General features: G+C 66.2%; 48 protein-coding genes and 1 pseudogene (2 of these 49 cut by a window edge). 23 read left to right on the forward strand and 26 right to left on the reverse strand.

Annotated elements, in window-relative coordinates:
* The 3 genes from ACFPPB_RS06580 to ACFPPB_RS06590 all read right to left on the reverse strand — a co-directional run.
* Positions 1 to 835, reverse strand: the 5' portion of a protein-coding gene (locus ACFPPB_RS06580; protein ID WP_377325577.1) for a WD40/YVTN/BNR-like repeat-containing protein. It extends 2294 nt beyond the left edge of the window; only the first 835 of its 3129 coding nucleotides appear in the window; the start codon lies at positions 833 to 835; the stop codon falls past the left edge of the window.
* A 145-nt stretch (positions 836 to 980) separates the two neighbouring features.
* Positions 981 to 4208, reverse strand: coding sequence for a hypothetical protein (locus ACFPPB_RS06585; RefSeq protein ID WP_377325579.1), 3228 nt, complete (start codon positions 4206 to 4208; stop codon positions 981 to 983).
* Positions 4205 to 4981: a LolA-like protein gene (locus ACFPPB_RS06590; RefSeq protein ID WP_377325581.1), complete on the reverse strand. Its 777-nt coding sequence runs from the start codon at positions 4979 to 4981 to the stop codon at positions 4205 to 4207. Before ACFPPB_RS06590 ends, ACFPPB_RS06585 begins: the two co-directional genes overlap by 4 nt.
* Positions 4982 to 5226: 245 nt before the next feature.
* Here ACFPPB_RS06590 and ACFPPB_RS06595 point away from each other — a divergent pair, with 245 nt between their 5' ends.
* From ACFPPB_RS06595 to ACFPPB_RS06610, 4 genes are all read left to right on the forward strand, one after another.
* A complete protein-coding gene (locus tag ACFPPB_RS06595; protein ID WP_377325583.1) occupies positions 5227 to 7425 on the forward strand; it encodes a TonB-dependent receptor family protein in 2199 nt (732 codons plus the stop codon).
* 79 nt (positions 7426 to 7504) lie between these two features.
* Positions 7505 to 10762 (forward strand): WD40/YVTN/BNR-like repeat-containing protein, encoded by a 3258-nt coding sequence (locus ACFPPB_RS06600; protein ID WP_377325585.1) that lies wholly within the window; start codon positions 7505 to 7507, stop codon positions 10760 to 10762.
* A gap of 265 nt (positions 10763 to 11027) precedes the next feature.
* Entirely contained in the window at positions 11028 to 11693 is a 666-nt protein-coding gene (locus tag ACFPPB_RS06605) for a response regulator (RefSeq protein ID WP_377325587.1), read from the forward strand.
* Positions 11690 to 13084, forward strand: a complete 1395-nt coding sequence (locus ACFPPB_RS06610; protein ID WP_377325589.1) for a sensor histidine kinase — start codon at positions 11690 to 11692, stop codon at positions 13082 to 13084. The genes ACFPPB_RS06605 and ACFPPB_RS06610 overlap by 4 nt, the downstream gene beginning before the upstream one ends.
* A 171-nt stretch (positions 13085 to 13255) precedes the next feature.
* Here the strand turns inward: ACFPPB_RS06610 and ACFPPB_RS06615 are convergent, their stop codons facing one another.
* From ACFPPB_RS06615 to ACFPPB_RS06635, 5 genes are all read right to left on the reverse strand, one after another.
* Positions 13256 to 14293, reverse strand: a complete 1038-nt coding sequence (locus ACFPPB_RS06615) for a YncE family protein (protein WP_377325591.1) — start codon at positions 14291 to 14293, stop codon at positions 13256 to 13258.
* 72 nt (positions 14294 to 14365) lie between these two features.
* Entirely contained in the window at positions 14366 to 17416 is a 3051-nt protein-coding gene (locus ACFPPB_RS06620; protein ID WP_377325593.1) for an efflux RND transporter permease subunit, read from the reverse strand.
* Positions 17413 to 18477 (reverse strand): efflux RND transporter periplasmic adaptor subunit, encoded by a 1065-nt coding sequence (locus ACFPPB_RS06625; protein ID WP_377325594.1) that lies wholly within the window; start codon positions 18475 to 18477, stop codon positions 17413 to 17415. The genes ACFPPB_RS06620 and ACFPPB_RS06625 overlap by 4 nt, the downstream gene beginning before the upstream one ends.
* Positions 18474 to 19742 (reverse strand): TolC family protein, encoded by a 1269-nt coding sequence (locus ACFPPB_RS06630; protein WP_377325940.1) that lies wholly within the window; start codon positions 19740 to 19742, stop codon positions 18474 to 18476. The genes ACFPPB_RS06625 and ACFPPB_RS06630 overlap by 4 nt, the downstream gene beginning before the upstream one ends.
* Positions 19743 to 20002: 260 nt before the next feature.
* Entirely contained in the window at positions 20003 to 20626 is a 624-nt protein-coding gene (locus tag ACFPPB_RS06635; protein WP_377325596.1) for a phosphatase PAP2 family protein, read from the reverse strand.
* A gap of 180 nt (positions 20627 to 20806) precedes the next feature.
* On the opposite strand from ACFPPB_RS06635, the gene ACFPPB_RS06640 reads away from it, so the two are divergent.
* Together ACFPPB_RS06640 and ACFPPB_RS06645 are read left to right on the forward strand one after the other, a co-directional pair.
* Entirely contained in the window at positions 20807 to 21508 is a 702-nt protein-coding gene (locus ACFPPB_RS06640; protein ID WP_377325598.1) for an MtnX-like HAD-IB family phosphatase, read from the forward strand.
* A gap of 59 nt (positions 21509 to 21567) precedes the next feature.
* On the forward strand, positions 21568 to 22968 hold the full coding sequence (locus ACFPPB_RS06645; protein WP_377325600.1) for an aspartate aminotransferase family protein: 1401 nt from the start codon (positions 21568 to 21570) through the stop codon (positions 22966 to 22968).
* Between the two features lie 302 nt (positions 22969 to 23270).
* On the opposite strand, the gene ACFPPB_RS06650 is transcribed toward ACFPPB_RS06645, so the two are convergent.
* Together ACFPPB_RS06650 and ACFPPB_RS06655 are read right to left on the reverse strand one after the other, a co-directional pair.
* The gene (locus tag ACFPPB_RS06650) at positions 23271 to 24506 is read right to left on the reverse strand and encodes a beta-ketoacyl-[acyl-carrier-protein] synthase family protein (protein WP_377325602.1); all 1236 of its coding nucleotides are present in this window, start codon (positions 24504 to 24506) and stop codon (positions 23271 to 23273) included.
* The gene (locus ACFPPB_RS06655; protein ID WP_377325604.1) at positions 24506 to 24778 is read right to left on the reverse strand and encodes an acyl carrier protein; all 273 of its coding nucleotides are present in this window, start codon (positions 24776 to 24778) and stop codon (positions 24506 to 24508) included. Before ACFPPB_RS06655 ends, ACFPPB_RS06650 begins: the two co-directional genes overlap by 1 nt.
* Before the next feature lie 68 nt (positions 24779 to 24846).
* Here ACFPPB_RS06655 and ACFPPB_RS06660 point away from each other — a divergent pair, with 68 nt between their 5' ends.
* The 9 genes and pseudogenes from ACFPPB_RS06660 (at position 24847) to ACFPPB_RS06700 (ending at position 30711) form a co-directional block, all read left to right on the forward strand.
* Positions 24847 to 25917, forward strand: coding sequence for a peptidogalycan biosysnthesis protein (locus ACFPPB_RS06660; RefSeq protein ID WP_377325606.1), 1071 nt, complete (start codon positions 24847 to 24849; stop codon positions 25915 to 25917).
* Positions 25910 to 26788: an arginase family protein gene (locus ACFPPB_RS06665; RefSeq protein ID WP_377325608.1), complete on the forward strand. Its 879-nt coding sequence runs from the start codon at positions 25910 to 25912 to the stop codon at positions 26786 to 26788. The genes ACFPPB_RS06660 and ACFPPB_RS06665 overlap by 8 nt, the downstream gene beginning before the upstream one ends.
* Positions 26789 to 26862: 74 nt before the next feature.
* Positions 26863 to 27129, forward strand: a complete 267-nt coding sequence (locus tag ACFPPB_RS06670) for a type II toxin-antitoxin system TacA family antitoxin (RefSeq protein ID WP_377325610.1) — start codon at positions 26863 to 26865, stop codon at positions 27127 to 27129.
* A gap of 1 nt (position 27130) precedes the next feature.
* A complete protein-coding gene (locus ACFPPB_RS06675) occupies positions 27131 to 27622 on the forward strand; it encodes a GNAT family N-acetyltransferase (protein WP_377325612.1) in 492 nt (163 codons plus the stop codon).
* A gap of 33 nt (positions 27623 to 27655) precedes the next feature.
* Positions 27656 to 28003 (forward strand): hypothetical protein, encoded by a 348-nt coding sequence (locus ACFPPB_RS06680; RefSeq protein ID WP_377325614.1) that lies wholly within the window; start codon positions 27656 to 27658, stop codon positions 28001 to 28003.
* Between the two features lie 33 nt (positions 28004 to 28036).
* A pseudogene (locus ACFPPB_RS06685) lies at positions 28037 to 28294 on the forward strand (DNA methyltransferase); the annotation flags it as partial.
* A gap of 53 nt (positions 28295 to 28347) precedes the next feature.
* The gene (locus ACFPPB_RS06690) at positions 28348 to 29400 is read left to right on the forward strand and encodes a DNA methyltransferase (RefSeq protein ID WP_377325616.1); all 1053 of its coding nucleotides are present in this window, start codon (positions 28348 to 28350) and stop codon (positions 29398 to 29400) included.
* Complete coding sequence (locus tag ACFPPB_RS06695) at positions 29397 to 30386, forward strand: DEAD/DEAH box helicase family protein (RefSeq protein WP_377325618.1); 990 nt, start codon at positions 29397 to 29399, stop codon at positions 30384 to 30386. The genes ACFPPB_RS06690 and ACFPPB_RS06695 overlap by 4 nt, the downstream gene beginning before the upstream one ends.
* Positions 30328 to 30711, forward strand: a complete 384-nt coding sequence (locus ACFPPB_RS06700; protein ID WP_377325620.1) for a hypothetical protein — start codon at positions 30328 to 30330, stop codon at positions 30709 to 30711. The genes ACFPPB_RS06695 and ACFPPB_RS06700 overlap by 59 nt, the downstream gene beginning before the upstream one ends.
* A gap of 55 nt (positions 30712 to 30766) precedes the next feature.
* On the opposite strand, the gene ACFPPB_RS06705 is transcribed toward ACFPPB_RS06700, so the two are convergent.
* From ACFPPB_RS06705 to ACFPPB_RS06750, 10 genes are all read right to left on the reverse strand, one after another.
* Positions 30767 to 31978: a DegT/DnrJ/EryC1/StrS family aminotransferase gene (locus ACFPPB_RS06705; RefSeq protein ID WP_377325622.1), complete on the reverse strand. Its 1212-nt coding sequence runs from the start codon at positions 31976 to 31978 to the stop codon at positions 30767 to 30769.
* 20 nt (positions 31979 to 31998) lie between these two features.
* The gene (locus tag ACFPPB_RS06710) at positions 31999 to 32394 is read right to left on the reverse strand and encodes a DMT family transporter (protein WP_377325624.1); all 396 of its coding nucleotides are present in this window, start codon (positions 32392 to 32394) and stop codon (positions 31999 to 32001) included.
* Positions 32391 to 32771 (reverse strand): EamA family transporter, encoded by a 381-nt coding sequence (locus ACFPPB_RS06715; RefSeq protein WP_377325626.1) that lies wholly within the window; start codon positions 32769 to 32771, stop codon positions 32391 to 32393. The genes ACFPPB_RS06710 and ACFPPB_RS06715 overlap by 4 nt, the downstream gene beginning before the upstream one ends.
* Positions 32771 to 33607 carry an alpha/beta hydrolase gene (locus ACFPPB_RS06720; RefSeq protein ID WP_377325628.1) on the reverse strand — a complete coding sequence of 279 codons (837 nt, stop codon included), beginning with the start codon at positions 33605 to 33607 and terminating at the stop codon, positions 32771 to 32773. The genes ACFPPB_RS06715 and ACFPPB_RS06720 overlap by 1 nt, the downstream gene beginning before the upstream one ends.
* An 83-nt stretch (positions 33608 to 33690) precedes the next feature.
* Entirely contained in the window at positions 33691 to 34674 is a 984-nt protein-coding gene (locus ACFPPB_RS06725) for an efflux RND transporter periplasmic adaptor subunit (RefSeq protein WP_377325630.1), read from the reverse strand.
* Complete coding sequence (locus ACFPPB_RS06730) at positions 34671 to 35426, reverse strand: ABC transporter ATP-binding protein (protein ID WP_377325632.1); 756 nt, start codon at positions 35424 to 35426, stop codon at positions 34671 to 34673. Before ACFPPB_RS06730 ends, ACFPPB_RS06725 begins: the two co-directional genes overlap by 4 nt.
* Before the next feature lie 2 nt (positions 35427 to 35428).
* Positions 35429 to 36559 (reverse strand): ABC transporter permease, encoded by a 1131-nt coding sequence (locus ACFPPB_RS06735; protein WP_377325634.1) that lies wholly within the window; start codon positions 36557 to 36559, stop codon positions 35429 to 35431.
* Complete coding sequence (locus tag ACFPPB_RS06740) at positions 36559 to 38019, reverse strand: efflux transporter outer membrane subunit (RefSeq protein ID WP_377325636.1); 1461 nt, start codon at positions 38017 to 38019, stop codon at positions 36559 to 36561. Before ACFPPB_RS06740 ends, ACFPPB_RS06735 begins: the two co-directional genes overlap by 1 nt.
* Positions 38020 to 38210: 191 nt before the next feature.
* A complete protein-coding gene (locus ACFPPB_RS06745) occupies positions 38211 to 39611 on the reverse strand; it encodes a sensor histidine kinase (protein ID WP_377325638.1) in 1401 nt (466 codons plus the stop codon).
* The gene (locus ACFPPB_RS06750) at positions 39608 to 40297 is read right to left on the reverse strand and encodes a response regulator (protein WP_377325640.1); all 690 of its coding nucleotides are present in this window, start codon (positions 40295 to 40297) and stop codon (positions 39608 to 39610) included. Before ACFPPB_RS06750 ends, ACFPPB_RS06745 begins: the two co-directional genes overlap by 4 nt.
* Positions 40298 to 40581: 284 nt before the next feature.
* Here ACFPPB_RS06750 and ACFPPB_RS06755 point away from each other — a divergent pair, with 284 nt between their 5' ends.
* Positions 40582 to 42831 (forward strand): M1 family metallopeptidase, encoded by a 2250-nt coding sequence (locus tag ACFPPB_RS06755; RefSeq protein ID WP_377325642.1) that lies wholly within the window; start codon positions 40582 to 40584, stop codon positions 42829 to 42831.
* Positions 42831 to 43754 carry a hypothetical protein gene (locus tag ACFPPB_RS06760; RefSeq protein ID WP_377325644.1) on the forward strand — a complete coding sequence of 308 codons (924 nt, stop codon included), beginning with the start codon at positions 42831 to 42833 and terminating at the stop codon, positions 43752 to 43754. The genes ACFPPB_RS06755 and ACFPPB_RS06760 overlap by 1 nt, the downstream gene beginning before the upstream one ends.
* Positions 43755 to 43803: 49 nt before the next feature.
* Here ACFPPB_RS06760 and ACFPPB_RS06765 read toward each other — a convergent pair whose 3' ends face one another.
* The 3 genes from ACFPPB_RS06765 to ACFPPB_RS06775 form a co-directional block, all read right to left on the reverse strand.
* On the reverse strand, positions 43804 to 44343 hold the full coding sequence (locus ACFPPB_RS06765) for a GNAT family N-acetyltransferase (protein WP_377325646.1): 540 nt from the start codon (positions 44341 to 44343) through the stop codon (positions 43804 to 43806).
* A gap of 5 nt (positions 44344 to 44348) precedes the next feature.
* On the reverse strand, positions 44349 to 44822 hold the full coding sequence (locus tag ACFPPB_RS06770; protein WP_377325648.1) for an SET domain-containing protein-lysine N-methyltransferase: 474 nt from the start codon (positions 44820 to 44822) through the stop codon (positions 44349 to 44351).
* 96 nt (positions 44823 to 44918) lie between these two features.
* Positions 44919 to 45281: a ComEA family DNA-binding protein gene (locus ACFPPB_RS06775; RefSeq protein ID WP_377325650.1), complete on the reverse strand. Its 363-nt coding sequence runs from the start codon at positions 45279 to 45281 to the stop codon at positions 44919 to 44921.
* A 196-nt stretch (positions 45282 to 45477) separates the two neighbouring features.
* On the opposite strand from ACFPPB_RS06775, the gene ACFPPB_RS06780 reads away from it, so the two are divergent.
* The 6 genes from ACFPPB_RS06780 (at position 45478) to ACFPPB_RS06805 (ending at position 51776) form a co-directional block, all read left to right on the forward strand.
* Positions 45478 to 46902 (forward strand): M20 family metallopeptidase, encoded by a 1425-nt coding sequence (locus ACFPPB_RS06780; RefSeq protein ID WP_377325652.1) that lies wholly within the window; start codon positions 45478 to 45480, stop codon positions 46900 to 46902.
* Positions 46903 to 46918: 16 nt separating this feature from the next.
* The gene (locus ACFPPB_RS06785; protein WP_377325654.1) at positions 46919 to 47656 is read left to right on the forward strand and encodes a YggS family pyridoxal phosphate-dependent enzyme; all 738 of its coding nucleotides are present in this window, start codon (positions 46919 to 46921) and stop codon (positions 47654 to 47656) included.
* Positions 47657 to 48127: 471 nt separating this feature from the next.
* Complete coding sequence (locus ACFPPB_RS06790) at positions 48128 to 48820, forward strand: C40 family peptidase (protein WP_377325942.1); 693 nt, start codon at positions 48128 to 48130, stop codon at positions 48818 to 48820.
* 191 nt (positions 48821 to 49011) lie between these two features.
* Positions 49012 to 49677: a rhomboid family intramembrane serine protease gene (locus ACFPPB_RS06795; protein ID WP_377325656.1), complete on the forward strand. Its 666-nt coding sequence runs from the start codon at positions 49012 to 49014 to the stop codon at positions 49675 to 49677.
* Positions 49678 to 49710: 33 nt separating this feature from the next.
* The gene (locus tag ACFPPB_RS06800) at positions 49711 to 51081 is read left to right on the forward strand and encodes an amino acid permease (RefSeq protein ID WP_377325658.1); all 1371 of its coding nucleotides are present in this window, start codon (positions 49711 to 49713) and stop codon (positions 51079 to 51081) included.
* Complete coding sequence (locus ACFPPB_RS06805; RefSeq protein WP_377325660.1) at positions 51081 to 51776, forward strand: aspartate/glutamate racemase family protein; 696 nt, start codon at positions 51081 to 51083, stop codon at positions 51774 to 51776. The genes ACFPPB_RS06800 and ACFPPB_RS06805 overlap by 1 nt, the downstream gene beginning before the upstream one ends.
* A gap of 71 nt (positions 51777 to 51847) precedes the next feature.
* Here ACFPPB_RS06805 and rapA read toward each other — a convergent pair whose 3' ends face one another.
* The 3 genes from rapA to ACFPPB_RS06820 all read right to left on the reverse strand — a co-directional run.
* Positions 51848 to 54703, reverse strand: coding sequence for an RNA polymerase-associated protein RapA (gene rapA, locus ACFPPB_RS06810; protein WP_377325662.1), 2856 nt, complete (start codon positions 54701 to 54703; stop codon positions 51848 to 51850).
* A 99-nt stretch (positions 54704 to 54802) separates the two neighbouring features.
* Positions 54803 to 55483, reverse strand: a complete 681-nt coding sequence (locus tag ACFPPB_RS06815; protein WP_377325664.1) for a Fe2+-dependent dioxygenase — start codon at positions 55481 to 55483, stop codon at positions 54803 to 54805.
* Positions 55484 to 55543: 60 nt separating this feature from the next.
* Positions 55544 to 57671: the 3' portion of a catecholate siderophore receptor Fiu gene (locus ACFPPB_RS06820; protein WP_377325666.1), read on the reverse strand. The gene runs 206 nt beyond the window's last position; only the last 2128 of its 2334 coding nucleotides appear in the window; its start codon lies off the right edge, out of view; the stop codon is at positions 55544 to 55546.

Below are 57671 nucleotides of genomic sequence, written 5' to 3' on the forward strand. Positions count from 1 at the left end.
CGCCGCCGGTCGCGTCGACCAGCGCATACACGCGGTTCGGCTGGCTCGGCGCCAGCGCGATGCCGATGCGGCCCGGATGGGCGGGGAAGCCGTTGCCCTGCAGCTGGCTCCAGTGGCTGCCGCCGTCGTGCGACACGTACAGGCCGCTGCCCGGTCCGTTCGATGGCGGGTACACGCTCCATGGCGGACGCCGGGTCTGCCACAGCGCGGCGTAGATCGTGTCCGGATCGCCGGGCTTGAAGGCGAGGTCGATCGCGCCGGTGTCGGCATCCTTGAACAGCACCTTGCTCCAGTGCCTGCCGCCGTCGGTGGACCGGAACACGCCGCGCTCCGCGTTGGCGCCGTACGCATGGCCAAGCGCCGCGGTGAACACCACGTCGGGATTGCGCGGATCCACCAGCACGCCGGCGATCTGCCGGGTGTCCTCGAGGCCGATATGGGTCCAGTGCTTGCCGGCGTCGACCGACTTGTACATGCCGTTGCCGTGGGCGATGTCCGAACGCATGTCGGCCTCGCCGGTGCCCACGTAAATCGTCTTCGGATCGGACGGCGCCAGCGCGATTGCGCCGATCGAGCCCACCTTCTCGCTGTCGAAGATCGGCTGCCAGGTACGTCCGGCGTCCTGCGTGGCCCACACGCCACCGTCCACCGCGCCGAAATAAAAATGCCGGCTGTCGCCGGCGATGCCCGTCACGGTCAGCACGCGACCGCCGCGGAACGGCCCGATCAGGCGCCATTGCAGGCCTTGGTAAAGCGATGGATCGACCGCGGCGTGCGCCGTCAGTGCCGTGGAAATTCCGAGAGCAAGCACGGCGAGGCAGCAAGATGGACGCATAGGTGATTTCCGGGGCCAGTCAGGGTTGAAAGTTGGATGTCGCAAGTGGTGCCAAGATCATGCATGAAACGCCGCCTGCGAATCAGAGGCGCCGTGGCGCCTCCGATTCATTCTGCCTCATCGGCCGGCGGCGAACGGCCGATGTTCAATCACGCTCCAGTCCCTGCATCGCGGCTTCCAGTCCTTCCTTGCCGCCGCCCGCATTGCCATCCTGCTGCGGCATCGATGCGGGGATGGTGATCTCCTTGAGGTTCTTCGCCTTCAATGCGGCGTTGGTCCTGGCCAGGTCGCCGGCCTGGAAGTCCGCGAAGGATTTCTGCACGTCGCCGAGCTCGCGGGAAAGCGTGTCGATGTAGGTCATCTGGTAATCCGACGGGTGGCCCTCGTACGACATGATCGCGCCGTAGAGTTCGTCGGTGTGCTCGCGCAGGCGCAACTCGCCGGTGATGGCGCCGCCCTCGGTGGTCGCCACGATCTTCTTGCGGATGTCGTTGGCCTTGTCGCCAAGGTCGGCGAGTTGCTTGCGCATGGCGTCCTTGGCCGGAAGCGCGACCGCTTCGGCGCCGGCCGCGGCCCGCACCGCATTGATCCGGGCGACCAGGTCGCTCATGTCGCCGAACAGCTGCTTGACCCGGGTCGCGGCATCGAACTGCGCCTGGCGATCGGCCACGCTGAACTTGTCGCGGCGATCGAGGCCGACCGCGAGCTTGGTCTCGAACACGTCCTTGCCCTTGGTCATGCGCACCGTGTAGGTGCCCGGCACCACGCGCGGTCCCTGGACCGAGTTGCCGGCGATCTGCGCTGCCGGCGGCACATGCGGCGCCTTTGTCCGCATCGACCACTCCACCCGGTTGATGCCACGGCGCACGCTGGCCGGAATCGTGTCGACCAGGTTGCCCTTGCTGTCCAGCACGTCGATCTTGAGCTTGCCGAACAGATGGCGGTTGCGCTGGTAATAGGTGATGACCGCGCCGTCCGACGGATTCGGGCCGACGAACTCGGCGTCGCCGGCGGGCCAGCCGCCAAACCCTTCGATACGCTGCTGTATCGGCCGCGACGGCAGGAAGCTCGCCTCGCTGCCCAATATCGCCGGATCCAGCGCGCGCAGCGGCGTGATGTCGTCGATGATCCAGATCCCGCGGCCGTGGGTGGCCAGCACCAGATCCGCATCGCGCGGCTGGAACGCGATATCGCGCACCGCCACCGCAGGGAAGTCGCCGCCCTTGAACTGGGCCCAGTTCGCACCGCCGTCGATCGAGATCCACAGGCCGAACTCGGTACCGGCGAACAGCAGGTTCGGTTTGACGATGTCCTGCCTGACCACGTGCACGTAGCCGCGCAGGCCCTTGTCGTCAGCGGGGGTCACCAGCGCGGTCCACGACTTGCCATAGTCGGTGGTCTTGTAGATGTAGGGACGCATGTCGCCGAAGCTGTGGCGATCGAACGCGACGAAGGCCGTGCCGGCGTCGAACTGGCTCGCCTGCACCCACGACACCCACTCGCCCGCGGGAAGGCCCTTGATGTTGCCCACGACATTGGTCCAGCTCTTGCCGTCGTCGCGGGTGAGCTGCAGGTTGCCGTCGTCCGTGCCGGCCCAGATCAGGCCCGCCTGCTTCGGCGATTCGCTGATCGAATAGATCGTGGTGTAGGTCTCGGCCGCGGAGTTGTCGACAGTGACGCCGCCGGATTTTTCCTGTTCCTGCTTCTTCGGATCGTTGGTGGTCAGGTCGGGCGAGATGCGGTCCCAGCTCTGTCCGTGATCGCGCGACCGGAACAGGAACTGTGCGCCCATGTAGATCGTGCCCTTCTCGTTCGGGCTCAGCGCGATCGGCGTGTTCCAGTTCCAGCGCAGCTTCTCGTTGTAGTTCGGCCTGGGCTGGATGTCGCGCGCCTCGTGGGTATGCCGGTTGACGCGGGTGATGCTGCCGCCTTGCGTCTCCATGTAGATGTAATCGGTGTCCGCCGGATCGTCGAACATCCAGAATCCGTCGCCGCCGCAATAGTTCGTCCACTGCCCGTTGGCGATGCCGCCGGGATAGGCCGATTCGCCCACCCAGCAGGCGTTGTCCTGGATGCCGCCGTAGACGCGGTACGGATCGGCGTCGTCCACGCTCACATGGTAGAACTGCGACACCGGCAGGTTGTTGCCTTTCCACCATTTGTCGCCGCCATCCTTCGAATACCACAGGCCGCCGTCGTCGCCGACGATCACGCTCTGGGTATCGCGCGGGTCGATCCACACCACGTGCGAGTCGCCGTGGGTGCCGCCGCCGACATTGGCGAAACTCTTGCCGCCGTCCAGGCTCTGGATCAGGTTGAGGTCGGGCTTGAACAGGCGCTCCGGATTTTTCGGATCGACGATCAGGTTGGCGAAGTAGAACGGCCGCCAGACCATCAGCTGGCTCTTGTCGCGCCGCTGCCAGGTCTTGCCGCCGTCATCGGAACGGTACAGCGCCGAGTCGGGCGATTCGATCAGGGCATAGACGATCGCCGGATTCGACGGCGCCACCGCCACCGCGATGCGGCCGAAGGGTTTTTTCGGGAATCCCTTGTTGGCCGCGGTGGTGACTTCGGCCCACGTGCGTCCGCCGTCGGCGGAACGATACAGGCCGCTGGCGGATGGCGCGCTCGGCGATTCGCCGCCGGAGCGGAACGTCCAGCCCTTGCGGCGGAAATCCCACATGCCGGCGAAGATCACGTTCGGATCCTTCGGGTCCATCGATACCGAGGCGCAGCCGGTGGACAGATTCCTGCCCTTCAGCACCACGCTCCAGGTCTTGCCGCCGTCGCTGGTCTTGTACAGGCCGCGATCGGCCGAGTCGCTCCACAGCTTGCCAGGCGCACAGGCATATACGGTATTGCCGTCCCTGGGATCGATCAGGATCTTGGCGATGCGTTCGGAGCCCTTCAAGCCCATGTTGGTCCACGTTTCGCCGCCATCGGTGGACTTGTAGATTCCGTCGCCGATCGACACCGAGTTGCGCGTCCACGACTCGCCGGTGCCGACCCAGATCGTGTCGTGGCGGGATGGATCGATCTCGACGTCGCCGATCGACTGCACCGCCTGCTTGTCGAACACCGGCTTGTAGGTCGTGCCGCCGTCGCTGGATTTCCACACGCCGCCGCTGGCCGCACCGACGTAGATCGTCAGCTTGCCGTCCTTCTCGGGCATCGCCGCGAGCGCGGAGATGCGTCCGCTCATCGTCGCCGAACCGATGTTGCGCGCGTCGAGGCCGGAGATCACGCCGGCGTCGAACTTCGCCGGTCCAGGTGCGGCGCCCGGAGGCGCCGCCTGCACGCTGCCGACCAGGACAAGCGACAGCGCGAATGCGATGGCGGGCCATGCCGCCCGCTTGTTGTCGAGATGCTTCATGGCTTCGCTCCTTCCGTTGCGTGTCCAGCCCCGGCCGTGGCCGGGAAGGCGAAGATGGTGTCGTCCATGGCTGCATTGGCCACGGCCTTCTCGACCGTGAGCTGCTGCTTGCCGAACGGGCCGGCGCCCTTGGTGCTGGAAGATATCGAGAACGGAAAGTAGACCCCGTCGATCTGCTCGTAATCGCCGTAATCGGTCACCGTCTGCACATGGGTGCCGCGCACGATCTGATCGGAGATCGTGCGTATCTCGAGGTAGTAGTCCGGATCGAGATAGACATATTCGATGTCGCCGTTCTTGCGCGTGACCTTGAGCTTGTGCGCTTCGGTACCGTCGATGTCCTCGGTGCCGAGGTATTCGAGCTTGCTGCCCTGCGCCTGCCAGTCGGCCAGCTGGCCGCCGATGGCCGCGTCATCGGCCAGCGACTTGGCATCGTCGCCGGACATCTTCTCGGGATCCCGCCGCCCCTGGAAGGGCGAGATCTGCCAGGCATTCCTGCCGTCCCAGGCCTGGATCTGGGTCAGGCTCTGGATGGTGGCCTCGTTGCGCACCGAGCCGGGCGCCTTCTTGTATTCGACAAAGGTCAGCTCGAACTGGCCGCCAAGGCGCATCTTGCCTTCGAGCTTGAGCGTCTTGATCGCGTGGATCTTGTCGAGGCCGCCGCGGGCATCGAGGTTCTTCGCCACCAGCTCGTCCGTCGTCAACGCGTGCGCGGACGCGGATGCGCTGACGAGCAGCAATGCAGCCACCGAAAGCAATAATTGGATACGCATGAAACCAGACCTCCCGCTGGTGGAGCCCGCCGCGGCGGACCGCATCCGGCCGCATCGCGGCCGGCCAAGATGACGCGCGCAATGCCGAACAGCCCCTTGCCTTGCACGCGCCACGAACTCTGACACTACTACCGTGGCAACCGCCGCACGATGGGACAGAAGTCATGCAACTAAACGCTTGGCCTATGGCGGTGTATGTCCCGGATGCACGATAAAGGACGTTTGCAACGCTACCGGGGTCGTTCGTGACTTTTCCGCATCATGCCGTTCTGCCGCTGGCCCTGGCCGTGTCGCTGGCTTCCAGTGCCGCCCTGGCGCAGCAAGCGGCCGCGCCTGCTTCGCCGCAGGTCGATCGCGCCAGGCCAGTCCAGCGGACGGCTACCGATCTGCCGCGCGTCCAGGTGAATGCCAATGACTGGCGCAAATACCTCAAGGCCAAGCTCGTGCATCAGCTTTCCGAGGTCGACGGCAGCCGGATCACGGTGACCAAGAAGGCCACGATCACGCACCTCGACCTGCAGCCGACGGTGATCGACAACAACCTCGATCAGCTGCTGGCCCGTTCGCCCGGCGTGCTGGTGTCGCAACAGCCCACGCCCACGCAGTTCAACCTCGGCTATCGCGGCCTGGGCAATCCGCAGGAATCCGAATACGTGCTGGTGATGCAGGACGGCATTCCGCTGGAAAGCGACTGGATCGGCTTTCCCACCTTGTACGCGATGCCGTTGTCGCAAAGCCTCTCCGACGTTGAGCTGATCCGCGGCGGCTCCAGCTTGCTGTACGGGCCGCAGCCGGCGCCGGTGATCAACCTGGTGTCGCGCCGGCCCGCGGCCGATGCGCCATCGTCGTTCACCACCGAGCAGGTGGTCGGCAACCACGGCTTGTACTCCACCTACAACACGCTCGAAGGCAGCAGCGGGCCATGGAGCTTCCGCGCCGACATGGCTTATGTGCGCAGTGACGGCACGCGCGCCAATGCCGGCTCGCAGAGGCGCCAGGGCGACCTTTACCTCGCCTACCGGCCGACCGCGCAACAGCTCTGGTGGTTCGACCTGCACGCGATCGACGCCGCCTCCGGCGATCCCGGCCGGTTGAGCTACCCGCAATGGAGGGCCGACCCGAGCGCCACGCCGACACCGTACAACCGCGACTGGGTCGACCGCCACCAACTGGTGCTCGGCCACAACCGCGAGTTCGGCGACGGCTGGCTGCTCGAGGGCAAGTTGTGGTTCGCCTGGCAGGACCTGGCCAGCCGCTCCGCCAGCGGAGCGCTGGCTGCGCAACCATTGCCCAACAGCACCACGCTGCAGGACGAACAGTTCCGCACCCGCGGAACGGACGTCCGGCTGCGCAGGAAATGGGGGCGAGGCAACGCCTTCACCATCGGCGCGGTGCTGTTCCACGGTGACGATCCGTTCCGGCAGTGGACCAGCCGGGATCTCTACGTCGATCGTTTCGACCGCAACGGCAAGCCGCGGCTGGTGCAGGCGCGGTCGTCCGACTATGCCTCGGTCTTTGCCGAGAACGTGTTCCGCCTGCCGCATGAATTCCACATCGTGCCGTCGATCCGGCTGGAGCGCGAGCGGGTGGCGGTGGACGAGACGGTCAAGCCGCCGTTCCTGAGCCGCCCGTTGATCGACGAGGCGGATGCGCGCACGGTGCCGCTGCTGGGGCTGGGCATAGGCAACGACTTCGGCCATGGCAACGAGACCTACTTCAACGTGTCGCAGGGCTGGCGGCCGCTGCGCTATTTCGACATGGCTTCGCCCTTCGCCAATATCGTGCCGGGCCGCGCGCCCGACCCGTCGAAGGCGCTGTCGTGGGAGGCGGGCGTGCACGGCGTGCCGGTCACCGGCTTGTACTACGACGTCAGCCTGTTCTGGATCGACTTCAAGAATCGCATCGAGGCGCAGCACATCAATGTCACCGATGTGATCGAGGTGAATACCGGCGACACCCGCCATCGCGGCCTGGAAGGCCAGCTCAATTACGATTTCTTCGCCCCGACGGTGCTGGCCGATCGCGGCGAGCATCTGGAAGCGTTTGCCAATATCAGCCTGCTCGATGCGCACTTCACCGCCAGCACCATCCCGGGGCAGGTCGGCAAGGTACCGGCGTATGCGCCGCGCTATCTGGCCAAGGCGGGAGTGACCTGGCGGGTCGAGCAGCGGGTGAAGCTCAGCCTCACCGCGGTGTCGGCGGCGGCGCAGTACTGGCAGGACTCCGATCAGCCGTTCGGCAGCGGCGCGAGCTATCTGCCGGCACGCATTCCGGCTTACACGGTGATCGACGTGGCCGCCGACTGGCAGCTCGATCGCAACCTGCGGCTGCTTGCCGGCATCAGCAACCTCGCCGATCGGCGTTACTACGACCGCGTCTGGCAGACCGGGCTGGAACCGGCGACCGGGCGCACCTGGTACACCGGCATCGCCCTGACGTTGTGAGCGGGCGCCTTTGCAGTATCTTCACCCCTCGCCATGTCGCCATGGCCCTCCATCTCGAATCCACTGCGGGAGCTGCATCATGTCGGTCCGTCATGCTTTCCACTCCATGGTCGCATTCGGCGGCCTGTTGCTGCTTGGTGCGACGCCGATGCTTCGCGCGGCAGAGCCGCCGCAGCCCGGCAATGTGTCCGGTGCGCTCGAGTGGCGACTGGTCGGACCGTTCCGCGGCGGCTGGGCGACCATGGCGGCAGGCGTTCCGGATCGGCCCGACACGTTCTATATCGGTGCGGCCGGCGGTGGCGTGTGGAAGACCGTCGACGCGGGACGTACCTGGCAGTCGCTGTTCGACAGGCAGCCGGCCGCGGCGATCGGCGCAGTGGCGGTCGCACCCTCGAATCCCGACGTCATCTACGCGGGCACCGGCCAGGTCGCCGCGCGCTACGACGTGGCCGCCGGCGACGGCGTATACCGCTCGGGCGACGGTGGCCGGCACTGGCAGCACGTGGGCCTGGAGCAGACCCGGCACATCGGCAGGATCCTGATCGATCCGCAGCATCCCGACACCTTGCTGGTCGGCGCGCTCGGCCATTACTACGGGCCGAACCACGAGCGCGGAGTATTCCGCTCCACCGACGGCGGCAAGAGCTGGCGGCAGACGCTGTTCGTCGATGCCGACACCGGCGTGGTGGACCTGGCCGCCGATCCGGCCAACCCCGCCATCGTCTACGCGGCCGCCTGGCAGGTGCGCAACTATCCGTGGCTGTCGTACTTCCAGCCGAACGCGGGACCCGGCAGCGGGTTGTATCGCTCCAGCGATGGCGGCGCGACCTGGACGCGCATCGGCGGCCACGGCTGGCCGACCGGCTCGCTCGGTCGCATCGGGCTGGCCACGGCCAGTGGTGGCCGGGTGTACGCCGTGATCAACGCCGCGCCGAACAGCGGCAACGTCGCGCACGCCGCCTCGAAGAATCAAGGTGGCCTGTACCGCTCGGACGACAGCGGTGCGACGTGGCAGCTGGTCAGCCAGGAAAGCTGGCTGGAAAACGATTATTTCAGCCGCATCACCACCGACCCCAGCGACCGCGACCGCATCTATTCGGCCGGCCAGTCGATCCGCCGTTCCGACGACGGCGGCCGGCACTGGACCATCTTCAAGGGCGCGCCCGGTGGCGACGATTACCATTTCCTGTGGATCAACCCGAAAGACACGCAGCGGATGATTACCGCCAGCGACCAGGGTGCGGTGGTCAGCGTCGACGGCGGCCGGAGCTGGAGCAGCTGGTACAACCAGCCGACCGGCCAGTTCTACCACCTCGGCGCCGACAACCAGTTTCCGTACTGGATCTATTCCGGCCAGCAGGATTCCGGCACCGTCGGCATCGCCAGCCGCAGCGACTACGGCTCGATCTCGTACCGCGACTGGCGCCCGGTCGGCGGCGACGAGCGCGATTACGACCTGCCTGATCCGGCCGATCCGAACATCGTGTACGGCTCGGGCCTGGGCGGCCGCGTGTCGCGCTGGAACCGCACCACCGGCGTGGTGCAGAACGTCACGCCGTGGCCGGTCAACAGTTACGGCCAGCGTCCCACCGACTTCAAGTACCACTACACCTGGATCACTCCGATCGCATTCGCGGCCAAGCCGCCGTATGCGCTGTACATGGGTGCGCAGGTGCTGTTCCGCAGCACCGACCATGGCCAGCATTGGGACGTGATCAGCCCCGAGTTGAACGGCAAGGTCGCCGGCGCCATGCATTGCGACGGCAACCCCACGCCGCAACAGGCGCACGACTGCGGTTACGGCGTGATCTACAGCATCGCGCCGTCGCCGCGCAGCAACGACGAGATCTGGATCGGTACCGACGACGGGCTGATCCAGCTCACCCGCGACGGCGGCAAGAGCTGGCGCAACGTCACCCCCAAGGGTCTGCCCGTTTGGGCCAAGATCAGCACGCTCGATGTTTCCGCACTGCAGGCGGGTACCGCCTACGCCGCAGTGGACAATCACCGCCAGGATGATTTCCGTCCCCACGTGTGGCGCACACATGACTATGGCGCGAACTGGACCGACATCGCCGCCGGCCTGCCGCCCACCGGCTTCGTCGATGTGGTGCGCGCCGACCCGGCCAAGGCAGGCCTGCTGTATGCCGGCACCGAGACGGGGGTATTCGTCTCGCTCGACGACGGCGCGCACTGGCAGCCGCTGCAGCAGAATTTGCCGACCGCCTGGGTGCGCGATCTGCTGGTGCACGGCAACGACCTGATCGCCGCCACTCAGGGCCGTGCGATCTGGGTTCTCGACGACGTATCGTCGCTGCGCCAGACCAGCGCTGCGATCATGCGCGAGCCCGCCCACTTGTACACGCCGGCACCCGCCGTGCGCGTGCGCGCCGATGAGAACAAGGACACGCCGCCGCCGCCGGAGACTGCGCTGGGTCAGAACCCGCCCATCGGCGCGGTGATCGACTACCGGCTCGCGGCTGCCGCGAAGGGGCCGGTCACGCTGGACATTCTCGACAGCAAGGGCCAGCTGGTGCGCCACTACGCCAGCGACGACAAACCTGAGAAGCTCGATGCCGATCGCTATTTCGAGAAGGGCTGGCTGCGCCCGGGCGCGCCGTTGTCAGCCGCGGCCGGCACGCATCGTTTCGTGTGGGACCTGCATTATCCGCGGCCGCCGGCGATCGAATACGGCTACAGCATCGCCGCCACCTGGGATTCGGACACACCGCTCACGCCCGGCGGTGCGCTGGCGCTGCCCGGTACCTATCAAGTGGTGCTGAAGATCGACGGCAAGACGTACCGTGTGCCGCTGCAGGTCACCGCGGACCCGCGCGAGCATGTCAGCGAAAGCGAGCTCGCCGCCGGACTCGCGTTCTCGCAGCGCATCGGCCAAACGTTGCAGCAGGTGTGGCAGAACTACGGCGACGTGCAGTCCGTGCGCAAGCAGCTGGATGCGCTGCATGAAAAGCTGGACAAGGACGGCGCGCGGCAGCCGTTGCTGAGCGGCGTGGACGCGCTGCGCGCGAAAACCCGGCCGCTGGTCAGCGGCAGCGGCGAGACCTCGTCCAACCTGCATGCGATGAGCGACGCGCTCGCCGCGATCGCCACCGATGTGGAAGGCGCCGACCGTGCGCCGACCGCCGGCCAGCAGCAGGCGCTCGCCGAATACGAGTCCAGTCTCGACAAGGCGCTGGCGCAATGGCGGACGCTGCGCACCACCGACCTGCCGAAGCTCAACGGGCAACTGCACGATGCCGGCATCGCGACGATCGCGCTGCCGGAACCCGGGCGGGCACGCGCCGACGAATCCGAGGAGCCGCAAGACATGCCGTGAAGCGGGAGGTATCGCAGAGGTTCCCCTTGCCTGTGGGAGCGACTTCAGTCGCGATGGTCGCGGCAGCGGCCTGCGGCCTCGCCGCATCGCGACTGAAGTCGCTCCCACAAAACACGTCACGGCCAGGGTGCACCTTTCTCCGGACCGCAGAGGACTTATTTGGACCATCCTTAAGCACTTCATAAGCGGATCACCGGATAATCCGCCGCATAGACGCGGTGCCGTCACGCCGGTCATCGCGCGACGCGGCCGCAGGAGTCCGTTCGTGCACATCATCCTGGTGGAAGACGATCCTCAGCTCGGCGCCGCGATCCAGCGGGCGCTGGAGCATCTCGCCTATACGGTGAGCTGGCTGCGCGACGGCCGCGAGGCGCTGCTGGCGTTGCGCGACCAGACCGCCGATCTGGTGCTGCTCGATCTGGGCCTGCCTGGCAAGGATGGACTGGACGTGCTGATCGAGGCGCGGCGCGCCCACGTGAAGACGCCGGTGATCGTGATGACGGCGCGCGATGGCCTGGAAGCCCGCGTCCGTGGCCTGGACGCCGGCGCCGACGATTACCTGATCAAGCCGTTCCATCTCGACGAGCTTGGTGCGCGCATCCGCTCGCTGACCCGGCGTGCCCACGGCCTGGCCGCGAACCGCATCGAAGTCGGCGCGCTGAGCATCGACCTGGGCACGTTCGAAGTGGCGTTCCGCGGCGAACGCGTCGAACTGACCCGACGCGAATTCTCGCTGCTGCAGATCCTGATGGAACGCGCCGGTCGGCTGGTGCGCCGCGAGAGCCTGGAGAATTCGCTGTACGGCATCGACAACATGGTGGGCAGCAGCGCGCTGGAGGTGCTGGTGCACACGCTGCGCCGCAAGTTGAGTTTCGACACGATCCAGACCGTGCGAGGGTTCGGCTACATGATTCCGCGGGAACCGAAATGAAGCCGGCGAGCCTGCATGCCAGGCTGCGCTGGCTGATCATCCTGGTGATCGCCGCGGTGCTGCTGCCGCTTGGCATGTACAGCTATCACCGCACCATCCGCGAGGTGGACGAACTGTCCGACGGCCGACTGGCGCAATCGGCGCGGACGCTGCAGGTGCTGGTCGAGCATGCCGGTACGAACGCGCTTCGCGGCCACGCTGCCGTAGGGATACTGGTACCGATCGAGACGAGCGCCGTGCGTTCGCGCGACACCCGTGACCACACCTTTGAATCCGAGGTCGGCTTCCAGATCTTCGACCGCTCGGGACACACGACGCTGGCGACCGCCAACCTGGCTTCGCTGCCGCCGCCTGCGGCGGACGATGCCCAGTTTCGCGACGTGCGGCAGGACGGCTACACCTGGCGCGTGTTCACGCTGCAGGACCCTGCCGACAGCATCGTGATCCGCACCGGCGAGCGCTACGACAGCCGCCACGACATCACGCACGCCGTGTGGCTGGAACACAGCCTGCCGCTGCTGATCATCCTGCCGCTGCTCGCGCTGCTGGTGGGCTGGGCGATACGGCACGGACTGCGTCCGCTCGAATCGCTGACCCGTGCCCTGTCCACAAGGAAGCCGGGCAGCCACGAACCCGTGCTGCTGCCGGACGCGCCGCTGGAATTGCAGCCGGTACTGACGGCATTGAACGAGCAACTGGTGAGACTGGAGGATGCGCTGGAGCGCGAACGCCGCTTCAGCGCCGACGTCGCGCACGAACTGCGCACTCCGCTGGCCTCGGTCATGATCAATCTCGAAAGCGCGATGGCCACGCCTGATCCGGCCGAGGTGAATGCGACCCTGTCCAGCGCCCAGCACGGTGTCGCCGCACTGGCCCGGCGGATCGAGCAGCTGCTGGCGCTGGCCCGGCTGGAGTCGGGCGCGGCATCGGGCCAGCGAACGGCGGTCGATCTGATTGCCGTCGCGCTGGACGTGGTCGAGGAACTGGCGCCGGTGATTGCCGACAGCGGCGTGGAATTGAGCGTGGCGCCGCTGGCGTCACAGTTGGTCATCCAGGGTTACGAGGCGGCGATCGCGGCCTTGTTGCGCAACCTGCTGGAAAACGCCTTGCGCCATGTCCCCGCCGGCGGACAGGTACAGCTGTCCATCGAGCAAGGTGAGCATGAAGCGCTGGTGGATGTCGTCGACGATGGTCCCGGCATTCCGGCGGAACGCCGGGCCAGCGTGTTCGCGCGCTTCCATCGCGAAGCCGGCAGCCGCGGCGATGGTTTCGGGCTGGGCTTGTCTATCGTGCAGCGTGCGGCGCAACTGCATGGCGCCACGATCGAGCTGCTCGATTCACCTTATGGCCGGGGGCTGCGGGTACGTGTGGCGATCCCGCTGTCGTCGTGAACGAAGCCCCGACGACAGCGATCGCGCGATGCCGCTCTTCAGGGAGTCTCGAATAACCTGGCTTTTGGTACTGGTAGGAGCGCACCCTGTGCGCGAACGCACGGTGCGATGCGATGACGGGGTTCGCGCACAGGGTGCGCTCCTACAAATCGGGGTTCTTCGAGGTGGCCCTCAGTGACGCCCGACCGTGAGGATGCTGAAGCTGTCCGGTTCGACCGTCCGCCGGCCGTTGGCCTGCTTGGTGGCGCCCAGGCGCGCCGCCGAGAGATACAGCCGGTGCAGTTTCGGATCGAGCGCGAGCGTGCGCGCGCTGGCCTGGGTGGGGATGGTCGCCGCCACGGTGTAGTGGTCCGGATCGGTCTCGTGCACCGCGGTGATCGTGCCGCTCTCGCCATTGGAGCTGTAGACCATGGAGGTGGCCTGGTCGAACACCACCGCATCCGGGCCGTCGCCGATCGCGACGGTAGCCACCTGATGACCGTTGGTGGCATCGGTGATCGCCATCGTGCGGTTGTCGCAGACCGGGAACAGCCGGTGATGCGCGGTATCGATGGCCAGGCCGCTGGGGGATTCGCACGGTGCCAGCGGCCAGGTCTGCAGCACCTTGTTGCTGGTCGAGTCGATCTGCACCAGTTCGGACTTGTCCTCGATGTTCACGTAGACATGTCCCGCCCCATCGGATACCGCGAACTCCGGCTTGCCGGGCAGCGCGATCGTGCCGATCACGGCATTCTTGACCGGATCGATCACGCTGGCGTTATTGCTCTTGCCGTTGAAAGTCAGCACGTGATGCGAAGCGCTGTCATAGAGGATCGCATCGGGTTTCTCGCCGGTACCGGTGATGGTCGCGACGGTTTTCAGCGAGCCCAGGTCGAACACGGTCACCGACGCGCTGTTGCCGTTGCTGGTATAGCCGCGCTGCAGGTCCGGGGCGATCGCGATGCCATGCACGCCCTGGGTGTCGGCGATCGTGCCGACCTGCTTGTGGCGGTCGACGTCGATCACCAGCACGCGGTCGCCGCGGCTGACGAAGAGATGGCGGTGCTGCGCGTCGAAACTCAGGTAATCCCAGCCGCCGGCACCTGCCAGCGGCAGTCGCGAAAGCACTTGATAGTGTGCGTCAGGCGCCGCCGTGGCTGCCGCGACCGCCTGCGGAAGGCAGCCCAGCGCGAGCAGTGCCAAAAGGAAGCTGCTTGGCCGTAGTTGCATGGTGGCACCTCGAATGAGTGGAGAAGGGCGGCGATCGCTGCAGCAGGATGCGGGCGCAGGCTCAGGCCGTGCTTAGCTGGTTTCTTTCGCGCCGTGGCGCCGCAGCAAAGAGTACAGCACCGGCATCACCAGCAGCACCAGCGGCAGCTGCACCAGCATGCCGGCGATGATGGCCACCGCCAGCGGCTGCTGCATCTGCGAGCCCTGGCCCAGCGCCAGCGCCAGCGGCAGCAAGGTGAGGATCGCGGCCAGCGTGGACATCACGATGGGCCGCGTGCGGTGCTGCCCGGCTTCATGCAACGCGTCATGCAACTCCAGGCTGTTCTCCGCGTCCTGCAGTTCGGAGAAGTAGAAGATCGCCACCTCGGTGACGATGCCCACGATCATCGTCATGCCCATCATCGAGGAGATGTTCAGCTCGATGCCGGTCAGCCACAGGCCGGCGAACACCGCCGGCAGCGCCAGCAGCGGCATCGCCAGAATGGTCAGCGCCACGCGGAAACTCTCGTACAGGAACAGCAGCAGGGTGAATACCAGCGCGATCGCCGCCAGCATCACGATGGTGAGGCCGCGGAACGCCTGCTGCTGCTGCTGGTACAGGCCGCCGAGCTGGACGAACATGCCTTTCGGCAGCAGGCCAGGCCGGGCCAGTACCTTCTTGATGTCGACGATGGTGGAACCCAGGCTGCGCCCGCTGATCAGGCCGGTGACGGCGACCATCCGCTTGAGATTGTCGCGGGTGATTTCCGGCTGGCCCTGCACCTGCAGCAAGGTGGCCACCCGCGACAGCGGCAGCAGGTGGCCGTCGCCCGCCCGTATCGGCAAGGCGGCGACCTGTTCCAGCCGCTGATGCGCGTTCTCCGGCAGGCGCACGCGCACGCCGATCACTTTGCTGCCTTCCGGCAATTGGGCGGCCACGGTGCCATCGATCGCCGCGGCGACCTGATCGGTGACGCTGGTCGGATCGAGTCCTTCCAGTGCGGCCTTGGTCGGATCGACCTGTACGGTCAGCGCGTCGCCGGCCGGATTGATGCCGTCGCGCACGCCGACCACGCCGGTGATCTTGCCGATGGCGTCGGCGACCTTGCCGGCGGCGGCATTCAACTCCACCGGGTCATCGCTGTAGAGCTGGATCTCGATCGGTTGCGGCACCGCGACCAGATCGCCGATCAGGTCCTCCATCAGCTGCGACAACTCGATGTCCAGTCCCGGCACTTTCTGCTCGACTTCGGTACGGACTTGCGTCATCACCTCCTCGGTCGAGGGGCGTGAGCCGTTCTTCAGGCGCACGAAGAAGTCGCCCTGGTTCGCTTCGGTGAGGCCGCCACCCAGCTGCAGGCCGGTGCGTCGCGAGTAGGTGTCGACATACGGGTTCGCGCGGATGATCGTCTCGACCTGCCGCAGCAGGCGGTCGGTCTCCTCCAGCGAGGTGCCGGGCTTGGAGAGATAGTCGAGGATGAAGCCGCCCTCATCCATTTTCGGCATGAAGCCGGTGCCGACCTGCGTGTAGGCCACACCGCCCAGCACCAGCAGCGGCACCACCAGCAGCAACACCAGCAACGGCCGTTTCAGCCAGCGCTGCAGCACGCTCTGATAGCGCGCCATCATGCCTTTGGTAAACCGGCTTTGCGGGTGCTCCACCGAATGACGCTCGTCCAGGAAACGTTCGGCCAGCAGCGGCACCGCGATCCAGGTCAGCAGATAGGAAATGATCAGCGCGCTGGCCATGGTCAGCGACAACGCCTTGAAGAACGCGCCGGTGACGCCGGTCAGGAACGCCAGCGGCAGGAAGATCACCACGGTGGCGGCACTGGAGCCGGTCAGCGGCCGGGTGAACTCCCAGGCCGCGCCGGCGATGCGCTCGTGCACCTCGCCTTCGCCCTGGTGCAGCCGGCGCATGATGTGTTCGAGCATCACGATGACATCGTCGATGATCAGGCCGACCGCCGCGGCCATGCCGCCCAGCGTCATCATGTTGAAGCTCATGCCCAGCACGGACAGCAGCAGCACGGTGATCGCCAGCACCGCCGGCACCACGATCAGCGCGACCAGGATCACCCGCGTGTTGCGCAGGAACACGAACAGCACCAGCCCGGCCAGCACGATGCCGATCAGGATCGCGTCGCGCACGCTGGCGGCCGCGCCGGTCACCAGCTGGGTCTGGTCGTACCAGTTGGCGATCTGCACGCCGGCCGGCATCTGCGGTGCGTAATCGGCCAGGCGCTGCTTCACCTCGCCGGCGATCTGCACGCTGTTGCCGTCGGGTTGCTGATAGACCTGCAGCAACACGGCATTCTGGCCGTCCGCATTGACGCGGATCCACTGCGGCACATGGTCGAGACTGACCGCCGCTACATCAGCCAGCCGTACCACCCCGGCGGGGCCGGCACGAACCACGATGTCGCGCAGCGCAGCGACGGTGGTCGGCTGGTTGTTCGCCAGCAGCAGGTACAGCTTGTAGTGGTCGGAAACGCGTCCCATCGCCTGGATCGTCGCCGCATGACTGACCGCGCCGGCGACGTCGCTCAAACTCAGGTTCAATGCGCGCAGCTTGCCGGGATCGACATCGGCATGGAACTCGGCCACCTCACCGCCTTGCACCTCGACCCGGGCCACGCCGCTGATGCCGCTCAGCAGCGGGCGCAGCTGGTACTCCGCCAGATCATGCAGGGCGCTTGGCGACTGGGTGTGCGAACGCAGGCTGTAGGCCAGCACCGGGAACGTGGTCGGGTCCATGCGCCGGGTGGACAACTGGGTGCCAGCGGGTAGCTGCGGCAGGATCTGTCCGGTCGCCGCGTTGACCTCCTGCAGCGCCCCGGCCATGTCCGCGCCCCAGTCGAACGTCACCGCGACATCCGCGCTGCCGCGGCCGGTGGTGGAGCGCACGTCGCGCACGCCACGCACGCGGCGGATCGCCTCCTCCACCGGGGTGGTCACCTCGATCGCCATCTGGTCGGCCGGGCGGTCGCCCGCGTCCAGGGTGACCTGCACGCGCGGGAACGCCACGTTCGGAAACAGCGCCACCGGCATCCACAGCGCGCTGGCGATGCCGCCGATGGTCAGCATCAAGGCGAGAAACAGCAGCGAGCGGCGATGGCGTTGCATCCAAGCGGTGATGTTCACTTGGCAGACTCCCGCACCGCATCGCCATCGGCCAGCTCGTAGGCACCCAGCACGATCACCTTGGCCTGCGCATCGAGGGCACCCTGCACGCCGACGGTATCGCCGTCGGGACTGCGCAGCGTCACGTCGATGCGTTTGGCGTGACCGTGCTCGACCTGGAACAGGTAGTCGCCGTGCTCGTCATGAAGTACCGCGGCGCGCGGGACGGCCCACGCGCTGAAATCGTCCGTGCGGATCTGCGCGTCGACGGCGGTGCCCGCCACCAGCGTCGCACTGGCCTCGGCGGGGAGCTCGACCTGGGCGCTCAGCAGATGGCTTTGCGGGTCCACCGATTGCCCGATCATCCGCAGCGTGCCGGTAAATCCGGTCGCGCCATACACATTGCGCAGTTGTACCGGCATGCCCGCATGCAGCTTTGTCACGTCTTCCGGCTGCACGCCGAGCTGGGCGACCAGCGCATGCGCCGGCGTGAAGCCGAGCAGCGGCGCGTTCGCCGCAAAGCGATCGCCCAGCGCCACGCTGAGCGTGGTGACGACGCCGTCGACCGGCGCCGCGACGGTTTCTTGGGACGTGCCGCCGCCCAGCGCGTGCTGTGCGTCCAGGGTGGTGCGGGCATCAGCCAGCGCCTTGCGTGCGGTGGCCAGTTGCGACTGCGTGGCCAGCCGTTGCGCGGCCAGCTGTTCGGTGCGCTGGAGCTCGCCTTCGGCCAGGGTCAGCGCGCTCTGCGCCTGCTGGTAGGTGTTCCGCGCCGCCGGGTCGGGCGTGACCGTCAGCAGCGGCTGGCCCCGCTTGACGGTCTGCCCGGCCGCCACCTTCACGGCGACCACCTGGCCGCCATGCGCGAGACTGATCGTGCGCGCGTGCTGCGGATCGCCGGTCGCGCTGCCCCAGGCCTCGACGGTGTCGTGGAAGGTTTGCCGTACCGGCGTCGCCGTGGTCACCGCGACTTGGCCAGGTGGAGCGGCGGCATCTTCGTCGTCCGCGGCGGCATGGCCGCAGCCGGCCAGCGACCCGGCCAGCAACAGTACGCACAGATTCGGCAGAAGGGTTGAACGATTCATGGCGTGGCTGCTTTGACGGAGACGGGGTGGGCGGTGGCGAGATCGGTGTTGCCGAGCAGGGCTTCCAGTGCAATCGCCTGGGTGGCCTGCTGCTGTTGCAGGTCGAGCAGATCGAGGTCGGCAGTCAGCGCATTGCTGCGGATGGCCAGGTAGGTAGGCCAGTCCAGCAGGCGTTGCTGCCACGCCGCTTCGGCGGCACGGCGGGCGGCATCCAGCTGCTGCGCGTGGTCGGCCAGCGCCGCGCGCTGGCGGGTCAGCGTGGCGAGATCGGCGACGAGTTGCTGCATGTTGCTGCGGGTGTCCAGCACGCGCGCCTCGTAGTCGTCCTTCAGCTGCTGCCGGGTCGCTTTTTCGATCGCGATGTTGCCGCGGTTGCGGTCGAACAGCGGCAGCGTGATACCGATGCTGAAGCCATGGGTCGTCACGTTGCTGGTGTCGCGCGCAGTAGTGAAGCCGACGCTCAACGCCGGAAACTGGGCCAGTACGGCCGCGCGCAGTTTGGACTCCTGCGACTGGTAGCCGGCTTGCAGCGCGAGCAGATCGGGTCGCCGCCGCGGCAGGTCGGCCAGCGCCTGCTGCGCCTGCTGCGGCGTCGGGCTGGCCTGATACGGCGTACCGACCAGTGCGAGTGGTGCGCTCGGGGCCAGTCCGAGCAGGAAGTGCAGATCCGTCTCCGCCTGATGCAGTGTGATCGTCGAGTCGGCCAGGCGCTTGCGCACATCGGCGCCCGCATTGAGGCCGGCGCTGGCGCTGTCGTAAGTGAGATTGCCGGCGCGTAGCGCCGCATGAATGAAGGGTTGGAGCGGCGCCAACGCGGCCTGCTCGGCCGTGAGCCGTGCCTGTTGCGCGCGCAGGGTCAACACCTGATCAAACAGCAGCCGCGCCTGGGCCACGCTCTGCCATTCCGCCCACAGCAGGTCGAGATTCACCTGGTCGGCCTGGCTGCGCGCGGCCGCACGACGTGACGAGCGGGTAAGCAACGCAGTGATGTCCTCGCTGATGCCGAGGTTGTACGCGATGCTCGTACCGGCGCCGGTGTGGCCGGGGAAATCCTCGCCGAAACTCAGCTGCGGATCGGGCAGCAAGCCCGCGGCAAACGCTTGCGCGCGGGCGATGCCGAGTTCGTCGCGCTTGAGCTTCAGGGCCGGACTGTTGAGCACCGCCAGCATCGCCACTTCGGTGACATCGAGCCCGTCCGAGGGATCGAAACGATGGTCCGGCAACGCCAGCGTCGGCATCGATGCTACCGGTGCAGTCAGTTGCATCACGCTGGGTGCGCCTTCACCGCTCCCGAGCGGGAGAGGCGCGTACGTGGCACAACCGGTCAAGGCCAGTCCCACGCCGAGACCCAATGTCCGGAGAGAGGCGCGAGGCAGGCACCAACGCAAGAGACGTTGGTGCGGCATGGCGCGAAGGTGTCGCTGTTGAGGAGTATGGCGCATGAGCCATTCTGAGGGCAGGCCGCTTAGTTTTCTCTTAAGAATTCCCGATCAGCAGCGACGCCTTGGTCCGTTCAATGCAGGCGTCATTTGAAGTGGTGGATGAAGCCGACCTGGAAGCCGCCGGGCAGCCAGCCGATGATCAGCGGCGAATGGCGATGGGCCGACCACAGTCCGACCCCCGTGCCGATGGCGGCACCGATCAGCACGTCGCTCTGCCAGTGGGCGCGAACCTTCATGCGTGCCACCGCGTCGTAGGCCGGCAGCAGGGCCAGCGCATAGACCGCGGGATGATCCTCGCCGTAGTTGGCGATGAACGGTGTGACCGCGGCCGAAATGGCCGCCACTTCGCCGCTGGGGAAACTCTGCGCGTGCGATCCGGCGAAGAAGCGATTGGGATTGCTGGTTTGCGAAGGCCGTTCGCGCTGAAAGGCAAGCTTCATCGCCTCGGTGCCGACGCTGGTGATGACCAGCGAATCCACGGACCGCCAGAACGTGTCGCCCAACTTGTCCTCATCGCCGAAGGCGAGGGCGCCGCCGGCGACCGTGAGGATGGTGCCGTACATCAGCACGTTCTGGTTGGTGCGCTTCCAGATGCCGCTGTTGTCGTAATGGAGACGATGGTCGATGCCTAGCGGGCCACCGGAGGCGCAGGCGCTCCCCGAGGCCAGGATGGCGACGCTGAACACCCAGGATCGCAATGCGGGCATGTCACGGCTCCCACAGGGCAGGCGCGGACCTGTCTTCGCATTCGAAAACTACGCCGGCTAGCTTTCGGTGGGCTTACCAGGCAGCCATCGGCGGCGGTGGAAGAGTGTCCGGGGACGGGAAAGGACGCCGAAAGGCAGGGTTTCTACTCTGCGCGGTATCGTTATTGGCGTGAGTTTCCGATGTCCGAATCCGGCTGGACCATTCTGTGTGATTTCGACGGCACGATTTCCGTCGAGGACGTGATCGACTCGCTGCTCGACCGTTTCGGTCGTCCGGGCTGGGAAGTGCTGGAGCAGGACTGGCGAGCCGGCCGCATCGGCTCGCGCGAGTGCATGTCGGGCCAGGTCGATCTGTTGCAGATGACCCGGGCGGAACTCGACGCGCATCTGGGCGAACTGTGGATCGACCATGCATTTCCGGGTTTCGTGGCAAAGGCGCGCGAACTGAACGTGCCGATCCGCGTGGTCAGCGACGGTCTCGATTATGCGATCCACAAGATTCTCGGCCGTTACGGCCTGGACACGTTGCCGTTGGCGGCGAACCACTTGTCGCCCGCCGAACCGCCGAAGCAGTGGCAGCTGACTTCGCCGTTCCAGGCCGATGGCTGCCGCAGCGGCACCTGCAAGTGCGCCTGCGTGGCGCAGGCCCGCAAGACCGGTGCGAAGACCTTGCTGATCGGCGACGGCGCCTCGGATTTCTGCGCCGCCGACCGCGTCGATTTCGTGTTCGCCAAGCATCGCCTGATCGAGCATTGCCGTGCCACCGGCATCGACTACGTACCGATCACCGGTTTCGAGGATGCGCTGGAGTTCCTGCCGAAGCTGCTCGACGGCAGTTTGGCCAGTCACTGGCACCACGAGCCGGCGCACGCGCTGTCCTGATCGCGCGGTACGTATTCCCCTTTTTTCCGAATTCCCCGAATCATTCCGGATCATTCCCCATGAAAATCGACAAGACCGCCGCCGGCTTCATCGACGACGCGCAGCTGCTCGCCGACGAGGCGAAGTACAGCTCCTTCGGCGACACCGTGCATTACGTGGACCCGCCGAAGATCTTCCGTCACGGCAGCGGAAGCTATATGTACGACACCGCCGGCACGCCGTTCCTCGACCTGCAGATGTGGTATTCGGCGGTCAATTTCGGCTACGGCAACCCGCGCCTCAACAACGTACTGAAGGACCAGATCGACCGGCTGCCGCAGGTCGCCAGCCAGTACCTGCACCAGACCCGCATCGAGCTGGCCAAGACGGTGGCGCTGGATGCGAAGAAGAAGTTCGGCCTGGACGGCCGCGTGCACTTCAACGTGGGCGGCGCCCAGGCGATCGAGGATTCGCTGAAGATCGTGCGTAACGCCAGCAACGGCAAGAGCCTGATGTTCGCGTTCGAGGGCGGCTACCACGGCCGCACGCTGGGTGCCTCGTCGATCACCTCGAGCTACCGCTACCGTCGCCGCTTCGGCCACTTCGGCGAGCGCGCGATGTTCATCCCGTTCCCGTATCCGTTCCGCCGCCCCAAGGGCATGACGCCGGAAGAATATTCCGACGCCTGCGTGCGCCAGTTCGCGCGCCTGTTCGAGACCGAATACAACGGCGTGTGGGATCCGAAGGTGAAGCAGGCCGAATACGCCGCCTTCTACGTCGAGCCGATCCAGGGTACCGGCGGCTACGTGATCCCGCCGATGAATTTCTTCAAGGACCTGAAGAAGGTGCTGGACCAGTACGGCATCCTGATGGTGGTCGACGAGATCCAGATGGGTTTCTGGCGCACCGGCAAGCTGTGGTCGATCGAGCACTTCGGCGTGACCCCGGACGTCCTGGTGTTCGGCAAGGCGCTGACCAACGGCCTGAATCCGCTGTCCGGCCTGTGGGCGCGCGAAGAGCTGATCAATCCGACGATCTTCCCGCCGGGCTCGACCCATTCCACCTTCAACTCCAACCCGCTGGGTACCGCGCTGGGCCTGGAAGTGATCAAGATGGGCTACGAGCTGGACTACGAGACCAGCGTGCCGAAGAAGGGCGCGCATTTCCTCGAAGGCCTGCGCGACCTGCAGAAGCGCCACAAGGAAATCGGCGACGTCGACGGCCTCGGCCTCGCGCTGCGCGCCGAGATCTGCACCGAGGACGGCTTCACGCCGAACAAGGCGCTGCTGGACAAGATGGTCGACATCGGCCTGGCCGGCGACCTCGAGCACGACGGCAAGAAGATCGGCCTCGTACTGGACGTGGGCGGCTGGTACAAGAACGTGATCACGTTCGCGCCGTCGCTGGAGATCACCCACGAGGAGATCGACCTGGCGATCGCCTTGCTCGACCAGCTGTTGACCAAAGCCAAGAAGGGTTGAGCTTGGCCGCGCGCGGGCCACGCGTCGTGGAGGCTGGCGCAAAAAGAACCCGGCGACATGTCGCCGGGTTCTTTGGTTTGGAAGGGCTTTGCAGGGCGGGAGGCATGGGCCGCGGCGTGGCGTCAAGGTACGGGGCAGGCGCCGGCGGAGAGTGCCTGATCTACGAGACCAGGCCGTCTCTCTTTGTAGGAGCGCACCCTGTGCGCGATGCTCTTCATGGGTGTTCAGAAGCATCGCGCACAGGGTGCGCTCCTACGCGAGCGGTATGGTTGCAGTGCGCCCATGAGTCCGCAGGATCGCCGTTACGGCGCGCGCTTCAGCGCCAGGACCGCGTTGAGTCCGCCGAACGCGAACGAGTTGCTCAGTGCGGCACGCACCGGCATCTCCCGGGCGACATTCGGCACGTAATCGAGATCGCAGGTCGGATCGGCCTTGTCCAGATTCGCGGTGGGCGGCACCACGTTGTCGCGCAACGCACCGACCACCGCCACCAGTTCCAGCGCGCCGGACGCGCCCAGCGCATGGCCATGCATCGACTTGGTCGAGGACACGGCGAGACGATCGGCATGCGCGCCGAACGCCAGGCGGATCGCCTTGGTCTCGGTGACATCGTTGGCGAGCGTGCCGGTGCCGTGGGCGTTGATGTAGTCGACGTCCTCCGCAGCGAGACCGGCGTCGGCGAGCGCCTGGCGCATCGCGCTGGCCGCGCCCTCCGTGCTGGGCATCACGATGTCGGTGGCGTCGGCGGTCATGCCGCTGCCGGCCAGTTCGGCGAGAATGGTCGCGCCGCGCGCCTGGGCATGTTCCAGCGATTCCAGCACGAAGATGCCGGCACCCTCGCCGAGCACCAGGCCGCGCCGATTGATGCTGAACGGGCGGCAGGTGTCGTCGGCCAGTACGCGCATCGCTTCCCACGCGCGCAAGGCGCCATACGTGATGCAGGCTTCGGTGCCGCCGGTGATGGCTGCATCGGCCATGCCGTGGCGGATCATCATGGCGGCCTGGATGATCGCGTGGTTCGCCGAGGCGCAGGCGCTGGCCACCGCATAGGTGGGTCCGCGCAGCCCGTAGGCGATGCTGATCTGGCTGGCCGAGGCGTTGGTCATCAACCGCACGATGGTCAGCGGGTGCGCGCGCTGGGCGTTTTCGGCATAGATACGCCGGCTCTGTTCGTCCTGGGTAGTTTCACCGCCGACGCCGGTGCCGACCACGCACGCCGTGCGCACGCCGAGACCGTTCTGGCGGAAGTCCAGTCCGGATTGCGTGATCGCCTCGCGCGCCGCATGCAGCGCGAATTCCGAGGTGCGGTCGAGCATCGGCAGGGTGCGTTCGTCGATATTCGCCGCCGGATCGAAACTCGCCGGCACCTGGGCGGCGATCTTCACGCGCAGTCGCGCGGCATCCGGATGGAGCAGCGGGCCGATCGCGCTGCGGCCTTCGCGCAGCCCTTGCCACAGCGCCTCGGCACCCACGCCGAGCGGGCTGATCGCGCCCATGCCGGTGATCACCACGCGGCGCATCAGCGGAACCGTGGACATCAGTTCGATCCTTCGCCCGCGGCGGCTTTTTCGTCCAGCGCCTTCTGTACCGCGTCGACCAGGCTCTGCGCCGTGTCGGTGTCGAAGTTGGCGCCTTGCTGGTCCGGAAAGGTGATGTTGAAGTGTTCTTCGATGTCGAAGATCAACTCGATCGCCTCCAGCGAAGCGATGCCCAGGTCCTTCAAGGTGGATTCGGGCTTGATCGTGGCCACGTCGATCTTGGCCTGCTTGGCGATGAGATCGAAAATCTGTTGCTGGGTCGTATCGGTCATGACGAGTAGGCTCCTGGCTGCGCACGACAGTGTTACACATCAACCAGTCTAGGCAGATTTGCTTACTCATGCCTTTCATTTCGCAATTGGAACCGGATGCGCTGCTGGCGCACTTCATGGCGCAGCCCCCGATCGGGTTTGCCGTACAGCTGTCGCCGCAGGGCATGCCGACCTTCGTGGCGCCGTTCGACCTGCTTACCACGGCGGACGACGCCCTGCGCCGTCGGGTGACGCAGCTGCCGCTGTATCGCTGGTGGGGGCGCCTGCTGCGCTGGCGCACGCGCTTCGCCGGGACCACCGTGTCCGAGTACGCGCCGCTGCCCGCAGGCGTGACGCCGGCCGAGCTGGCGCAGGGGTTGAAGGCGGCATACGGGCGCGAGTGCCGGTTGCTGATCGTCAAGGACATCGCGCAGGATTCGCCGCTGCTCGGCGCCGCCGACAACGCGTATGCGCAGGCATTCGCCAGCGCCTGCGAAGCCGAAGGCTATGTGCTGCTCGAAGGCCAGGCCCTGGCCTGGGTGCCGATCGATTTCGCCTCGGGCGACGAGTACCTGGCGCGGCTGTCGTCCGGCCGGCGCAAGAACATCCGGCGCAAGCTGCGCTCCCGCGCCGACCTCGAGGTCGAGGCAGTGCGCACCGGCGACCCGTGCTTCGGCGACGCGGCGACCCTGGCCGCGTTCTATGCGCTGTTCGACAACGTGTATGCACAGAGCGAGATCCACTTCGACCGGCTGAGTGCGGCGTTCTTCCGGGAAGTGCTGCAGGACGGCGGCAGCGGCGGCGTGGTGTTCGTCTATCGGCATGCCGGGCAGATGATCGGCTGGAATCTCTGCTACGAACATGGCGGCAAGCTGATCGACAAATACGTCGGCTTCGCCTATCCGCAGGCGCGCGGGCACAACCTGTACTTCGTCAGCTGGATGCACAATCTCGACTACGCGCGGCAGCGCGGACTGAGCCATTATGTGGCCGGCTGGACCGATCCCGAGGTCAAATCCTTCCTGGGCGCCAGCATGACTTTTACCCGTCATGCGGTATACGCCCGCAATCCGCTGCTGCGCGCGCTGCTGCGCCGGCTCGGCGGTCATTTCGAAAGCGATCGCAACTGGCAGGCGGCCACGGAGGCTACCGATGAATGACCTGGCGAACCGGCCCGTCGTGCTCGACATCGACCAGTCGGTGGGGCCGTTGCCCGGTCGCCTGGTGCTGCCGCTGGCGCACTGGCAGGAATCGGTCCGCTTCGGCTCGTCGCTGGCGACGATGCGGCGCTTCGGCACGATGCTCGACGAGCTGCTGCCGGCCGAGTACGGCACCGTATTCCTGGGCAGCGGCGACTTCCATCACCTGAGCTGGCCGCTGATCGCCCGCCTGCATCCGCGCGCGCCATTCCAGGTCGTGGTACTCGACAACCATCCGGACAACATGCGCTTTCCGTTCGGCGTGCATTGCGGTTCGTGGGTGCGCCGCGTGGCGATGCTGCCGCAGGTCAGCCACGTGCATGTACTCGGCATCACCTCGGCCGATATCGGCGGCGGTCACGCGTGGGAGAACTATCTGACCCCGTTGCGGCGCGGCAAGCTGAGCTACTGGAGCATCGGCGTGGACACCGGCTGGTCGCGCCGGCTTGGGCTGGCGCATGCGTTCCGTGGTTTCGACACGCCCGGGGCGATGGTCGACGCGTTCGTCGAAGCGCAGCGCACGCAGGCGGCGCCGAGCTACCTGTCGATCGACAAGGACGCGTTCTCGCCCGAGGTGGCGCACACCAACTGGGACCAGGGCCGTCTGCTGGCCGATCATGCGCTGGCGTTGATCGGCAGCCTGCGTCACGGCCTGGTCGGCAGCGACATCAACGGCGAGGTTTCGCATTACCGCTACCAGAGCTGGTGGAAGCGCCGGCTATCGGCGATGGACGAGCAGCCCGAGATCGATCCGGCGCAGCTGGCCGGCTGGCAGGCGCAGCAGCATGGGTTGAATCTGCAGCTGCTGGCGGCGATCGCGGCGCGGTCGTGATAGGCCGTCGTCGCTGGACGCATTTTGCAGATTGCCGCCACGTACGGTAGTATTCCGTACAAAAGGAGCCTGCCATGACTGCTGCCGCCCGACTCGATCTTCGCCTGAACCCCACCGACAAAGCCCGCATCAGCCGCGCCGCCGACTTGCGCGGCGTGCCGCTGTCGGCGTTCGTGCGCGACGCGGTGCTGCGCGAGGCTGAGACCGTGATGGCCGCCGAGCTGACTGTCACCCTGTCCGCCGCCGAATCGCGCCGCTTCCTCGACGCACTGGACAAGCCGTTCAAGCCCAACGCTCGCCTGAAAAAGGCGATGGCTGACGCCGCCAAATTGATCCGCTGAGGTGACGTTGCGCTTCACGCTGCTGGATACGCACCAGCACGACCGCAACGGTTTCATCTGTGGCGAACCAACGCTGGACGCCTATCTGCGCGGACAGGCCGGGCAACATCAGCGCGATGGCATCGCCACCACGCATGTACTGGTCGATGATGGCGATGCGGCGCACATTCTTGGCTACTGCAGTCTGGCCGCCGCGCAGACGAACATCGGCGATCTGCAACCGGCGGATCGCAAACGGCTTCCCGCGTATCCCGTGCCCGCCGTGCGCATCGGGCGGCTGGCCGTTTCAAGCGAGGGGCGAGGCAAGGGTTATGGCCGGCTGCTGCTTGGTCATGCCGTGAACGGCGGCATGCAGTTGCGTATCCAGCTCGGCGTGAAGGTGGTGCTGGTAGACGCCCCGAACGAGCGTGCCGCCGCGTTTTACCGCCTGCACGGCTTTCGCGAAACCGCGAACAACGCACTCACGCTGTACCTGCCGCTGGGCAAGGGCTGAACTGGTAACACCAAGGAATCACGCATGCCCGTATTGAACTGGATCGGCAAGGACGCGGTGGTACGCCACCACGAGGAAGTGCCGTTTCGCCTCCTGCACGACGCGCCTGAGTTTTCCATTCTCGTTCGCTCTGAGCGTAGCGGCCCGCAGGGCAGCGAAGTCGAAGGGCACGGTGCCGACAGCGGCAACTTGATCGTCGAAGGCGACAACCTGCTGGCGCTCAAGGCGCTGCTGCCGCACTACGGCGGCCAGGTGAAATGCATCTACATCGATCCGCCGTATAACACCGGCCAAGATGAGCGCGACGACGAGGGCAAGCGCACCGGCTGGATTTACAACGACAACGTCAACAGCCCCGAAATGCGCGAGCGGCTCGGGTGAGTCGTTGGCGCGGAAGCCGAAGACCTCTGCCGCCACGACAAATGGCTTTGCATGATGTACCCGCGGCTCAAATTGTTGAGGCAATTTCTGCGCGACGATGGCGTCATCTTCGCCAGTATCGACGACATCGAGCTGGGCACGTTGCGCATGCTGTCCGACGAGATCTTCGGAAGCAGCAACCGCGTGGGTACGATAGTCTGGAAAAGCGTGACCGACAACAATCCGACCCAGATCGCCAGCGAGCACGAATACGTGTTGTGCTACGCGCGTGACAAAAGCAAGCTGCCCAGGAATGGAAGTCCGCCAGCCTTGCGGTCAAGTTACTTGAAATCGGCGAGCAATTCGTGCGTGAGTACCCCGACCAGGAGCAGCGCCAGACGGCTTACACGCATTGGTACAGAGAAAGTAGATCACAGCTTTGGCCGTTCGAGGATTACAAGTTTATTGACGATGGCGGCATCTACACGGGCATGCGTGCGGTGCACAACCCAGGCAAGGAAGGCTATCGATATGACGTGATCCATCCGGTGACCGGCAACCCCTGTCGGCAACCGATGATGGGCTACCGCTTTCCCGAAGGGACGATGCGCCGGCTAGTGGATGAAGGCCGCATCTTGTTTGGCGACAATGAATCCAAGCTCGTCGAACTGAAGGTCTATGCAAAGGACTATCGGTCGAAGCTATCCAGCCTGTTCGAGTTGGACGGGCGCATCGGCACTAACGAGATCAAGGCCATCTTTCCGGAGAGCAAGCGACCGTTCGACTTTCCCAAGCCCGTCGAGTTGATCGAAGAGTTGCTGAGCTTTACCACCAGCGGGAACGACATTGTGCTGGATTCGTTCGCCGGTTCCGGCACAACGGGCCAAGCGGTGATGACGTTGAATCAGGCGGACGGCCAGCATCGCCGCTTCGTGCTGACGGAAATGAAACCGAGCATTGCGCGTGGAGTCACCTCCGAGCGTATCCGGCGTGTGGTTGAGGGCTACGGTACTGGCAAAGGTGAAGTCCCCGGCCTTGGCGGTGGCTTCCGCTACGCCACGCTCGGCAAGCCACTGTTCGCCGCGAACGGACATATCAACCCCGACGTGCGCTTTGCCGAACTGGCGCGGTTCGTGTGGTTCGTGGAAACCGGCACGCCGCTGGCGGGCAAGGCGCCGGCCTCGCCGCTGCTTGGCGTGCACGCCGGGCGTGCGGTGTATCTGCTCTACAACGGCATCCTCAAGGACAAATCCGCCGGCGGCGGCAATGTATTGACTTCGCCCTTGCTGGACGAGCTACCGCCACATGAAGGGCCGCGGGTGATCTACGGCACGCGCTGCCTGATCAAGCCCGAGCGTTTGCGCCATCTCGGCATCACGTTCAAGCAATTGCCCTACGATCTGAAGGTGACGCGATGAGCCTGCATGACCATTCGTGTCCGGTGCCAGCCGTGCTCAAGACCTACCAATGCCAGGCGCTCGATACCTTCGAGGCATTTCTGCGCCGTTACCGTGACGAAGGCAGCGCGCGCGCCTATGGCGAGATCACCCTGGAACGATTCGGCAGCCGCATCTCGCATCGCGCGCCGCAAGTGCTGGCGGATGACGACATTCCGTGCGTGTGTCTGCGCGTGCCGACCGGCGGCGGCAAGACGTTGATCGGCGGCCATGCGATCCGGCGCGTCAACGATGCATTGCTGGCGGTGGAGCGCAGCCTGACCCTGTGGTTGGTTCCGACCGAGGCGATCCGCGAGCAGACCCTGCGCGCGCTGAAAACGCCCGGCAACCTGCTGCACGATTCGTTGACTGAGCGCCTGGGTGCGTTCGTTGTGCTGACCATCGACGAGGCATTGACCGTGCAGCCCGGCACGCTGGACAGCGCCAACACGATCGTCGTTGCCACGATGCAGTCGTTCAAACAGGACGATACCGGCGGGCTGGCGGTGTACAAGCAGAATGGCGCGTTGATGACGCACTTCGAGGGGCCATTCGCCGCCGGGGCCGGCAACCAGTCGCTGGTGGATGCGTTGCGTCTGCGCCGCCCGTTCGTGATCGTGGACGAGGCGCACAGCGTTGCGCCCGAAGACACTGAGTGTGTGGTTGTCCGGCGCGATGCGTTACCTGCTGGAACAGCGCGGCTTTACCACCGACGAGCTGGCCTACCGCAAGTTCCGCTTGCGCGAAATGCTGGCGCAGCGCTTGAAGCGCGCGCAGCGCAAGTCAATGGCGCAAGGTTTCCTCACGCTGTTGGGCGGCGAGTCGGAACTGAGCGTGGACGACCGCCTGCAGCGCGTGTTCCAGGCCGGACGTTACGCGTGAGATTACCAGTACAACGGGTTCGTTTCGTTGCGTCACCACTTTCTCCCGCAGGTCGGCAACCTCAAGTCCGATGGAGAAGAGTTTGATTGCGCGCAGTTCATCGCCAACGAGCTGGAAGGCGTGGAAAGCTGGATACGCAATGTGGAGCGCAAGCCCGGTTCATTTTCGCTGCCCACGTCATCGGATCGGTTCTATCCCGACTTTCTGATCCGCCTGCAAAACGGCGGCATCGTCGCTGCGGAGTACAAGGGCAAGCATCTTGATGGCCGCGACAGCGACGAGAAGAAACGCCTTGGCGAGTTGTGGGAGCGACGCAGTGGTGGGAGCTGCGCGTTTGCATGGGTTGACCGGCCCAACGATTGGTTGCCGCTCACGAAAGCGCTGGGCCGTTGCGAGACGCGTGCAGGCTGAGCCAGCGGCTGATGCCTTCGCCGACAGTGGCGGGATGCGGATGGCGCGATGCGATTCAGGCGAACGCCGTTTCAAGTACGCCGCAGATCGTTTCGAAGTCGCCGTCGTTCAACCACAGGCTGTTGCTGATGGTCAGGCTGCGCGCGGCAAAGTCGCGTGCATTCGGCACAGCCTGCGTTGGCACGATGTCCCTTAGATAGTCGTAGTCGGGCAGGGCGTGGATGAACAATCGGCTCACGCCGAGCCCTGCCTGCCATAGCTCGGCCAAGGCGGCATCGCGGTGTTGTCGGTCGGGCAGCATCAGCAGGAAAAACGGCCAGGTGCCTCGTGCGTTGGTGGGGTCATCAAGCACTTCGACGCCGTCGATCCGGCGCAGTCGCGGCAACCGCCGTTGTGCTTGCGCGGACAGCTGATCGAGAAACGCCGGCAGGCGGGCGGCGGCATGTGCGCCGACGGCCTGGCGCCAGTGGCCGACGCGGTGCAGCGGTATCGTCAACGGAAAGTCATCGCCCACCGCGGCAACCGGGTCGCCGCGCCGCAGCGCGCGGCGCAGCGGATCGCCGTACGCCAGTCGCAGGCCGCGCGGCCGGTATAACGCGGCATAGGCGAGCAGTTCGATGCTGCGTTTCCATTCCCAGCCGAGGCTGTGCGGCACGATGCGGGCGGCGGTGCGTGCGAGGTGTTCGCGCATGCCGGGATCGCGCGCCAGCAGCAGGCCGCCTTCGTAGATCGACAAGCCCTTGCCGACGGCGAGACTGAAAAACCCCACGTCGCCGGCCAGCCCCACGCTGACGCCGTTGCGGCGCGCACCCAGTGCCTGCGCGGCGTCCTCGATCACGTAGGCGCCGACGCTGCGCGCCGCGGCGAACGCCGCGTCGACGTCGGCGACGCGGCCAGCCAGATGGGTGGGAATGATCGCCAGCGTGCGTTCGTCGCAGGCCGCACGCAAGGCAGTCGCATCCATGTCGTAATGACCGGCGCGCAGATCGCACAGCTGCAATTCGAGTCCAGCCTGCTGCACGGCGATCGCCACCAGTGGACAGGTGAACGCGGGAATCACGACGCGCCGGCGTTGCGGCTGCAGTTCGCGCAGCGTCGTCAGCGTGATCAGCAGCGCGGCAGTGCCGGAACATTCCAGTTGCAGCGGCGGCGTGCCCAGCTGCGCGGCGATGCCGGCGGCCAGGGTCGCCGCACCCGGACACAGGTCGGTCAGTCGCAACGGCAGGCCGGCGGTGGGTGGCAGTTCGTGGAGGCGGCGGGGCAGCATGCGCGCAGCTTAGCCGGTGCTCAGGCTTCGGCGTGTTCCGGTGGATGTTCGCGGCTCTCGGCCATGCCCAGGCAGACGATGCCGGCGATGATCGCGATCGCGCCCAGTACGCGGGCGACGTTGAGGTGCTCGTCGAACAGCCACACGGACAGCAGCATCACCGACACCACTTCCAGATGCGAGGCGGCGAAGGCGGGGCCGATCGGCGCGTGCTTGAGCAAGGCCATCCAGGTGAAGAACGCGCCGATATAGCCGATCACCGCGCCGTAGACCCACGGTTGGCCGAACACGCGCAACACCCATTCGAGGCTGGCAGCGACCGGCAGCGCCTGCGTGCCGGCGTACTTGAAGCTGATCTGGGCGAGGGTATCGAAACCCATCAGCAACAGGAAACCGAACAGATAGAAGCGTTTCATCCGCCGACTCCCACGATCACCACGCCAAGCGTCACCAGCAAGATGCCGGCGACCCGCAGCCGGGTCAGTTTCTCGCCGAACAGGAAACGCCCGGCGACCATGATCGCGACGATGTTGATCGAGCCCAGCAGCACGCCTTCGGACAGCGGGACCAGAGACAGGAACGCGATCCACACCAGAAATTCGATCACGTAGCTGGCGACGCCCAGCCACAGCCACGGTCGCGAGGCCATGTGCTTCCAGCGCGCCAGGCCGTCACCGGCCGCCTCGTCGCCTGCGGCCGCCTTGAACGCCAGCTGGCCGCCGGTGTCGAGCACGATGTTGAGCAGCCACAGGCCTGCCACCAGGCTGGAGATGGAACCCTCCGCCGGCATCATCAGGCAGCGATGCGCTGCGTGCCGTTGGACGCGGCGATGTCGTCGAAGAACGCGGCCGAGCGATCGATCAAGGTGCGGCGTTCCCGGTCGATCGTGATCATGTGGTAGCTGTCCTCGAGCAGCAGCAGCTCGGCCGGCGCGCTGACTTCGCGCATCACGAGTTCGGCATTTTTCAGGCTGGCGACGTCGTCTTCGCTGGCGTGCGCGACCAGGCACGGTGCGGTCACCTGCCGCAGCTGGCTGCGCACCTCGGCGGCGAGGTGGTACATCTCGGCCAGCGAGTACCACGGGTTGCCGGGCAGGCCGGCGGCGGCGCTGTCGCCGCTGAGCATCGCCGTGCTGACCTGCGCGCGCAGGCGCTCGTCGCGGATGCCGTACGGCGGTTGTTCCATGAAGCTGAAGTTGCGGCCGATACCGAGCTTCTTCAGCAGCGGCAGCATGAATGACAGTCGCGCCGCCCACGGAATGCTCCAGCCGTCATAACGGAAGGTGGCGCCATACACGCCGACACCCGCGACCTGTTGCGGCCGATCCGCCGCCAGCTTGAGCGCCAGCAGGGCGCCCATCGACAGTCCGCCGACAAACAGGTGGTCGACCTTTTCCAGCATCTCGTCGGCGGCTTTCTCGACGCTGGCGTACCAGTCGCGCCAGCCGGTGGCGAGCAGGTCCTCGACGTTGCCGCAGTGGCCGGCCAGCTGCATGCCATGCACGGTGAAGCCGGCACGGTTCAGGCCCTTGCCGAGCAAGCGCATTTCCATCGGCGTGCCGGTCAGGCCGTGGATCAGCAGCACGCCGCTGCGCCCACCCTCGAAGAAGAAATCAGTTTGCTGGATCACGCGGTGGCCCTGTTCGGTGAAACCGCGGCGGTTCGCTGGCCGCGGTTCTTCATGGGGCATAAGCATCGCAGAAGGCGGTTTCTTCAGCCTTTCGGCGCGGTACGGGGCAGTGCCGAGGTGGCGCCGAAGCGCACGATCACGCGCTGGCCGATGCGCAGGTTCCGGGTTTGGTCGGAGGTGGGCTGGTCGAATGCCAGTACGCATTCCACCGTGCGTGCGTTGGCGCGCACCTGCGGGTCGTTTTCCAGCGTGGCCGGGCCATACACCTGGCCGATGCGCAGCACGTGCGCGCTCCAGTGGGTATCGTCGCGGCCGTTGTCGGGCACCACCTCGGCAGGCATGTCCGGCTTGATCACGCCGACGAAACTGTCGTTGAGCTCCGCCCGGACGATCCGCGGTTTCTGCGGCAGCAAGGTGAACAACGGGCCGGACGTGGGCGATACGCTGGCACCGGGTTGTGCCGACATCTGCACCACGTCGGCGTCGAACGGCGCGAGCAGGCTGCGCTGCTTCAACTCGTAGCGGGCTTCGTCCAGTTTCTGGCTGGCCATGCTCAGCGCCGCGCGGGTGCTCAGCTGTTCGGCGTCGAGCTGGGCCGCCGCTTCGCTTGCGTCATCGGCGCTCTGGCCGTCGCCGGCGCCCGCGGCGACAGCGGCGGTCAGCCGCTGCGCACGCTGCTTCGCCGCCGCCTGTTTGACCGCAAGCAATTTCAGCTGCGCCTGTACCTGTTCCAACTGCGCCTGGGCGGCTTCGACGGCCAGCGTGGCCGGCCGGGTGTCCAGCGCGGCGAGCAACTGACCCTGCTTGACGTGGTCGCCTTCATGTACGGCGACCTTGGCAAGCGTCCCTTCGCGCGGCATCGACAGCGTCAGCAAGCCCCCTTCGATGTCGACCTTGCCGCGCGCCACGGCGGCGTAAGTGGCGGGCGGTGCGGCCGTATTGGCCGATTCGTCAGCGGATCGGGAGCAGGCGGCCAGCAGGCACGCCAGCGTCAGCGCGATGCCGCCAAGCCGGATCAGCCGCGGGCCGGATGCGTGTCGCGGCGTGGGAGATGCGGGCGACTTCATGACGGGGTTTCCTTGTTGTCGACGAGCGGTGCGCGGGTGCGCCGGTCGCTCAGAATGCGGCCATCTTCCATCGCCAGGACGCGGTCGGCGTGGACGACCAGGCGCGGATCGTGGCTGACGCACAACACGGTGGTGCCGTGGGTGTGGGCGATCCGGTGCAGGATGTCGATGATCATCTGGCCATTGGCGGCGTCCAGCGCGCTGGTCGGTTCGTCGGCGAACAGCAGCTCCGGCTCCTTGGCCAGCGCGCGCGCGATCGCCACGCGCTGCTTTTCGCCGCCGGACAGCTCGGACGGCCGCAAGCGCGTGCGATGCGCCAGGCCGACTTCCTCCAGCGACTGCTGCGCGCGGCGACGGGCCTCTTCGCGCGACAAACCCATGTGATTCAACGGCAATTCGACCTGCTCGAACGCGCTCAGTGCGGGGAACAGGTTGAAGCCCTGGAACACGAAGCCGGTGTGCTGCAGGCGGAAGCGTTCCAGCGCGCGCAGGTCGAGCTGGCCCAGCTCGCTGCCGAGCGCCTGCACGCGGCCGCTGTCGACCTTCTGCAGTCCGCTGAGTATGGCCAGCAAAGTACTCTTGCCGCAGCCGGAAGGACCGGAGATCAGGGTCAGTTCGCCGGCGTCGATGTCCAGCGTGAGGCCATCCAGCACCTGGGTGTGCTGCTGGCCCGAAACGAACGCCTTGCGGATGTTTTCCGCCCGCAGAGCGGGCGTGTGCAAAGGGACGGTGGCGGCGGCGGGATGGGTCACGATCACCTCAGCAACGTGGCCGGATCGGCGCGGCGCAGGCTGCGCATCGCGGCCAGCCCGGAGACCGCGGCTAGCCCCATGACTAGGACGATGCAGCCCAGTGCCGCCGGCACGTTCAGCACCACCGGCACGTCCTGGCTGCGCGCCAGCATCATCAGCACGATGCCGAGCGCGCTGGCGCCGAGCAGGCCCAGCGCACCGACCCAGAATGCCTGCTCCAGCACCACCCGGCGCAAGGCTGCCACGCCCACGCCGAGCGCGTTGAGGGTGGCGTACTCGCGCACCGAGCCGTTGACCGCCGCGATCAGTGTCTGGCTGGTGATTACCGCACCGACCAGGAACACGATGCCCGCCAGGAACAGCACACCGGCGCCGGCGCCGGTATCGAACAGCCAGTACAGCACCGAGAGCCGCGCAAAATCGGCGGCGCTCCAGGTTGTGTAGGGGCCGAACGCGGTATCGCCGCGCAGGCGCGCGGCGACCGCATCGGCCTGGGACGGATCGCGCAGCTTGGCGACCAGATAGGTCGGACCACTGTCGGTCGGATCGTCATTCAGCCGCCGCGCCGTATCCAGCGAGCACAGCACGTTGACGCCGCCCAGCGCGCGCAGGCCGCTGCTGATGCCGACCACACGCACCGGATGGCCGTTGATGGTGGCGGTCTGGCCGATGGCGACGCCGAGCTGGTCCAGCACGGAGCGATCGACGACGACGGCGTCCGGCTCCGCCAGCCGCGCGCGCAGGCCGGCCGGCAATGCCTTGGAGAACATCAGCCCATGGGGACTCGGATCGATGCCGGAGACGAACACCGAAACGCCGCCGGTTTCACCGGGACCGCGCCAGTCGCCGTCGACCCAGATGTACGGTTCGACCCGTTCTACCGCCGGATCCATCAGCACATGCGATTCCACGTCGGCACTGATCGTGCGGCCGGAGCCCACGCTCTGAGTGCCGGGATAACCCACCCAGACATCGGCCGACGAACCGGTGATGTACAAGCTGGTGCTGCCGAAGATGCCCAGCACCAGGGCGATCTGCAGCAATTGCAGCAGACCGGCGAAGCCCACCGCCAGCATGGCCGGCAGAAAGCGCCGCCATTCATAGATCAATGTCTTGCGCGCCAGGGCGACCATCAGCGGCGCGCTCCGTCGGGGGCCGTTGCATTCCGTTGCGTATCCGTCCCGGCTGCCGCGGCCGTCGCCGGCAACGGCGCGCCGCCAAGCGCCTTGAACAGCGCCACGTAGGCCAGGTTGTGTCCGGCCCGGGCATCGGTCAATTCGATGGCGGCCTGATCGGCGGCTATGCGGGCCTCGGCGACATCGAGCGGACTGCCCAGTCGCAGGCTCACGCGCATTTGCGCGGCCTGGTCCACATGTCGCAGCGCCTGCCATGCCTGCAGGCTGTGCTGTTCGCGCTGCTGCTGTTGCTGCACGGCGCCGAGTGCGGTCTCCACCTCGGCCACCCCTTGCAGCACCGCTTGCCGGTAAGCCAGCACGCTGGCTTTCAACTCGTGATCCTTCGCGTTCTTGGCGGCCATCCGGATACCCCAGTCGAACAAGGGGATATTGAGTTCCGGCCCCACCGAGACGATCGAGTTGGGGGTGTTGGCAAATCTGTGGTTGTTGTCGATGTCGGTGGACCAGTCGATCGAGCCGCCGAGGCCGACGCTGGGAAACAGATCGGCATGGGCCAGCGCCAGTGCGCCGGCGGCCTGCAGCACGTCCGCCTCGGCACGGGCGATCTCCGGGCGTGTGCGCACCAGATCGGCCGGTGCGCTGTCCAGTTGCCATGCGCCCAGTTCGGGCGGGGTGCCCGGTTGCAGCCAGGCGGCATCGGGCTGGTTCTGGCCTAGCAGCATGGCCAGCCGCTGGGCGCTGGCGGTAATGGCCTGCCGGGGCGCCGCCAGAGCGGCAGTGGATTGCGCGAGTGCGGCCTGTGCCTGATCCACCGTGCTGGATGCCGCCAGCTGCAGACGCTGGCGCACTTGCTGCAGCTGCCATTCGTGCTCACGGGCCTGGTTGATCCGCAACAGCAGTTGCTCCTGCCGCTGCGCGCTGCGCAACTCGATCCATTCGCGTACGACCTCGGCGACCAGCGAGACCTGCGCGGCGCGCAGATCGGCGGTACCCGCGTCCAGCGCGCCACGCGCTTCGCGGCGGGTGCCTTCGGCCCGGCCGAACAGGCCCAGTTCCCAGCTGGCGTCGAAGCCGACCAACTGGTAGGAGGCGCTTGCGCTCGGTTCGACCACGTCGTTGGTGCTGACGCGCAGCGATGGCAGGTAGCGCGCCTGAGCCCGGTCGTGCAGCGCGCGCACGGCGCGCAGTCGCTCGACGGCCTGCGCCACATCGAGATTGCTGGCCAGGGCACGGTCGACCAGCGCATCCAGTTCGGTATCGCCGAAGGCATGCCACCAGCCATGCAGATCGGTCGGCTTGGCGGGATCCGAGGCTATCGCATGTTGCCATTGGGCGGGCACGGGTGGTGCCAGTTTGGGCAGGGGTGCGGCGCAACCGGCCAGCCCGGCGAGCGCGCTGCCGAGGAGGCAAGCGCGTAGCCGGTTAGCGGAAGGTGCCTTGCTCAGTCGAAGTGGCACGTATGCATTTCCATGGTGTTGCTCCGGCGCTGGCATATCCGTCGGCTCTCGGTGGAGGCCCTCGCACGTCGTTGTCGCGTTCGGACCTTCGCCTATTCTGACGGTAGTAGGCGGGATAGCAAAGCCGCGCCGGCAAGATGTGAAAGTGGCATGCGGCGAAGGCATGCGGATTGTTTTCGATCACGAACAGTTCACGTCGGGTGCATGGGCGCTGCAGACGGAGGCGGGAAGCGCACCTCCACGATAAGCCCATGTTCCTCGGCCAGCCGGTAAATCACCCCGGCGTGATGTCGTTCGGCAATCCGCTGGACGATCGCCAGTCCCAGCCCACTGCCTTCCTCGCCGTTGTCGGCGGCGCGGAAAAAACGCTCGTGCAGGCGCGGCAGCAATTCGGGCGGCACGCCGGGTCCGTTGTCCTCGACGCTGAGGCTGGCGCCGCCATCGGCACGTGCCTGCAGGTTGACGGTGACGGTACTGCCGCGACCGGCGTATCGCACGGCGTTGTCGATCAGGTTGTCCAGCATATCCAGCACGCTGGCCGCGTCGCCATCGATGTACAGCGGTCGGGTGACGCCCTCGTAGCCGAGATCGATCCCGGCGCGGATCGCCTCGTGGATACGTTGAGCCACCGCTTCGGGGATCATCCGGCCCAGGTCGAGCAGGCCCCGCTCTTCGTGGTCCAGCGGCGCCGCCTGGGCTCGGGTCAGCGCCAGCAGTTGCGACGAGGTGCGCGCCGCGCGCTGCGTCAGGCGCTGGATGTGGACTAGCGCATCGGCCACCGTTTCGGGCCGCGGATCGGCGCGCGCGCGGTCGACATGCAGGCTCAACCCGGTCAGCGGCGTACGCAGCTGATGGGCGGCATCGGCGATGAAACGGTCGTGCAGGGCCAGCATGCCGCGCAGGCGGCCGAACAACGCGTCGATGGTGCGTGTCAGCGGCTGGATTTCCTGCGGCACGTCGGGGCCGTCGATCGGCGTCAGTTCATGCGAGCGGCCTGCCAGCCGGGCCGTCAGCGGATCGAGCACGCGCAGGCCGCGGCTCACTCCGAACCAGACCAGCGACAGCACGCAGACGATCAGCAGGGTCTGCATCAGGATCGCCAGCAACAGGATCTCGCGCGCTTGTTCGTGTCGGTCGCGCAAGGTTTCGGCGACAGTGACGATCAGGCTGTCACCGGGGTCGTGGGGCGCCGTGGTGCGGACCGTCGCCACGCGCAGACTGTGCTTGTCGAGCTTGCTGTCGTACAGCCGCGGTGCGGTACCTAGCGGGGGAGCCTGCGCCAGCCGCGGCAGTTGCCCGTTGCCGGCCATCAGCCCGCGTCGCGCGCTGACTATGCTGAAGTAACTGCGGCCAACCGGATCGTACTCGAGCAGGAATCGCGCCTGCGGAGTCAGTTCGCTGCCGAGCTGGTTGTTGCCGAGCATCTTCGCCACGGTGAGCGCATCGTCGCTGAGGTCGCGGTCGTGCACCCGGTTGGCATAGGTCAGCGCCACGCCATAGGTCAGCAACGCGTCCAGCAACAGCAGAGCCGCCATCGGAATCAGCAGGAAGATCAGCAGGCGGCGACGCAGGCTGGGGCGCCGGCGGCTCATGCGGCGTCGCCCGCGGGTTCCGCCACTTCTTCCAGCAAATAGCCAAGGCCGCGGATCGTGCGCACGCCCGTGCCGCTGCCTTGCAGCTTGCGGCGCAGGCGGTGAATCGCGATGTCCAGGCCGTTGTCGGTCAGCTCCTGATCCCAGTCGCACAGCGCCTCGACCAGCTGGGCGCGGCTGGTGACGCGGTCGGCGCGCAGTGCCAGCGCTTCCAGCAGGCTGAATTCGCGCGCGGTCAGCTCCAGTGGAGACCGATCGATCCACGCGCGGTGTCCGGGCAGGTCCAGCCGCAGCCGGCCCAGCTCCAGCTCGGGCTTGCCCTGGCTGCTGGCCCGGCGCAGCAGCGCACGCACGCGCGCCTCGAACTCGGCCAGCGCGAAGGGCTTCACCAGATAATCATCGGCACCCAGGTCGAGCACGCGGATGCGTTCGGGCAAACCGTCGCGGGCGGTCACCACCAGCACCGGCATCACCGTGCCGCGACTGCGCAGCCGGCGCAGCACCTCGCTGCCGTCGAGCGAAGGCAGGCCGAGGTCCAGTACCAGCAGGTCATAGTCGTGATCGCGCAGGGCCGTGTCGGCCAGGCTGCCGCTGGTCACATGGTCCACGGCGTGCCCACCGTGCCGCAGCGATGCGCAAATCGCGCCGGCGATGGAAGGGTCGTCTTCGGCCAGCAAAATACGCATGGTGGATCAGGAGCTCCGCATGGGTGTGATGGCCGACGCCGGCAACAGGCCTTGGCCGGGATGGATTCTACTGGGTGACATGATGGGGGCGGTCAACGTATTCAGAAGCCCCGGCCGCGTCGCCCCTCGCGACCATTTGCCGCGGCCGCAGTTCCCCCGGTGCGGCATTCGGCTGATGTATCAGGGGCCGGTGCAGGCCCGAATGGCCGGCATGACCTCTGGCCCTATGCCGCATGAGCTGGTTGCGTGCACTCTGCGCGGATTGCCTCGGGGGAGTCGCAAGCATGCGTCCAGTCGTACGCACGTGGGGTTATCTGTGTGCCGTGACCTTTTCGGTGGCGGCGTGTCCGTTGGCGGCACTGGCGCCGCCGGCCAGCGTGCCGCCCGGTGCGGCATCTGCGCCGGCCAGCGCGGCTACGGTGGTTCCGAATACGACCGTTCTCCCCGACATCCCGTTTGCCCCCGCCAGCGCTGCCGCCCCGCTGGCGCCCAGCGCGGCCGGAGCCTGGGGTGGCGAGCGTACGGGCAACGAACCAACGTTGTCCGATCGCGTAGTGAGCTACCGGATCGACGCCGAGCTGGATGCCGCCAAGCACGCGGTTACCGGCAAAGAGCACATGACTTGGCGCAACCGCAGCGACCGCCCGATCAGCCGCGTCTATTTCCATCTGTACCTCAACGGATTCCAGAACGAAGGCAGCACCTGGTTCACCGAGCGCAAGGTGCTGACCGCGCACGGCCGTTCGCGCGGCACGGCCGCGTTGAAGAAAGGCGAATGGGGCTGGATCGACCTGCAGCAGGTCAAGCAAGGCGATGCCGCGCTGAAGTGGACCTTCGTGCATCCCGATGGCGGTCCCGCCACCGACCAGACTGTGGTGCGCATCGATCTGGCCGAACCGGTCGCCGCCGGCGCCACCTTGGCGCTGGATATCGACTTCCTCAGCCAGTTGCCGCGGGTAGTGGAGCGCACCGGCTGGTTCGGCGACTTCAACCTGGTCGGCCAATGGTTCCCGAAGATCGGCGTGCTGGAACTGGCCGGCGAGCGCGGCGCCACCGCGCCGCGCTGGAACGTGCACGAGTTCCATTTCAACAGCGAGTTCTACGCCGACTTCGGCCTGTACGACGTGGGCCTGACCGTGCCCAGCGACTACACCGTCGGCGCGGTCGGCCAGTTGCAGGGGCAGCCGCAGAGGGCGAACGGCAAGACCACGTATCACTTCGTGCAGGGCGACGTGCACGATTTCGCCTGGGTCGCGGCCAAGGGTTACCGGACGTCGGACGGCAGCTGGCAGGGGCCGGGCAGCCCGAAGGTGGCGTTGAAGGTGCTGTATCCGCCCGAGTACGCGGGCAGCGCGCAGACACAGCTGAAAGCCAGCATCGATTCGCTGGACTATTTCTCGAAGACGCTGGGTGCGTATCCGTACGGCACGCTCACCGTGGTGGTGCCGCCGTACAACGCCAGCGAGGCGGGCGGCATGGAATATCCGACGTTCTATACCACCGAGGGCTACACCAAGGTCGAGCCGGGCACGTTTGACCAGTTCGGTTCCGACTTTGTCACCATCCACGAGTTCGGCCACGGTTACTTCTACGGCATTCTCGCCTCGAACGAATTCGAGGAGCCGATGCTCGACGAAGGCCTCAACGAATACTGGGATCAGCGCATGCTGCGCGAGCGCGGGCAGAACATCGAGCTGACCACGCCGCTGCTGCGCCGGCTGGGTTTTTCGCCGTCGTTCTCCGGCTTCGCGATGGAGCGCATGGGTTCGCGTCTGAAGCAGCCGGCTGATCCGCTCGGCGAGAATTCATGGGATCGTTTTTCCAGCAGCAGCTACGGCACGGTGTATTCGCGTACCGCCACCGCGATGCACGACCTGGAAGAGCGCCTGGGCAAACAGGTTACCGAGCGCGCCTTCCACGAATACTACAAGCGCTGGCGTTTCCGGCATCCGTCCGCGGCCGATCTGCGGGCCACCTTGATCGATGTTTCAGGCAATGCGAAAGCGGTCAATGAGATCTTCGACCAGTATGTGTATGGCACCGCGCGCATCGACGACCGCGTTGCCAGCATCGACACCGTCGAAGTGCTGCCACAGGCCGGCGGCGTGCTCAAGGACGGCAAGCGCATCGAGTTCGACCGCGGCGAGCTTGACAAGCAGGTCGCCAAGCAGCGGGAGGACTGGGCCAAGGCCCATCCGAAAGCGAAGCCGGGCAGCGGGCCATTTCCGTGGAGCAGCACGGTGACCGTGTCGCGCGACGGCGCTCAGGCGCCGCAGCTGCTGAGAGTGAAATTTGCCGATGGCAGCAGCGAAGACGTTAGGTGGAACGACGACCGGCGCTGGGCCCGCTTCGTATTCACCAGGCCGGCCAAGGTGATTTCGGCCGCTCTCGATCCGGAGCAGAAGGTGTATCTGGATGCGAACAAGCTCAACGACAGCCTGATCACCAAGGCCGACGGCACCGCCTCGCGCCGCTGGAGCGCGGACGTCGCCGCGCTTCTGCAGACTTTCTATGCCTTGGTGGGGTCGCTGTGATGATGATCAGTAAACATGCTTCTCGCCGGGTGGATCTCGGCGCTGCCGCGCGCGCACCTCTGGCTGCGGCGCAATGGCGCCTGCTGCTGCTGTGGGTAATGTTTTTGCTGCTGCCGACTGCGGTGGTCAGCCTGCCGCTATGGCGTGCACTGAGCGGCCTGCTCGACCATTCGGTACAGGCGCAGGCATGGGCCACGCACTTCAACGCCCTGGTGTTTGGCGACACCATGTCGGTGCTGAGCGACAGCGCCGGCTGGCTCAATGGCGTGGCGCTGCTCGGCCTGCTGCTGACCGTGCTGCTGTCGCCGTTCCTCAATGGCATGGTGATCGGCAGCGGTCGCGCCGGACGCGTGCTGGGCTTCGGTCACCTGCTTCAGTGCGGCGTGGTCGAATATGGCCGCATGTTCCGCCTGATGCTGTGGTCGATCCTGCCGTATGCGGTGATGGTGGCGCTGATCGGCTTCGTGTTCCATGTGGCGGATGGAATCGAAAGCAAGGCGGTGCTGGAGTCGCAGGCGGACAGCGCATCGCATGTCGGCACCGGGGTGGCTGTGCTGTTGTTCGTGCTGGCGCAGGCCATCGTGGAGTCGGGCCGCGCCGCGCTGATCGCCGACACCGGTTTGCGTTCGGCCACGCGCGCCTTCGGCCGCGGTTTCATGCAGCTGCTGCGCCGGCCGTTCAGCACCTTGCTGTGCTACCTGCTGATCAGTCTGGCCGGTTATGCGATCGCGCTGGCGCTCGGCGTGGCCCGCCTGCACAACCCGGCGATTGGCGCGGGCGGCCTCATCCTGGCCCTGTTGCTGGCGCAGCTGGTGGTGCTGGTGCTCGGCTGGGTCCGCGTGGCCCGGCTGTATGCACTGGCCGAAGTGGCGCGTTCGCTGTCGTCATCGCGCCGCAGCAACTGGTTGCCGCCGGCCCTGTGATGTTGCGGTCCCTGCCGGCGCAGTCGGCAGGGTACCCTCCCCGACCGTACTAGCCGTAGGCCCGGCGGTGCTCACGGTGCGGCGGGTAGTAGGCGAACACGTGGCTGTGGCTGCCGTAGAAATCCATGTCTTCGATATGCTCGCCGCCGAGGCGTTCGGCCACCCGGTCGGAAGCCTCGTTGCCGATCCGGACCAGACTGATCACCCGCGGCGCATGCAGCTGTTTCCAGGCGAATTCGAGCACGGCATTGCCCGCTTCGGTGGCGTAGCCTCGATGGCGATGTTCCGGCTTCAGCATCCAGCCCAGTTCCAGATCGGGCCAGCCATCGGGGTACATCAGACCGGCGCGGCCGATGAATTCGCCGCTGGATTTCAGTTCCAGCGCCCACATGCCGAACCCGCGCAACTGCCAGTGACCCAGCAGCATCGCCAGCGAGCGCCAGGCATTGGTGCGATCCAGCGGCTGGCCATCGCCGATCCAGCGCGTGCTGTCCGGGTCGGCCAGCATCGCGGCGTAGTCGTTGAAATGCTGTTCGGTCAGCGCGGTAAGGCGCAGGCGCGCCGTTTCAAGAGTAGGAATATCAAACATTACGATCAACGGTGGGTGGCACCTAGCAGTTCAGCCAGTGCACGGGTACTGCTGGCGAGACTCTCTTGCCAGGACAAGCCGGTGATTATCTCACCTGTGACCGAATCGACAAAATCCTCCGCCTGACCCGGCGGCAGCAGGTGCCGGTAGTCGACGGTGATCTCGGTGCCGGGCAGCAGGTCGGTCAGTGCAAACACGAAGCCCAGGTGCCACAGCCCGTTCGGCGCGAAGCTGTGGTTGATATAGCACTCGTCCGGCCAGTCGGGCGACAGCGTGTAGCGGTCCTCGAACCAGCGCGCACTGAGGTGGAACTGCGCGCTGAGCTCGGGCGAGGCGACGATGTCGGCGTGCCGATAGGTCTGCTCGATGCCGTCCGGGGCGGTGATGATGCGTCCCGCCGCCACGGCTTCATCCAGAAACAGGCCGTTGCCGGCGCCACGGATAGTGGAAGCGGCGATGTGGTAACGCGGCAATATCATGGCGGGACGACGGCTGGTAGGGCGCGCGAGTGTAACCCATGCGGCGCAACCCGCCATCGATCGCGCCGCCGGCTCACCATCCATGGTCGGACCTGCCTACTCTTCGGTCGTGGCTTCTTCGGCGGCGGCCTTCTTGCTCTTGTATGCGGACTTGGCCGGGGCGTCCGCCTTGGCGACAGTGCCAGCCGTGTCGTCGCCGAGCAGGATCGCATCGCGGTTGCGCTCGATCGTGGCCTTGCCGATGCCCTTGACGCGGCGCAGGTCGTCGGCCTTCTTGAACGGTCCGTGCGCGGTGCGCCAATCCACGATGGCCTGGGCCCTCGACTGGCCGATGCCGTCCAGCGACTTGGCGATGGTTGCCGCGTCGGCCTGGTTGATGTTGACCGGTGTGGCGGCCAGCAGCAGTCCCGGTACGGCAAGGGTCAGTGCGAAGGCAAGTGCGGCGAGCTTGTTGAACATGGCCTTTCTCCTTGAGCGCGAATGGCGAGGCGGCGGGATACCGCAACTGCACTGTGCGTGGCCTTGGCGCAGCGCGCAGTCGGGTGTGCCGCAAAGAGCGCGTGCGGCATGCACGTCGGTGCCTGTGGGGACTTCCTGATGGTGTGTCGGTGCCCGCTGCTACAATGCGGATTTGACCGCCTGATGGAGTTTGACCATGGATACTGCCCGCCTTTCCCGCTTCGTCAGCGGGCTGTGGGACGACGACATCGTGCCGCAGCTGGTCGAGTACATCCGTATTCCCAACAAGTCGCCGATGTTCGATGCCAAGTGGGTCGAACATGGCTACATGGACGCCGCGGTCAAGCTGATGGAAACCTGGGCGCGTTCCAAGCTTGCCGCGTTGCCGGGCGCGACCCTGGAAGTGGTGCGGCTGGAAGGCCGCACCCCACTCATCTATATCGAAGTGCCGGGCCAGGGCGACGACACCGTGATGCTGTACGGCCACCTGGACAAGCAGCCGGAGATGACCGGCTGGGCGGAGGGGCTCGGTCCGTGGACGCCGGTGATCAAGGGCGACAAGCTGTACGGCCGCGGCGGCGCCGACGACGGCTACGCCATCTTCGGCTCGCTGGCCGCGCTGCTGGCGCTGCACGAGCAAGGCATTCCGCATGCGCGTTGCGTGGTGATGATCGAGGCTTGCGAGGAATCCGGCAGCTACGACCTTCCTTGTTATGTCGATCATCTGGCCGCGCGCATCGGCAGCCCGTCCCTGGTGGTGTGCCTGGATTCCGGCTGCGGCAACTACGACCAGCTGTGGCTGACCACCTCGCTGCGCGGCATGACCGGCGGCAACCTCACCGTGCAGGTGCTGGAAGAGGGCGTGCACTCGGGTGACGCTTCCGGCGTGGTGCCGTCGAGCTTCCGCATCCTGCGCGAGCTGCTGTCGCGACTGGAAGATCCGGTGACCGGCCAGATCAAGCCGAAGGAGCTGTACGTCGAGATTCCGGTGCAGCGGGTCGAACAGGCCAAGCTCTCGGCCGGCGTGCTGGGCTCCGATATCTACGACAAGTTTCCGTGGGCCGGGGGCACCCAGCCGGTCACCCGCGATCTGGCGGAACTCGTGCTCAACCGCACCTGGCGCCCGCAGCTGGCAGTGACCGGGATCGGCGGCATGCCGCCGCTGGACAGCGCCGGCAACGTGTTGCGGCCGCAGACCTCGGTCAAGCTGAGCCTGCGCGTGCCGCCCACGCTCAACGGCGCCAAGGCCGGCGAGTTCCTCAAGCAACTGCTGGAAAAGGATCCGCCATACGGCGCGAAGGTCAACTTTGCGCTGGAGAAAGACGGCAGCGGCTGGAACGCGCCGCAGCTGTCGCCGTGGCTGGAGCAGGCGGTTGCCGATGCCTCGCAGCATTACTTCGGCGCGCCGGCGACGTACATGGGCGAGGGCGGCAGCATCCCGTTCATGGGCATGCTGGGGGAGAAGTTTCCGAAGGCGCAGTTCCTGATCACCGGCGTGCTCGGCCCGCATTCCAATGCGCACGGCCCGAACGAGTTCCTGCACATCCCCACCGGCAAGAAAGTGACCATGGTGGTGGCCGAAGTGGTGGCGCGGCATCACGCACAGAGCGCCAAGGCCTGAGCCCGATGGCCGGCGCATGAGCACGGATACCGCCTATCTGGCTGCAAACTGGGCGCAAGTCCGTCAGCGCGTCGATGAGGCCTGCCGCGAGGCGGGCCGCGACCCGGCTGCGGTAGACATACTGCCGGTCAGCAAGACCTTCGGCCCGGAGCTGATCCGGGCCGCGGTCGGGCTGGGCCTGCACCGCTTCGGCGAGAACAAGGTGCAGGAGATCCGCGAAAAGGCGCCGCCGCTGGCCGACTGCGGCCTAGCCTGGGTGATGATCGGCCACCTGCAGACCAACAAGACGAAGGACGTAGCGCGGCTGGCCAGCGAAGTGCAGTCGCTGGACCGGCTGGAACTGGCCGAGGCACTGGATCGGCGGCTGCAGCACGAGGGCCGCGCGATCGACGTGCTGGTTCAGGTGAAAACCTCGTCCGAACCCAGCAAATACGGACTGTCGCCCGAACAGCTCGGCGGTTTCCTGGACACCTTGCGCGGCTACGACACCTTGCGCGTACGCGGCCTGATGACCCTGGCAGCCCATTCCACCGACCCGGCCGAAGTGCGCGGCTGCTTCCGCCTGCTGCGCGAATTGCGCGATCGAGCCATCGCACAAGGCCACGACATCCCGCGCCTTTCCATGGGCATGAGCGGCGACTTCCCGCTCGCCATCGCCGAAGGCGCGACCGAGGTACGCATCGGCACCGCGATCTTCGGCAGCCGGTCCCATCCGGATGCCTACTATTGGCCGGAATCGCCAAGAAAGGCATAAAGCTGAATTTAATCAACAAGATGGGATAAGTGTGCGCGCCGTCGCCGTTTTTTGAAACGGCAGAGTTCAGTTAACCTCAATCCAACATCCGCATGCCGTGTTCTTGTTAAGTTCACTACTTCGTCACGTCGTCAGCTTCTGCAGGCGGCCAATCCAGCGAAATTAGCAGGGATTTCCCGCATGCCGATCAACCGATGGACCGCCTTCTCCGTGCTCGCTGCAGCCTTGTTCGTGATGGCACCCGTTCAGGCAACGACCAGCAAGACCCACGGCAAGTCGGTCCCGGCGAAACATGCGCAGCAGGTGAAACACAGGCACGGCAAGCTGGTCCATCACAAGCAGACGCCGACCCGGCACCGCAAACTCGCAGCCGCGACGCACAGATCCATCCACTCCAGGCCGACCGCATCCGCCGCCGGCGTTGCAGACACCACCAGCCCCGCCACCACGAACGCCGTAGCCTCCTTCGGGATGACGCCGTCGCTACCGGCTTCCGGTTCATTGCAGACCAGTCCCTTCGTGCTGGAGGGCTCCCAGGCCACCACCAGGCTCACGCCGCCATGGCTGAATCAGGCGCCGACCTTCAATCCGGCACCGACGACGCTGCTGAGCCAGGCCATCGTTCCCGCCGGTCCCCAGGTCCTGCTGCGCAGCAGTGAATTGGTCGCGAACAGCGATACGGCAGTCGACGATACCGCCGCCCCCAGGGTTGAAGGTGACGAGCTGGCGACGGCTCTCAACGGTACCGAAAGCGCTACCGACCTGCGCAAGGCGCTGATCGCGGTGGCGATGAAGCTGCGCGATATCCGCTATGTGCGCGGTGGTCATGACCCGTCCACCGGCTTCGATTGCAGCGGCTTCGTCCGCTATGTGTTCGCCCATGCGATCGGCATGCAGTTGCCGAACAACTCGGCCTCGCAGTTTCTGGCCGGCCTCAAGGTCAAGCGCGCCGACATGAAGCCGGGCGACCTGGTGTTCTTTCGTACCCATGGTCGGCGGAACATTTCGCACGTGGGTATCTACATCTCGAATGGCCACTTCATCCATTCGCCCACCACCGGCAAGTCGGTGGAAATCTCCAGTCTCGACGAGGGTTACTGGGCCAAGCGCTTTGCCGGTGCCAAGCGGCCGGAGGCGATAGCCCTGGTAGCGAACAAGGGTTGAGCAAACCCGCTACTATCCACGTCGGAAGCCGCCGCAGGGCGGCTTTTGCGTTTACTGCGCTCACATGGTGCCACGTTGCGTCGGTTCTGGAGGAACGAATCCCGCCAGGCAGAGTCAGCATCGGGATGCCGTCGCTGGCGGCTTCCCGCCGCCGTCGCTACGCTGGCCGCTGACCTCCCGGAAACCATCCGATGCCTTTTGATTTGCCCCCTGTTACGCGCAATCTGCTGGTTGCCAATGTGGTCGTGTTCCTGCTGCAACTGCTGCTGCACGACCAGACGAGCCTGGCGCTGACGCAGCATTTCGCGTTGTGGCCGCTTGGTCCGGATATTTCCGGCACGACGCCCGACGGCAATGTCGTCACCGCGGGTTTTCGCGTCTGGCAGGTGGTGACGTATGCCTTCATGCATGGCAGCTTCATGCATATCCTGTTCAACATGTTCGGCTTGTACATGTTCGGCGGGACGATCGAACGCACCTTCGGTGCGCGCCATTTCCTCGTCTATTACTTTGTCTGCGCCATCGTGGCCGCTATCGCCCAGCTGATCGTGGTGCATTGGTTCACCCACGGCTTCTACCCGACGATCGGTGCTTCGGGTGCGCTGTTCGGCATACTGCTGGCGTTCGGCATGTTGTACCCGCACGAAAAGATGATGCTGATCTTTCTGCCGGTGCCGATGCCGGCATGGTTGTTCGTGACGGGTTATGCCGTGGTCGAACTGGTGCAAGGCGTCACCGGCACCCAGGCCGGCATCGCCCATTTCGCTCATCTGGGCGGCATGCTCGGCGGTTATGTGCTGATCGAGTACTGGCGCGGACGGCTGCCGCTCAAACCGAAGCGGCGACTGTTGCGCTGACCGATACTTCATACCCATCCACGAGCGGAAACCATGTCTGAATCCCTGCAGCGCCGGCTGACCCCGCGTCACATCACCTTCATGGCGCTGGGCATGTGCATCGGCGCCGGCCTGTTCCTGGGGTCGGCCAGCACGATCCGGCTGGCCGGGCCGTCGGTGCTGTTTGCCTACCTGTTCGGCGGCGCGATGATCTTCATCATCATGCGCGCGCTGGGCGAGATGGCCGCGCACGAGCCGATCGCCGGCTCCTTCGCCACGTACGCACACAAGTATCTCGGCCCCTTCGCCGGCTATCTCACCGGCTGGAACTACTGGATCCTGATGATGGGCGTGGGCATCGCCGAGAGTACCGCGGTGGGCATCTACATGAAGGCGTGGTTTCCCGAACTGCCGCAGTGGATCTGGGCATTCGGCAGCGTGGCGATGATCGGCGGCCTGAATCTGATGGCGGTGAAGGTGTACGGCGAGCTGGAGTTCTGGTTCGCGCTGATCAAGGTGCTCACCGTGGTGCTGATGATACTCGGTGGTGCCACCATCATCTGGCTAGGCTGGGGCAACGGCGGCCATCCGATGGGGTTGTCGAACCTGTGGACGCATGGCGGCTGGTTCCCCAACGGCATCACCGGCATGGTGCTGGCGCTGCCAGTGCTGGTGTTCTCCTTCGGCGGCATCGAGACGATAGGCATGGCGGCGGCCGAGGCTGCGCATCCCGAGCGCACCATACCGCGCGCGGTGAACTCGGTGATCTGGCGCATCCTGATCTTCTACGTGGGCGCGCTGTTCGTGATCATGGCGATCTACCCGTGGAACCAGCTGGACGCCAACAGTAGCCCGTTCGTCAGCACGTTCGCGAAGCTCGGCATTCCGCAGGCGGCGGGACTGATCAACTTCGTAGTGATCACCGCGGCGCTGTCCAGCTTCAACTCCACCACCTTCAGCGGCAGCCGCATGCTGCACAGCCTGGCCAGCAAGGGGCAGGCCCCGGCGGCGATGGGGCGGCTGAGCGCACACGGCGTGCCGGTACCCGGCGTGCTGGTGACGCTGGTGTTCCTGCTGTTCGGCGTGGTGATGAACTACCTGGTGCCGGGGCGCATCTTCGGCATGATGATGTCGATCCTCGCGTTCAATACCGTGTGGACCTGGGGCATGGTGCTGATCGCGCACTGGTGTTTCCGCCAACGGCAGGTCGTGCCGCTGGCGTTCCGCCTGCGCGCGTGGCCGCTGTCCAGCGTGGCATGCCTGGCCTTCCTCGCCTTCGTGTGGGTGATGCTGGGTTACAGCCCCGACACCCGCGTGGCGCTGTACGTGGGCGTGGGCTGGATTGCGCTGCTGTCGTTGGCGTACAAACTCTTCGGCATCGGCCGGAACATCCAGGTCGCCGAGGTGGTCTCGGCCGCGCCGTGATGCGGCGTATCGGCCTGATCGGCGGCATGAGCTGGGAGTCGACGACCACTTACTACCAGCTCATCAACCGCGGCATTCGCGATCGCGCCGGGCCGCTTAGCTCGGCGCGCTTGTTGATCGATAGCCTCGACTTCGCCGACATCGAAGCGCTGCAGCGCAAGGGCGACTGGGAGAGTGCCGGTGTCGCGTTGACCGAATCGGCGCTGCGGCTCCGGGCCGGCGGCGCCGAGTGCATTCTGCTGGCGACCAACACCATGCACAAAGTGGCGGATGCGATCATCCAGGCTACCCCGCTGCCGTTCCTGCATATCGCCGACGCGACCGGCGCGGCTATTCGTGCCGCCGGCATGAACACGGTGGCGTTGCTGGGTACGGCGTTTACCATGGAAGAGGATTTTTACCGGGCCAGGCTGTACGACCGCCACGGCGTGCGATGCATCGTGCCGTCGGCCGGGCTTCGGCGGGACGTCCACCGTATCATTTACGAAGAACTCTGCGTGGGCATCGTGAACGACGACTCGCGCCGGATCTATCGCGAAGCGATAGCCGAAGGCATCGCCGCGGGGGCAAGCGGGGTCATCCTCGGCTGCACCGAAATCGGTTTGCTGGTGAGCCAGGACGACAGCGCTGTGCCGCTGTTCGACACCACCGCGCTGCATGCCGCCGCCGCGGTGGATTTCTCCCTAGCCGGTTGAAGGCGCGGCGGTTCTTTCTAGCCCCTTGGCCGGCCCTGGACCTCGCCACCGGCGCAAATGACCCGTCGGCGTCAGCGCAGCGCGAGGAAGTCCGCGCTGACCACGAAGCGCACCGAGTCCAGCCGCAGGCGGGATAGTGGCAACGCAGCTAGCAACCGGGTGCGTTCGTCGGCCACCGCGGTGATTTCCGTTTCGCTGACCGACGGATTCACCGTCTGCAAGGCGAGCAGGCGCGACAGTTCGGCATCCAGCGTCCCGGTGGCGAGGCTCACTGCTTCGTCGATGCTGGCCTGTCCGCGTGCCGTGGCGAGTGTCTCGGCGCGGGCCAGCATCGGCGGCACCAGCTTGCCGAGGAACTTGCGGTAGCGCACGACTTCGATGTTGCGATCGGCGGCCTTGCGCAAGGCGATGTCGCTGGGCGCGAAGTCGGACCGCTCGGCCAGTCGGGTATCGACGGTGACGACGATAGGCAGGGTCGGCAGGAAACGCTCGGCGTCGAGTCGGCGATCGGCCACGCATTCGAGCACATAGATGGCCTGCAGCAAGGCAGTGCGCGCCGGCAGTACATCGTCGACCATGAAAGCCGCATTGCCCTGTTCACCGGACAGCGCCAGATCCATCGCGCCGGCAACCAGCGGATGATCCAGCCGCAGCAGCGGCAACTCTTCGCGCGCCAGGGCCACGTCGCGGGCGAACGTCACCGATTGCGGGCCTTCCGCGAAGCCGGGCAGGGCGTCGGTGGAAAGGTATTGCGGATCGAGCAGCAGCACCTGGCCGCCGAGCTCCTCGGCGTGGATGCCGAAGGCTTCAAGCAGGCGCTGCACGAACGCGTCGCGGCCAGGATCGACATCCTCGCGGGCAAACGACTGTTGCAGTTCGTCGGCATGCAGGTCCCGGCTGGCCGCCAGCTCCAGCAGATGGTCGCGGCCGCCGCGTATCAGTTCGGCCATCTGTTCGTGACTGGCACGGGTTTCGGCCAGCAGCACGTCCAGTTCCTGGTCGCGGTTGTCGTCGCCGCGCGCATGTTCGTCGGCCAGTCGGGCCAGCGGCTCGCCGTAGCGGCGCAGCAGCTCGCGGCCGTCGGCCGGACTCAGGTGGAACGCATCGATCCCTTCGTCGTACCAGCGTGCCAGCACGTGCTGCGCGCTGTCGGCGACGGCCAGGATATGGATGTTGATGTCGTGCTTCTGGCCGATCCGGTCGAGGCGGCCTATGCGCTGTTCGAGCAGGTCCGGATCCAGCGGCAGATCCCACAGGATCAGCCGGTGCGCGAACTGGAAGTTGCGTCCTTCCGAGCCGATCTCCGAACACAGCAGCAGGCGCGCGCCGTCAGGCTGGGCGAAATACGCGGCATTGCGGTCGCGCTGCACGATGCCCAGGCCTTCGTGGAAGCGCGCCACGGCGACGCCGCTGCGTGTGCGCAGCACGTCTTCCAATGCCAGCACCTTGGCGTGGCTGCGGCAGATCAGCAGGAATTTGTCCTGCGGGTGCTGATCGAGCAGGGCGATCAAGGTGTCGATGCGCGGGTCGGTGCTGTAGTCGACCTCGATCAGCGGCGGCGGCTGCTGGATGTCGGCGTGGAATTCGGCCAACAGCGACTGGCGGGTGCTCTCCTGCAGCGTTTCGGCATCGAGCAGGTGCCATTCGGGCTGGCGCTTGGGAAAGCCGCCGACGCCGGCGCGGTTGTTGCGGAACATCGCGCGGCCGGTGCCATGGCGATCGATAAGCGCGGCGAGCAGTTCGCGCGCGTTCGCCGGCTTGGTCGATTCGGCCAGCTGCGCGATGAGCGACTCGTCGCCGTGGAAGGCTTCGGCGAGGGTGGTGCGCTGGGCGTCGTCGAGCGCGCTGCCATCGAGCAGCCGATCGGCGATCTTCGACAATGCCTGATAGGCGTCGGCTTCGGCCAGATAGCCGTCCAGGTCGTAATAACGCTGTGGGTCGAGCAGGCGCAGGCGGGCGAAGTGGCCGCTGCGGCCGAGTTGTTCCGGGGTGGCGGTGAGCAGGATCACGCCGGGGATCGCGGCGGCCAGCCGTTCCACCATCGTGTAGCGCGGACTGGCGGTTTCCGGCGACCACGCCAGATGGTGCGCCTCGTCGACCACCAGCAAATCCCACGGCGCGTCCAGCAATTGCTGCGCGTGTTTCGGCGAGTTTTCGAGAAAGCCGAAGTCGGCGATCACCAGCTGTTCGTCCTCGAACGGATTGCTGTCGTCGCCGGCCTGCTGCTCGCCGGATTGCGTCAGCGCCTCGCAACGCTCCTCGTCATAGATCGCGAAACTGAGATTGAACCGGCGCAGCAGCTCGACGAACCACTGGTATACCAGGGTATCGGGCAGCAGCAACAGCACCCGCGAGGCGCGGCCGGTGGCGAGCTGCCGGGCGATGATCATGCCCGCCTCGATGGTCTTGCCCAGGCCGACTTCGTCAGCCAGCAGCACCCGCGGCGGCCGACGCGCGGAAGCGATGCCGGCCACACGCAGCTGGTGCGGCACCAGCCCGATCCGCGCGGCGCCGAGACCCCACATCGGTGAACGGCGTGCTTGCGCACGCCGCTTGAGGCCTTCCAGGCGCAGTTCGAACTGCGCGACCGCATCGGTGCGGCCGCCGATCAGCCGGTCGTCGGCCTGGCTCACGCTCTGCTCGTCGTCGAGCTGGCCTTCTTCCAGTTCACGGCCTTCGCCGCGGTAGATCAGCAGCTCTTCGCGAATCTCCACCCGCTCGACCAGGAACGCGATGCCCTTGCCGGCCACGCGCTGGCCGGCGCGGAACTCGGCGCGCAGCAGCGGTGCCGAGTCGATGGCGTAAGGGCGCAGCACGCCGGCCTTGGCGAACAGCACCTGTACGCCGCGTCCTTCGACGCGCAAAACGGTGCCGAGGCCGAGCTCGGGTTCGGCAGAGGATATCCAGCGTTGACCAGGTACGAACATTATTCAGCCGCGTTGCATCGAGGGCCGACGATTATCCGCCCCGCGGCGCGTGGTGGGAACAGCTGGAGGCGCGTCAGCCGCCGTGAACGCCCTAAGTGCTCAGGTTTCGGCCCACCGGCGCAGCAGGTTGTGATAGACACCGGTGAGCTGCAGTACCGCGGCGGCATCGGCGCTGGATCGGGTCAGGGTCTGGATCGACGTGTCCAGCTCGAACAACAGGCGGCGCCGGCTGTCGTCGCGGATCAGGCTTTGCACCCAGAAGAACGCCGCCAGCCGCGCTCCCCGCGTCACCGGTTGCACCCGATGCAGGCTGCTGGACGGATAGACGATCAGGTCGCCGGCCGGCAGTTTCACCTCGTGCTCGCCGTAGGTGTCGCTGACGATCAGCTCGCCGCCGTCGTAGTCGTCCGGTTCGCTGAGGAACAGCGTGCAGGAGATGTCGCTGCGCAGCTGGCCGGCGTCGACGGGAAGTGCCATTACCGCGCCGTCGACATGGAAACCGTAGTGGCCGCCGCCCTCGTAGCGGTTGAAGCGCGGCGGCAGGGTACGCAGCGGTAACGTCGCCGCGTGATAGAGCGGATGTTTTGCCAGTGCCGACAGCACGGTCTGGCCCAGTTGCCGGCGCAGTGGCGACGTATCCGGCAGTTGCTGATTGCGTTTCACCCTGGCGCCTTGTGCACCGACGGTTTCGCGGCCGTCGGTCCACAAGGCGCCGTCGAGCGCGGCACGCATCTGGACGACTTGTTCGCGTTCGATGACGTCGGGGATGTGTAACAACATCGGGAGCTCCAACATGAAAATTTGCCTTTCCCCAACGGGAAAAGGGCGCGAAGGCGAACGTCAGAAGCGGAAGTTGACGGTGAGCATCGCCGAACGCGGCGTGCCGGGGGTGTAGCGGTAGCCGCTCTTGTTGATCGCCGAGACGTAGTCCTTGTCGAACAGGTTGTACAGGTTCAACTGCAGGTCGAGCTGCTTGCTGAGTGGATAGCTGGCCATCGCATCGAACACCCAGTACGCCTCGGTGAAGGACGGCGTGCCGATGGCGCTGTCGGTGCCGCGCTTCATTTCGCCGGCATAGCGGGCACCGCCGCCGAAGATGAGGTTGAACGGCAGGCGCCAGGTGGTCCAGGCGGTGAACGCGCTCTTCGGCGTATAGGCCAGATCGCTGGAGCCGTCGTTGGCCACGGCGCTGCCGCTGATCACCTTGGCATCCATCGTGGTGTAGCCGGCGCTGACCGCCCAGTTGTCGGTGAGCTTGCCCACCGCACTCAGCTCGATGCCTTGCACGCGCTTCCTGCCGACCTGGTAGTACTGCAGGTCGACCGGGTCCTGCACCAGGTCGTTGCTGACGGTAGTGCGGTACAGCGCGCCGGTCAGCAGCAGCTTCTCGTCGAGCAGGTCCCACTTGGTGCCGAACTCGATCGTGCGTGCCTTCTGCGGAGCGAGGTTGGGGTTGTCGGCACTGTTGGCGGCGGCGCTGAAGGTCAGCGTATTGCCGCCCGCCGGCTCCTGCGATACGGCGAAGTTCGCATAGACGCTGCCGTTGGCGGCCGGCTTGTACAGCACGCCGAGCTTGTAGTTGGGCAGATTGCCTGATTTGCTGGCATCCACGCCGGGCAGCACGCTGCCGGCCGGCAACGCGCCGCAAGCCGGGCCGTTGCGGGCGCCGCAGACCACCAGGCTGTTGAAGTCGGTGCTGTAGTGATCCAGCCGTACGCCGGCATTGACCTGCCATTGCTCGTTGAACTTCAGCGTATCGAACAGATAAGCCGCCATAGTGTTCGTCTTGCCCTGGCTGTGGGCGCCGGTCGGGCCATAGATCAGGCCACCGACATCGGCGCTGGGGTCATACAGGTTGGCGGCGGGCCATGGGCTGCGCACCCCAAGGCCCACGGTGCCCGCCTTTTCCTGGGCCAGCTCGACACCGGTGCTGAGGCTGTGCGTGACGCTGCCGGTGGCTATCGTTCCCGTGATATTGGCCTGATTGGTCAGGATGCGGTTGACTTGCTGCTTGAAGGTCGGGTTGCTGCGCGCGATCGTCCAGGTCGACGGATCGGCTGGGTTCGGTGTCAGCAGATTGGCGGCGCTGCCCATGAACGAGGTCAGCAGGTAGTTCTGCCGCGTACGGCCCCAGCGCGTGGTGTTGTGCAAGGTGACGTTGGGCGCGAAGTCGTGCTCGACGATGGCGGTGAACATGTCTGCCTGAACATCGTCGTGATCGCTGTCGGTGCCGTAAAAGTTCTCCGAATCCACCCTGGAGGCGCCGGTGATAAACCGGCGGCTCGGGTCCGGACTGCTGTAGCCGGGCAGGCCGATGGTCGGCACGCCGCCGTCGGGGACGTTGCTCTGCTTTACATGCAGGAAGTCGAGGTAGACGCGCGTAGGCGTCTGCAGGCCGAAGGCCAGCGAGGGAGCTACGCCCCAGCGGTCGTTCCCGACCTTGTCGCGGCCCGGCACGCCGCTGTCCTGGCCCATCATGTTGAGACGGAACGCGGAGTTGTTGCCCAGCGTCTGGTTCCAGTCGGCGGTGGCGCGCTTGTGCTGGCCGCTGCCGTAGGCTACCGAGCCGGAGACGCCGTCGCCCAGTTGGGGCTGCTTGCTGACCAGGTTCACCGAGCCGGCGGGAGCGGTGCGGCCATTGTCGGTGCCGGCCGGTCCCTTGGTGACTTCGACCTGCTCGATATTGAAGATGTCGCGCGAGATCGAGCCGAGGTCACGCACATCATCCACGAAGATGCTGCCCGAGGTGTCGAACCCGCGCATGTATATACCGTCGCCGGTGGTGGTGGCGCCGTTCTCACCCACGAAAAAAGTACCCACACCCGGGCTGTTGCGCAGCGCCTCGGTCAGCGTGGTGGCGCCTTGCTGCTGGATCAGCTCCTTGGTGATCACGTTGACTGTCTGCGTGGTGTCGAGCAGTGGCTGGGTGAATTTCGGGGAAGAGAGGCGGTCGACGCGATAGTCGTTG

This window comes from Rhodanobacter terrae, from assembly GCF_042657005.1.
Taxonomy (GTDB): Bacteria; Pseudomonadota; Gammaproteobacteria; order Xanthomonadales; family Rhodanobacteraceae; genus Rhodanobacter; species Rhodanobacter terrae.

Excerpts from the sequence above, each read along its gene's own strand:
- ACFPPB_RS06785 (WP_377325654.1), top strand. The coding sequence starts at position 46,919 with ATGAGCACGGATACCGCCTATCTGGCTGCAAACTGGGCGCAAGTCCGT.
- ACFPPB_RS06790 (WP_377325942.1), top strand. The coding sequence starts at position 48,128 with ATGACGCCGTCGCTACCGGCTTCCGGTTCATTGCAGACCAGTCCCTTC.
- ACFPPB_RS06585 (WP_377325579.1), bottom strand. The coding sequence starts at position 4,208 with ATGAAGCATCTCGACAACAAGCGGGCGGCATGGCCCGCCATCGCATTC.
- ACFPPB_RS06590 (WP_377325581.1), bottom strand. The coding sequence starts at position 4,981 with ATGCGTATCCAATTATTGCTTTCGGTGGCTGCATTGCTGCTCGTCAGC.
- ACFPPB_RS06760 (WP_377325644.1), top strand. The coding sequence starts at position 42,831 with ATGATGATCAGTAAACATGCTTCTCGCCGGGTGGATCTCGGCGCTGCC.
- ACFPPB_RS06755 (WP_377325642.1), top strand. The coding sequence starts at position 40,582 with ATGCGTCCAGTCGTACGCACGTGGGGTTATCTGTGTGCCGTGACCTTT.
- ACFPPB_RS06715 (WP_377325626.1), bottom strand. The coding sequence starts at position 32,771 with ATGATGCCGGCGGAGGGTTCCATCTCCAGCCTGGTGGCAGGCCTGTGG.
- ACFPPB_RS06625 (WP_377325594.1), bottom strand. The coding sequence starts at position 18,477 with ATGAATCGTTCAACCCTTCTGCCGAATCTGTGCGTACTGTTGCTGGCC.
- ACFPPB_RS06745 (WP_377325638.1), bottom strand. The coding sequence starts at position 39,611 with ATGAGCCGCCGGCGCCCCAGCCTGCGTCGCCGCCTGCTGATCTTCCTG.
- ACFPPB_RS06650 (WP_377325602.1), bottom strand. The coding sequence starts at position 24,506 with ATGTCCACGGTTCCGCTGATGCGCCGCGTGGTGATCACCGGCATGGGC.
- ACFPPB_RS06610 (WP_377325589.1), top strand. The coding sequence starts at position 11,690 with ATGAAGCCGGCGAGCCTGCATGCCAGGCTGCGCTGGCTGATCATCCTG.
- ACFPPB_RS06615 (WP_377325591.1), bottom strand. The coding sequence starts at position 14,293 with ATGCAACTACGGCCAAGCAGCTTCCTTTTGGCACTGCTCGCGCTGGGC.
- ACFPPB_RS06600 (WP_377325585.1), top strand. The coding sequence starts at position 7,505 with ATGTCGGTCCGTCATGCTTTCCACTCCATGGTCGCATTCGGCGGCCTG.
- ACFPPB_RS06780 (WP_377325652.1), top strand. The coding sequence starts at position 45,478 with ATGGATACTGCCCGCCTTTCCCGCTTCGTCAGCGGGCTGTGGGACGAC.
- ACFPPB_RS06800 (WP_377325658.1), top strand. The coding sequence starts at position 49,711 with ATGTCTGAATCCCTGCAGCGCCGGCTGACCCCGCGTCACATCACCTTC.
- ACFPPB_RS06805 (WP_377325660.1), top strand. The coding sequence starts at position 51,081 with ATGCGGCGTATCGGCCTGATCGGCGGCATGAGCTGGGAGTCGACGACC.
- ACFPPB_RS06710 (WP_377325624.1), bottom strand. The coding sequence starts at position 32,394 with ATGAAACGCTTCTATCTGTTCGGTTTCCTGTTGCTGATGGGTTTCGAT.
- ACFPPB_RS06645 (WP_377325600.1), top strand. The coding sequence starts at position 21,568 with ATGAAAATCGACAAGACCGCCGCCGGCTTCATCGACGACGCGCAGCTG.
- ACFPPB_RS06635 (WP_377325596.1), bottom strand. The coding sequence starts at position 20,626 with ATGCCCGCATTGCGATCCTGGGTGTTCAGCGTCGCCATCCTGGCCTCG.
- ACFPPB_RS06725 (WP_377325630.1), bottom strand. The coding sequence starts at position 34,674 with ATGAAGTCGCCCGCATCTCCCACGCCGCGACACGCATCCGGCCCGCGG.
- ACFPPB_RS06735 (WP_377325634.1), bottom strand. The coding sequence starts at position 36,559 with ATGGTCGCCCTGGCGCGCAAGACATTGATCTATGAATGGCGGCGCTTT.
- ACFPPB_RS06775 (WP_377325650.1), bottom strand. The coding sequence starts at position 45,281 with ATGTTCAACAAGCTCGCCGCACTTGCCTTCGCACTGACCCTTGCCGTA.
- ACFPPB_RS06765 (WP_377325646.1), bottom strand. The coding sequence starts at position 44,343 with ATGTTTGATATTCCTACTCTTGAAACGGCGCGCCTGCGCCTTACCGCG.
- ACFPPB_RS06750 (WP_377325640.1), bottom strand. The coding sequence starts at position 40,297 with ATGCGTATTTTGCTGGCCGAAGACGACCCTTCCATCGCCGGCGCGATT.
- ACFPPB_RS06630 (WP_377325940.1), bottom strand. The coding sequence starts at position 19,742 with ATGCAACTGACTGCACCGGTAGCATCGATGCCGACGCTGGCGTTGCCG.
- ACFPPB_RS06640 (WP_377325598.1), top strand. The coding sequence starts at position 20,807 with ATGTCCGAATCCGGCTGGACCATTCTGTGTGATTTCGACGGCACGATT.
- ACFPPB_RS06655 (WP_377325604.1), bottom strand. The coding sequence starts at position 24,778 with ATGACCGATACGACCCAGCAACAGATTTTCGATCTCATCGCCAAGCAG.
- rapA (WP_377325662.1), bottom strand. The coding sequence starts at position 54,703 with ATGTTCGTACCTGGTCAACGCTGGATATCCTCTGCCGAACCCGAGCTC.
- ACFPPB_RS06795 (WP_377325656.1), top strand. The coding sequence starts at position 49,012 with ATGCCTTTTGATTTGCCCCCTGTTACGCGCAATCTGCTGGTTGCCAAT.
- ACFPPB_RS06695 (WP_377325618.1), top strand. The coding sequence starts at position 29,397 with ATGAGCCTGCATGACCATTCGTGTCCGGTGCCAGCCGTGCTCAAGACC.
- ACFPPB_RS06705 (WP_377325622.1), bottom strand. The coding sequence starts at position 31,978 with ATGCTGCCCCGCCGCCTCCACGAACTGCCACCCACCGCCGGCCTGCCG.
- ACFPPB_RS06665 (WP_377325608.1), top strand. The coding sequence starts at position 25,910 with ATGAATGACCTGGCGAACCGGCCCGTCGTGCTCGACATCGACCAGTCG.
- ACFPPB_RS06770 (WP_377325648.1), bottom strand. The coding sequence starts at position 44,822 with ATGATATTGCCGCGTTACCACATCGCCGCTTCCACTATCCGTGGCGCC.
- ACFPPB_RS06670 (WP_377325610.1), top strand. The coding sequence starts at position 26,863 with ATGACTGCTGCCGCCCGACTCGATCTTCGCCTGAACCCCACCGACAAA.
- ACFPPB_RS06660 (WP_377325606.1), top strand. The coding sequence starts at position 24,847 with ATGCCTTTCATTTCGCAATTGGAACCGGATGCGCTGCTGGCGCACTTC.
- ACFPPB_RS06815 (WP_377325664.1), bottom strand. The coding sequence starts at position 55,483 with ATGTTGTTACACATCCCCGACGTCATCGAACGCGAACAAGTCGTCCAG.